Source organism: Desmonostoc vinosum (assembly GCF_059505385.1).
Map to the genome: position 1 here is coordinate 1 of NZ_JCACKM010000298.1, position 57,671 is coordinate 57,671.

The 57,671-nt window shown below is 41.2% G+C and carries 53 protein-coding genes and 1 pseudogene (1 of these 54 running past the window's edge); 21 read left to right on the top strand and 33 right to left on the bottom strand.

The window, feature by feature from the left end:
* Window positions 1-299: 299 nt before the first annotated feature.
* Window positions 300-1,322, top strand: coding sequence for a zinc-dependent alcohol dehydrogenase (locus AC5JMF_RS30850; RefSeq protein ID WP_495799576.1), 1,023 nt, complete (start codon window positions 300-302; stop codon window positions 1,320-1,322).
* Window positions 1,323-1,392: 70 nt separating this feature from the next.
* Here the strand turns inward: AC5JMF_RS30850 and AC5JMF_RS30855 are convergent, their stop codons facing one another.
* Window positions 1,393-1,629 (bottom strand): hypothetical protein, encoded by a 237-nt coding sequence (locus AC5JMF_RS30855; RefSeq protein WP_495799517.1) that lies wholly within the window; start codon window positions 1,627-1,629, stop codon window positions 1,393-1,395.
* A gap of 225 nt (window positions 1,630-1,854) precedes the next feature.
* On the opposite strand from AC5JMF_RS30855, the gene AC5JMF_RS30860 reads away from it, so the two are divergent.
* Window positions 1,855-2,094, top strand: a complete 240-nt coding sequence (locus AC5JMF_RS30860; RefSeq protein WP_495799577.1) for a helix-turn-helix domain-containing protein — start codon at window positions 1,855-1,857, stop codon at window positions 2,092-2,094.
* A 23-nt stretch (window positions 2,095-2,117) separates the two neighbouring features.
* Here AC5JMF_RS30860 and AC5JMF_RS30865 read toward each other — a convergent pair whose 3' ends face one another.
* The gene (locus tag AC5JMF_RS30865; RefSeq protein ID WP_495799518.1) at window positions 2,118-3,272 is read right to left on the bottom strand and encodes a glycoside hydrolase family 10-like protein; all 1,155 of its coding nucleotides are present in this window, start codon (window positions 3,270-3,272) and stop codon (window positions 2,118-2,120) included.
* 383 nt (window positions 3,273-3,655) lie between these two features.
* Here AC5JMF_RS30865 and AC5JMF_RS30870 point away from each other — a divergent pair, with 383 nt between their 5' ends.
* The 6 genes from AC5JMF_RS30870 (at window position 3,656) to AC5JMF_RS30895 (ending at window position 9,143) form a co-directional block, all read left to right on the top strand.
* Window positions 3,656-4,615, top strand: a complete 960-nt coding sequence (locus tag AC5JMF_RS30870; RefSeq protein WP_495799519.1) for a COX15/CtaA family protein — start codon at window positions 3,656-3,658, stop codon at window positions 4,613-4,615.
* A gap of 191 nt (window positions 4,616-4,806) precedes the next feature.
* Window positions 4,807-5,760 (top strand): heme o synthase, encoded by a 954-nt coding sequence (locus AC5JMF_RS30875; protein WP_495799520.1) that lies wholly within the window; start codon window positions 4,807-4,809, stop codon window positions 5,758-5,760.
* 147 nt (window positions 5,761-5,907) lie between these two features.
* Window positions 5,908-6,144 (top strand): type II toxin-antitoxin system HicB family antitoxin, encoded by a 237-nt coding sequence (locus AC5JMF_RS30880; RefSeq protein ID WP_495799521.1) that lies wholly within the window; start codon window positions 5,908-5,910, stop codon window positions 6,142-6,144.
* Window positions 6,145-6,264: 120 nt separating this feature from the next.
* Window positions 6,265-7,137, top strand: coding sequence for an MBL fold metallo-hydrolase (locus tag AC5JMF_RS30885; protein ID WP_495799522.1), 873 nt, complete (start codon window positions 6,265-6,267; stop codon window positions 7,135-7,137).
* 3 nt (window positions 7,138-7,140) lie between these two features.
* Window positions 7,141-7,650, top strand: a complete 510-nt coding sequence (locus tag AC5JMF_RS30890) for a hypothetical protein (protein WP_495799523.1) — start codon at window positions 7,141-7,143, stop codon at window positions 7,648-7,650.
* Between the two features lie 185 nt (window positions 7,651-7,835).
* Window positions 7,836-9,143, top strand: a complete 1,308-nt coding sequence (locus tag AC5JMF_RS30895; protein ID WP_495799524.1) for a dihydrolipoamide acetyltransferase family protein — start codon at window positions 7,836-7,838, stop codon at window positions 9,141-9,143.
* Window positions 9,144-9,363: 220 nt separating this feature from the next.
* Here AC5JMF_RS30895 and polA read toward each other — a convergent pair whose 3' ends face one another.
* Window positions 9,364-12,309 (bottom strand): DNA polymerase I, encoded by a 2,946-nt coding sequence (gene polA, locus AC5JMF_RS30900; protein WP_495799525.1) that lies wholly within the window; start codon window positions 12,307-12,309, stop codon window positions 9,364-9,366.
* Window positions 12,310-12,691: 382 nt separating this feature from the next.
* Here polA and AC5JMF_RS30905 point away from each other — a divergent pair, with 382 nt between their 5' ends.
* The 3 genes from AC5JMF_RS30905 to AC5JMF_RS30915 all read left to right on the top strand — a co-directional run bounded on the left by AC5JMF_RS30905 (window position 12,692) and on the right by AC5JMF_RS30915 (window position 14,741).
* Window positions 12,692-13,399, top strand: coding sequence for a choice-of-anchor E domain-containing protein (locus tag AC5JMF_RS30905; protein ID WP_495799526.1), 708 nt, complete (start codon window positions 12,692-12,694; stop codon window positions 13,397-13,399).
* A gap of 196 nt (window positions 13,400-13,595) precedes the next feature.
* Window positions 13,596-13,832, top strand: coding sequence for a hypothetical protein (locus AC5JMF_RS30910; protein ID WP_495799527.1), 237 nt, complete (start codon window positions 13,596-13,598; stop codon window positions 13,830-13,832).
* A 33-nt stretch (window positions 13,833-13,865) separates the two neighbouring features.
* A complete protein-coding gene (locus tag AC5JMF_RS30915; RefSeq protein ID WP_495799528.1) occupies window positions 13,866-14,741 on the top strand; it encodes a Cof-type HAD-IIB family hydrolase in 876 nt (291 codons plus the stop codon).
* 174 nt (window positions 14,742-14,915) lie between these two features.
* On the opposite strand, the gene AC5JMF_RS30920 is transcribed toward AC5JMF_RS30915, so the two are convergent.
* Entirely contained in the window at window positions 14,916-15,752 is an 837-nt protein-coding gene (locus AC5JMF_RS30920) for a DALR anticodon-binding domain-containing protein (protein ID WP_495799529.1), read from the bottom strand.
* Between the two features lie 308 nt (window positions 15,753-16,060).
* On the opposite strand from AC5JMF_RS30920, the gene AC5JMF_RS30925 reads away from it, so the two are divergent.
* Complete coding sequence (locus AC5JMF_RS30925; RefSeq protein WP_026082365.1) at window positions 16,061-16,819, top strand: Crp/Fnr family transcriptional regulator; 759 nt, start codon at window positions 16,061-16,063, stop codon at window positions 16,817-16,819.
* 54 nt (window positions 16,820-16,873) lie between these two features.
* On the opposite strand, the gene AC5JMF_RS30930 is transcribed toward AC5JMF_RS30925, so the two are convergent.
* The 4 genes from AC5JMF_RS30930 to AC5JMF_RS30945 all read right to left on the bottom strand — a co-directional run bounded on the left by AC5JMF_RS30930 (window position 16,874) and on the right by AC5JMF_RS30945 (window position 21,656).
* A complete protein-coding gene (locus tag AC5JMF_RS30930; RefSeq protein WP_495799530.1) occupies window positions 16,874-17,920 on the bottom strand; it encodes a PstS family phosphate ABC transporter substrate-binding protein in 1,047 nt (348 codons plus the stop codon).
* A gap of 155 nt (window positions 17,921-18,075) precedes the next feature.
* Window positions 18,076-19,134, bottom strand: a complete 1,059-nt coding sequence (locus tag AC5JMF_RS30935) for a PstS family phosphate ABC transporter substrate-binding protein (RefSeq protein WP_495799531.1) — start codon at window positions 19,132-19,134, stop codon at window positions 18,076-18,078.
* Between the two features lie 28 nt (window positions 19,135-19,162).
* Window positions 19,163-20,545 carry a protein kinase domain-containing protein gene (locus AC5JMF_RS30940; RefSeq protein ID WP_495799532.1) on the bottom strand — a complete coding sequence of 461 codons (1,383 nt, stop codon included), beginning with the start codon at window positions 20,543-20,545 and terminating at the stop codon, window positions 19,163-19,165.
* A 100-nt stretch (window positions 20,546-20,645) separates the two neighbouring features.
* Complete coding sequence (locus tag AC5JMF_RS30945) at window positions 20,646-21,656, bottom strand: LysR family transcriptional regulator (protein WP_495799533.1); 1,011 nt, start codon at window positions 21,654-21,656, stop codon at window positions 20,646-20,648.
* 312 nt (window positions 21,657-21,968) lie between these two features.
* Between AC5JMF_RS30945 and AC5JMF_RS30950 the strand changes: the two genes are divergently transcribed.
* The 3 genes from AC5JMF_RS30950 (at window position 21,969) to AC5JMF_RS30960 (ending at window position 25,844) form a co-directional block, all read left to right on the top strand.
* Entirely contained in the window at window positions 21,969-22,685 is a 717-nt protein-coding gene (locus AC5JMF_RS30950; protein ID WP_495799534.1) for an NnrU family protein, read from the top strand.
* Window positions 22,686-23,069: 384 nt separating this feature from the next.
* Complete coding sequence (locus AC5JMF_RS30955; protein WP_495799535.1) at window positions 23,070-23,453, top strand: thioredoxin family protein; 384 nt, start codon at window positions 23,070-23,072, stop codon at window positions 23,451-23,453.
* A 297-nt stretch (window positions 23,454-23,750) separates the two neighbouring features.
* Window positions 23,751-25,844 carry an NAD(P)H-quinone oxidoreductase subunit 5 gene (locus AC5JMF_RS30960; RefSeq protein WP_495799536.1) on the top strand — a complete coding sequence of 698 codons (2,094 nt, stop codon included), beginning with the start codon at window positions 23,751-23,753 and terminating at the stop codon, window positions 25,842-25,844.
* 199 nt (window positions 25,845-26,043) lie between these two features.
* Here AC5JMF_RS30960 and AC5JMF_RS30965 read toward each other — a convergent pair whose 3' ends face one another.
* A complete protein-coding gene (locus AC5JMF_RS30965) occupies window positions 26,044-27,120 on the bottom strand; it encodes a hypothetical protein (protein ID WP_495799537.1) in 1,077 nt (358 codons plus the stop codon).
* 380 nt (window positions 27,121-27,500) lie between these two features.
* Here AC5JMF_RS30965 and ndhD1 point away from each other — a divergent pair, with 380 nt between their 5' ends.
* On the top strand, window positions 27,501-29,075 hold the full coding sequence (ndhD1, locus tag AC5JMF_RS30970; protein WP_495799538.1) for a photosynthetic/respiratory NAD(P)H-quinone oxidoreductase subunit D1: 1,575 nt from the start codon (window positions 27,501-27,503) through the stop codon (window positions 29,073-29,075).
* Between the two features lie 139 nt (window positions 29,076-29,214).
* Here the strand turns inward: ndhD1 and AC5JMF_RS30975 are convergent, their stop codons facing one another.
* The 4 genes and pseudogenes from AC5JMF_RS30975 to AC5JMF_RS30990 all read right to left on the bottom strand — a co-directional run.
* Entirely contained in the window at window positions 29,215-29,844 is a 630-nt protein-coding gene (locus tag AC5JMF_RS30975; RefSeq protein ID WP_495799539.1) for a hypothetical protein, read from the bottom strand.
* A 378-nt stretch (window positions 29,845-30,222) separates the two neighbouring features.
* On the bottom strand, window positions 30,223-30,666 hold the full coding sequence (locus AC5JMF_RS30980) for a DUF29 domain-containing protein (RefSeq protein WP_495799540.1): 444 nt from the start codon (window positions 30,664-30,666) through the stop codon (window positions 30,223-30,225).
* 75 nt (window positions 30,667-30,741) lie between these two features.
* On the bottom strand, window positions 30,742-31,020 hold the full coding sequence (locus AC5JMF_RS30985) for a LapA family protein (protein WP_495799541.1): 279 nt from the start codon (window positions 31,018-31,020) through the stop codon (window positions 30,742-30,744).
* 163 nt (window positions 31,021-31,183) lie between these two features.
* Window positions 31,184-31,734: pseudogene (locus tag AC5JMF_RS30990) on the bottom strand (phosphohexomutase domain-containing protein); the annotation flags it as partial.
* Between the two features lie 103 nt (window positions 31,735-31,837).
* On the opposite strand from AC5JMF_RS30990, the gene AC5JMF_RS30995 reads away from it, so the two are divergent.
* Both AC5JMF_RS30995 and AC5JMF_RS31000 read left to right on the top strand, forming a co-directional pair.
* Window positions 31,838-32,695 (top strand): PD-(D/E)XK nuclease family protein, encoded by an 858-nt coding sequence (locus AC5JMF_RS30995; RefSeq protein ID WP_495799542.1) that lies wholly within the window; start codon window positions 31,838-31,840, stop codon window positions 32,693-32,695.
* Between the two features lie 137 nt (window positions 32,696-32,832).
* Window positions 32,833-33,864 carry a hypothetical protein gene (locus tag AC5JMF_RS31000; protein ID WP_495799543.1) on the top strand — a complete coding sequence of 344 codons (1,032 nt, stop codon included), beginning with the start codon at window positions 32,833-32,835 and terminating at the stop codon, window positions 33,862-33,864.
* A gap of 9 nt (window positions 33,865-33,873) precedes the next feature.
* On the opposite strand, the gene AC5JMF_RS31005 is transcribed toward AC5JMF_RS31000, so the two are convergent.
* From AC5JMF_RS31005 to AC5JMF_RS31025, 5 genes are all read right to left on the bottom strand, one after another.
* Window positions 33,874-34,104, bottom strand: coding sequence for a hypothetical protein (locus tag AC5JMF_RS31005; RefSeq protein ID WP_495799544.1), 231 nt, complete (start codon window positions 34,102-34,104; stop codon window positions 33,874-33,876).
* A 24-nt stretch (window positions 34,105-34,128) separates the two neighbouring features.
* Window positions 34,129-36,573, bottom strand: a complete 2,445-nt coding sequence (locus tag AC5JMF_RS31010; protein ID WP_495799545.1) for a two-partner secretion domain-containing protein — start codon at window positions 36,571-36,573, stop codon at window positions 34,129-34,131.
* Between the two features lie 201 nt (window positions 36,574-36,774).
* A complete protein-coding gene (locus AC5JMF_RS31015) occupies window positions 36,775-37,065 on the bottom strand; it encodes a hypothetical protein (protein ID WP_495799546.1) in 291 nt (96 codons plus the stop codon).
* Between the two features lie 302 nt (window positions 37,066-37,367).
* Window positions 37,368-38,546 (bottom strand): tetratricopeptide repeat protein, encoded by a 1,179-nt coding sequence (locus AC5JMF_RS31020; protein WP_495799547.1) that lies wholly within the window; start codon window positions 38,544-38,546, stop codon window positions 37,368-37,370.
* Window positions 38,547-38,632: 86 nt separating this feature from the next.
* Window positions 38,633-39,259: an RNA polymerase sigma factor gene (locus AC5JMF_RS31025; RefSeq protein WP_495799578.1), complete on the bottom strand. Its 627-nt coding sequence runs from the start codon at window positions 39,257-39,259 to the stop codon at window positions 38,633-38,635.
* Between the two features lie 213 nt (window positions 39,260-39,472).
* Between AC5JMF_RS31025 and AC5JMF_RS31030 the strand changes: the two genes are divergently transcribed.
* The 3 genes from AC5JMF_RS31030 (at window position 39,473) to AC5JMF_RS31040 (ending at window position 41,757) form a co-directional block, all read left to right on the top strand.
* Complete coding sequence (locus AC5JMF_RS31030; RefSeq protein WP_495799548.1) at window positions 39,473-40,069, top strand: glyoxalase-like domain protein; 597 nt, start codon at window positions 39,473-39,475, stop codon at window positions 40,067-40,069.
* Between the two features lie 267 nt (window positions 40,070-40,336).
* On the top strand, window positions 40,337-40,600 hold the full coding sequence (locus AC5JMF_RS31035) for a hypothetical protein (protein ID WP_495799549.1): 264 nt from the start codon (window positions 40,337-40,339) through the stop codon (window positions 40,598-40,600).
* 92 nt (window positions 40,601-40,692) lie between these two features.
* Window positions 40,693-41,757, top strand: a complete 1,065-nt coding sequence (locus AC5JMF_RS31040; RefSeq protein WP_495799579.1) for a PDDEXK nuclease domain-containing protein — start codon at window positions 40,693-40,695, stop codon at window positions 41,755-41,757.
* Window positions 41,758-41,816: 59 nt separating this feature from the next.
* Here the strand turns inward: AC5JMF_RS31040 and AC5JMF_RS31045 are convergent, their stop codons facing one another.
* From AC5JMF_RS31045 to hpsA, 15 genes are all read right to left on the bottom strand, one after another.
* On the bottom strand, window positions 41,817-43,208 hold the full coding sequence (locus AC5JMF_RS31045) for a PP2C family protein-serine/threonine phosphatase (RefSeq protein WP_495799550.1): 1,392 nt from the start codon (window positions 43,206-43,208) through the stop codon (window positions 41,817-41,819).
* Window positions 43,209-43,914: 706 nt separating this feature from the next.
* Window positions 43,915-45,570 carry a signal recognition particle-docking protein FtsY gene (gene ftsY, locus AC5JMF_RS31050; RefSeq protein ID WP_495799551.1) on the bottom strand — a complete coding sequence of 552 codons (1,656 nt, stop codon included), beginning with the start codon at window positions 45,568-45,570 and terminating at the stop codon, window positions 43,915-43,917.
* Between the two features lie 43 nt (window positions 45,571-45,613).
* Window positions 45,614-46,255: a transcription antitermination factor NusB gene (gene nusB / locus AC5JMF_RS31055; RefSeq protein ID WP_495799552.1), complete on the bottom strand. Its 642-nt coding sequence runs from the start codon at window positions 46,253-46,255 to the stop codon at window positions 45,614-45,616.
* Window positions 46,256-46,377: 122 nt separating this feature from the next.
* Window positions 46,378-47,142, bottom strand: coding sequence for a DUF502 domain-containing protein (locus AC5JMF_RS31060; RefSeq protein WP_495799580.1), 765 nt, complete (start codon window positions 47,140-47,142; stop codon window positions 46,378-46,380).
* A 566-nt stretch (window positions 47,143-47,708) separates the two neighbouring features.
* A complete protein-coding gene (locus tag AC5JMF_RS31065; RefSeq protein ID WP_495799553.1) occupies window positions 47,709-48,584 on the bottom strand; it encodes a glycosyltransferase family 2 protein in 876 nt (291 codons plus the stop codon).
* 107 nt (window positions 48,585-48,691) lie between these two features.
* Complete coding sequence (hpsJ-B, locus tag AC5JMF_RS31070) at window positions 48,692-49,582, bottom strand: hormogonium polysaccharide biosynthesis protein HpsJ (RefSeq protein ID WP_495799554.1); 891 nt, start codon at window positions 49,580-49,582, stop codon at window positions 48,692-48,694.
* A gap of 241 nt (window positions 49,583-49,823) precedes the next feature.
* Window positions 49,824-50,456: a TIGR04282 family arsenosugar biosynthesis glycosyltransferase gene (locus AC5JMF_RS31075; protein ID WP_495799555.1), complete on the bottom strand. Its 633-nt coding sequence runs from the start codon at window positions 50,454-50,456 to the stop codon at window positions 49,824-49,826.
* Between the two features lie 33 nt (window positions 50,457-50,489).
* Window positions 50,490-51,047: a pilus assembly FimT family protein gene (locus AC5JMF_RS31080; RefSeq protein WP_495799556.1), complete on the bottom strand. Its 558-nt coding sequence runs from the start codon at window positions 51,045-51,047 to the stop codon at window positions 50,490-50,492.
* 143 nt (window positions 51,048-51,190) lie between these two features.
* On the bottom strand, window positions 51,191-52,204 hold the full coding sequence (locus tag AC5JMF_RS31085) for a glycosyltransferase (RefSeq protein WP_495799557.1): 1,014 nt from the start codon (window positions 52,202-52,204) through the stop codon (window positions 51,191-51,193).
* Complete coding sequence (gene hpsE / locus AC5JMF_RS31090; RefSeq protein WP_495799558.1) at window positions 52,197-53,186, bottom strand: hormogonium polysaccharide biosynthesis glycosyltransferase HpsE; 990 nt, start codon at window positions 53,184-53,186, stop codon at window positions 52,197-52,199. Before hpsE (AC5JMF_RS31090) ends, AC5JMF_RS31085 begins: the two co-directional genes overlap by 8 nt.
* 15 nt (window positions 53,187-53,201) lie before the next feature.
* Window positions 53,202-54,170, bottom strand: a complete 969-nt coding sequence (gene hpsE / locus AC5JMF_RS31095) for a hormogonium polysaccharide biosynthesis glycosyltransferase HpsE (RefSeq protein ID WP_495799559.1) — start codon at window positions 54,168-54,170, stop codon at window positions 53,202-53,204.
* 221 nt (window positions 54,171-54,391) lie between these two features.
* Window positions 54,392-55,090: a pilus assembly FimT family protein gene (locus AC5JMF_RS31100; RefSeq protein ID WP_495799560.1), complete on the bottom strand. Its 699-nt coding sequence runs from the start codon at window positions 55,088-55,090 to the stop codon at window positions 54,392-54,394.
* Window positions 55,091-55,129: 39 nt separating this feature from the next.
* Window positions 55,130-56,122 carry a hormogonium polysaccharide secretion pseudopilin HpsC gene (gene hpsC / locus AC5JMF_RS31105; RefSeq protein WP_495799561.1) on the bottom strand — a complete coding sequence of 331 codons (993 nt, stop codon included), beginning with the start codon at window positions 56,120-56,122 and terminating at the stop codon, window positions 55,130-55,132.
* Between the two features lie 70 nt (window positions 56,123-56,192).
* Window positions 56,193-56,831 carry a hormogonium polysaccharide secretion pseudopilin HpsB gene (gene hpsB, locus AC5JMF_RS31110; RefSeq protein WP_495799562.1) on the bottom strand — a complete coding sequence of 213 codons (639 nt, stop codon included), beginning with the start codon at window positions 56,829-56,831 and terminating at the stop codon, window positions 56,193-56,195.
* 112 nt (window positions 56,832-56,943) lie between these two features.
* A protein-coding gene (hpsA, locus tag AC5JMF_RS31115; protein WP_495799563.1) for a hormogonium polysaccharide biosynthesis protein HpsA crosses the window boundary here: on the bottom strand, window positions 56,944-57,671 show its final stretch. The gene runs 4,102 nt beyond the window's last position; the window shows 728 of its 4,830 coding nt (coding positions 4,103-4,830); its start codon lies beyond the right edge, outside the window; its stop codon occupies window positions 56,944-56,946.

Below are 57,671 nucleotides of genomic sequence, written 5' to 3' on the forward strand. Positions count from 1 at the left end.
CTTACAGCAATGTTAAGAAAGATGCGACTAATGGATAGCCCAAACTGGGAGAGGGGCTTTGAAATTGCTCCTCTTCTCCCACGCTTGGGAGAAGAGGTTGGGAGATGAGGGCTATTGTTGCATTCATCAACGGTATTCCTAATTCACATCAGACGTAATTTTCTTCTATATTTACAAACAAAGACTTTAAGTTAAGTCTACTACTGACAAATATGACACTGTGTAAGTTCTGTAGCTTTAACCTATCAATTATCTCCAACTGGTAAAATCGGATGGAGTTAGTTGATAGGTTAAAAACTTTGTTAGCAGCGTTACTTTATGGACAAGAAAATTTACGCTTAGAAGAAGTTACTGACCCTACTCCGACAGTTGGTGAAGTCGTAATCCAAGTACAAGCAGCTACTACTTGTGGTACAGATTTAAAGGTCTGGCGTCGTGGTGGTCATGCCAGGATGCTAACGCCGCCAACACTGTTTGGTCATGAAGCCGCTGGACGAATTGTGGCTTTAGGTAAAAACGTTACCGACTGGCAGATAGGCGATCGCGTCGTCGCTAATAATTCTGCTTCATGCATGGAATGCTTTTTTTGTCAACGCCAAGAGTATTCCTTATGTCCAAATTTAACCTGGAATAATGGGACTTTTGCCCAATACCTAAAAATTCCCGCACCAATAGTACAACATAATCTATTACAGATTCCCGAACAATTGCCTGGAGAATTGGCAGCGATGACCGAACCTTTAGCTTGTGTGCTGCATGGTGTAGCACGTTCCAACGTCAAAGCCAAAGATAGAGTGGTTGTTTTAGGAGATGGGGCAATTGGGCTGATGTTTGTAGCTGCTTTGGCGAATACTACTGAGGTTTTACTGTGGGGAGGCAATCACCACAGACTAGAAATTGGTAAAAAACTTGGTGCAGTTCATACCTTTAATTATCATCAAATCCCAGACATACCGAGTGTGGTGAAAGACTTGACACAAGGCTGGGGTGCGGATGTGGTGATCGAAGCCACTGGCGTACCTAGTGTTTGGGAAACTGCGATCGCCTCTGCCCGTCCTGGTGCAACTGTCAACTTATTTGGTGGATGTCCAAGAGATACAAATATTACTGTTAATACAGAACAGCTACACTACAACGAAATTACAATAAAAGGTGTATTTCATAACACACCAAAATATGTACGGGCAGCACTATCATTGTTAGCCAGTCGTCAAATTCCTTTTGAGTTACTCATCAGCGAACAGCGTCCACTAAAAGATTTAGAACAGGTGTTTGATGAGATGAAAGCCCGCAAGGTGATTAAGGTAGCGATGATTCCTTAGAGGTTATTAATTTGTGTGGGTTTGCGATCGCCTTGCACTTGCGTTAATTAGAAGCGATCGCAATTAAATGTTAGTTGCCAGGATTCATATAGCGAGTCAAAATTCTAATTACCTCACCAGTAACAGGAGAAGGTAAAGCCGGAGTCCATTCGCAGATTTCAGCAAAGCCGAGAACGTACAACTGATAAACAATACTATTTACACTTTTGGCAGCACCGCAGGCTAGAAGTCGGACAGGCTGCTTGCCTTGAGGTGCATCAGGAATGGGCGCTTTGAGTAGCTCTGAAACAGAACGAGGTTCTATCATGTTAAAGTATCACCTTGTATTTATCTGGTGAGCAAGCGATCGCTCTCAAGTTTGGCCGGCAAGAGGGGCGATCGCTCTGCTATAACTACTAATGTAGTTATAGCTTTAAAAGCTACTTTTGTAAACGCTAAGGCTAAATTAATAGTTTGTAAGTTTAATAAATCAGTAATCTATAACTCAAAATGTTAGCATCTGCTTTGCAACGTTAGAGACATCAACTTAGTGGTGATTCACTGGAGATTGGCAATTATAATGGCTGAGCGAGATATCAGTAATAAAGAATTAGCTCTTTTATGTAGCATGAATCCTGTTTCTATCTCCAAACTAAAAAATCGTCGTCGTTTCACCAGAATTGACGAATCGACGCTGAATGCGCTTTGCAAGGCACTGAAGTGTCAGCCAGGGGATTTATTAATTTATGAAGAAGACAAACTTGATTCTAAGGCGAAACAGCCTAATAGTTAATAGTTACAAATCGCTAGCAAGCATTAGAGATTTTTGATCAATCTCACCACTGACTGCCAAATTGAAGATGAACTGTGATTCGCAAAGCCTTCTTTACTTAAATCTGACAAAGTAGGAAAACAAGCTGATTTAGCATAGGGGCCATTTCGCAAAACTTTAGCTAATGCATCGTGATTATCTCGTAAACCTTCGTAAAAAAAGAAAACCTCTCCTGAAATGCCAAGTTGGCGATTACAGCTAATTGCTTGCACCAGATATTCGGGACTAATGCAGTAAGACCCCAGCTTAATAAGAATTCCTGGTGCTAACTTTGGCGATGTGGCATTGGGAAATTGATTGGCTAGCTTAGAAGCGATCGCCTGATAACTCTTAAAATCGCGTCGATAAATCTGCGGATGAATTATATCAATTATCCCTTGATTTAACCATGTGGGTGAATCCTGTAAATATTCTTGCAGTGCCCAATTAGGAATATTGGGGGCCATTGATACCAGCATATTAGGCTTAATAGCTTTCACCTGACGGTAGAGACAGGCTAAAAATTCCGTGAGAATATTTGCACGCCATTGTAGCCATTGCCTATCTTTAGAGTTTTGGGGTGGATTGCGGTGAAATTGTTGACGATAGCGAGTGACAGTTACTTGATCATAGCCACCTTCACTGGGTAACGCAGGGAGGCGATCGTCTCCTTGAATACCATCAACATCATAATTTTCCACTACTTCCAGCACCAGCTTGAGTAAAAATTCCTGTACTTGAGGGTCAAGCGCATTTAACCATTCAAAGCCATTTTTTTTCAATAAATTACCGTGACAATCACGAGCTGCCCATTGAGGTTTTCGCTGCAACAACATCCCACCTTGCAAATTATAGGAACTAGCAAAGCCGTATTCAAACCAAGGGATGACTTTTAATCCCACCTGCTTTGCTGCAACTATTACTTCTTGTAAGGGATCGCGTCCCTGGCACAACGGGTTAATTTCCACACCAAAAGTTTGCTGCATTGTGGAACTGGGATACAAGGTAACAGCCTTGTTCCAAACCACAGGAAACACCACATTAAATCCTGTCTGGGCGAGGAAATCCATTGCTTCAGCAATACTTTGCTGAGAACGAAGAACCTGACTATCGGTAATTGTCAGCCAAACACCCCGCGTTTCTATTGTCTGTTGCAGCATTCTCTTAATGTTAGTGGAGAACAAAAAGCGATCGCTTTGATGTATTAATCTTCTGGTACCTTCCCTAGTCCGAAATTTTTATTAATTTTTTAGCTAATTTTCTCATCGAAGTGCAATAAATTTATCGAATATTGTCAAGAGTATTAATTAACCAATAAAAAAATTTAAGGAAAAATTTAGATTAGTAAAATTAATCGTGATTAATTAATTGCTGACATCTTAAAAAATACCTAAAGCTTACAGCTAAAAGTAGCTGGAGTGATCCAAAGTATAGATGAAAGCCAATCCATAAACCCTAGTTGAATACGCTAGGGTAAAGATGGGTAGGTGTTGAAAATTGAAAATTTGAGAATTCCACCAAGAGCGGGCAGAAGGTAACGTTAATGAGTGAATTTGTCCTACAACAACAAAATGAAGCGGCACCTGAGCAGCAAAAGCCCAAAGAAGTGATTCGTCGCTTAGTGTGGAGAATGTGCATAGCCACCTTAATTTTGATGGCGATAGGTTCTGCCACTCGCGTGATGAATGCTGGACTTGCTTGCCCAGACTGGCCTTTATGCTACGGAGAATTGGTGCCAGCCAAACAAATGAATTTCCAAGTATTCTTAGAGTGGTTTCACAGATTGGACGCAGCTTTGATTGGTGTTAGCGCGATCGCACTCTCTGGTTTATCTTGGTGGCATCGTCGTTCCTTACCTATTTGGTTGCCTTGGGCGTCCACATTTGCCCTATTTTTAATCGTCTTCCAAGGAGTTTTAGGCGGACTCACCGTTACCGAGCTGTTACGGTTTGATATCGTCACCGCCCACTTGGGAACAGCATTGTTGTTTTTTACCACACTCCTCATCGTTGGTACAGCACTCACACCCTATCAAGGAACTGGAACTGTTGGTCAATTACCTTGGGTAAGTTTAACTGCCGCAGTACTAGTTTATTTGCAAAGCTTACTAGGTGCTTTGGTGGGGTCTCGCTGGGCACTACATCAATGCTTTGGCGATTCTCAACTTTGTTCTGTGATGTACAGCCATATTGCTGGTTTAGTACCGCCAACAGCAGCAACCTTGGCCGTGATATTGATTTCCTGGCGGACACCAGCACTACATCCAGCTTTGCGACGACTGGCAAATATGGCTGGTGGGTTATTAATTTTACAAATCTTGTTGGGGATTGCCACTTTTAAGTTACATCTCCAAGTCGAGCCTCTCACCGTCTCTCACCAAGCTATAGGCGCTGCTTTGCTAGGCACTTTGGTAGCTTTTACAGTTCTAGCATTACGTGACTGGGCTACTAGCCGCGAAATCAACGCTTATCCCGTTGGTTTATCAGTGAACAGTGAACAGTGAACAGTTATCAATTCACATAAAAAGGTACATACAAAGGTATTTATCCAAGGTTAAAATCCTGGACTTTTAGTGATGGAGATTAACTGATACTTCGACTCCTTTCGACTCCGCTCAAGGCAAGCCTCTCAGTACAAGTAACTGATAATTGATTAGCTGCCTGTAAGTTAGAAAAATAAGGAACTAGAGCCAACATGATTGAGACTAATGTCTCTCGCCACCACGAAACATTTCTACAAGTAATTCAAAGCTACTACCAGTTAACAAAGCCTCGGATTATTCCGTTGCTTTTGATTACCACTGCTGGGAGTATGTGGATTGCCGCTAAGGGACAAGTAGACCCATTGCTGTTGCTAGTAACTCTTATTGGTGGCACTTTGGCCGCTGCTAGTGCCCAAACAATCAACTGTATCTATGACCGAGATATCGATTATGATATGGAGCGGACGCGCCATCGTCCGATGCCAGCAGGTAAGGTACAGCCACGTGATGCTCTGATTTTTGCGATCGCTCTGGCTGCGATTTCTTTTACCTTACTAACAGTATTTGCCAATCTTCTAGCCGCCCTACTGGCTTTATCTGGCATTGTCTTTTACATTCTCGTCTACACCCACTGGTTGAAACGTCACAGCACCCAAAATATCGTCATTGGTGGGGCTGCTGGGGCAATTCCGGCGTTGGTGGGTTGGGCCGCTGTCACCGGCACTTTAAGCTGGGCAGCATGGTTGATTTTTGCGATTGTCTTTTTGTGGACACCCCCCCATTTCTGGGCACTAGCCCTGATGATCCGCGATGACTACGCAAAAGTTGGCATACCGATGTTACCGGTAGTTGTAGGTGATATAGCAACTGTAAAGCAGATTTGGTACTACACCTTAATGACAGTTGCAGCAACGCTATTATTGGTTTATCCCTTAAAAGCGAGTGGAATTGTCTATGCTGCGATCGCCTTGAGTTTGGGAGGATTATTTATCTATAAATCTTGGCGCTTGTTGCAAAATCCAGAAGATCGGACTGTAGCTAGAGACTTATTTCTTTATTCCATCTCCTACATGATGCTGTTATGTTTGGGTATGGTAATTGATAGCCTTCCCCTAACTCATCATCTAATTAATGCAGTAGGAAATCAGTTGCATTTAATTAGTTAAAGGAGATTAATTACAGCGATCGCGTTGCTTTTTCAGAACGCGATCGTATGTTAAAAATTTTATAAATAAAATTCAATTTCAACTATTGACAATTGTCAGTAGAATTTTCATCATCAACAAAGACTGCACCTAAAAAATAAAATAAAAATGTTAACAAATTACATTAATATAGCAATGCACAAAGCAACCTATGAGTTGCTTGAAGATGGAACTTTTTACGGTGAAATTCCTGACTGTCAAGGAGTGTGGGCAAATGCTGCAACACTAGAAGCCTGCCGTGAGAACTTGCAAGATGCTCTTGAGGGGTGGATTATTCTAGGATTACGCTTAGGTCATACCCTGCCAACGTTGAATTTTACGAACGCTACAAATAACCTAAATTAAACTTTACTTTCTTCTCTATTTTGAAAAAAATTACGTCTAGCGACATCCATAGTTTGAAGTCACTTTTGCTAACATAATAATCATAGGTAGAATCAATCTCTGGATATAAAGAGGTATAACATGGCTCATTTAAATATGCGTCGTCCCCAAAATACCGACGGCGATTTTTATGTAGATAGCACCTGCATTGATTGCGATACCTGTCGCTGGATGACTCCTGAAGTATTTTCTCGTGTTGGTGAACAATCAGCAGTTTATCATCAACCAACAAATGAAACCGAAAGATTAGCCGCGCTAGAAGCACTTTTAGCTTGTCCCACCAGTTCGATTGGTACAGTTGAAAAACCAAAAGATATCAAAATTGCTCAAGAAAGTTTTCCAATTTTAGTAGACGAAAATGTTTACCATTGCGGCTATCATTCCGAAAAATCCTATGGTGCTGCTAGCTATTTAATTCAACTTCGCGATGGGAATATTCTGGTGGATTCACCTCGCTTTACACCACCTTTGGTAAAGCGCTTAGAAGAGATGGGCCCCATTCGTTACATGTACCTCACTCACAAAGATGATATCGCAGATCATCAAAAATTTGTTGAACATTTTAAGTGCGATCGCATCCTCCATATTGAAGATATTTCTGCTAATACCCGCAATGTAGAAATACAACTAACAGGCAATGAACCAATTACTTTAACTCCAGATTTGCTAATTATCCCAGTTCCCGGTCATACCGAAGGACACACAGTATTACTTTACAAAAACAAATATCTTTTCACTGGCGACCATCTTGCTTGGTCAGAAAGCTACCATCAATTGGCTGCCTTCCACGATTTCTGCTGGTATTCGTGGTCAGAACAAATTAAATCAATGCGACAATTAGCCAATTATTCCTTTGAGTGGGTGTTACCAGGTCATGGGCGAAGATTTCACGCTGATGTTGATACCATGCACCAGCAAATGCACAAGTGTATTGAATGGATGGAAAGCTTTTAAGTAATGGTCAAAATTAAACCGTTTTTAATGCTTCTGTTAGTGTTTTGTATCTTGCTAGTTGGATGTTTAGCTAACTCTCAGCAGACATCTTCACGAGAAATCCGCCCAGAAATGGTAACTACAACCAAATCCAAGGCAGACTTAGCAATAGCCGTTTTATCAGAAACCGGAATCTCCAAACGATATGATCTGTATCTTGGTAACAGTGTTGAAATAGCAGTTCCTCCAACAAGAAACAACAAATTCATGGACTGGATGCAGGCGCTTTTTGTACGAGAAGCTGGGTGGAACTATATTGAAGCCAAATACGTTGCCCAACTAGAAGAAACTTTTTCAGAGACCGAACTAAGAGAATTATTGGCTTTAGCCAAGCAGTCGCTTATTAGAAGGTTAGTACAGGCTGAGATTGAAGCCTATTCTGCATCTGCCGAAAAAAGGCGCAGGTTGCTATCTACACTGTGGGATAAATACAACAGTGGTGTATTCAACCCACCGCCAGAAGTACGGCAATAATTCAAGATTGTATGACTTGAATTGATGAGTGCGATCGCCAGCGAAATTTATGGGGCAATCGGTCTGTTATTACTTCCGTAAATGGCGAATTGAAAAGTCTTCAATCCAAAACTCCCTGGTCAAGATACAATTCGATCTGAGAAAAGCTGTTAAAGTCCACTAAATTATTGATTCTAAGCCACCCTATGAGCATTCATGAAGTATTTATGCCGGCGCTCAGTTCCACCATGACTGAAGGTAAAATCGTTTCCTGGGTAAAATCACCAGGCGACAAAGTGGAAAAAGGCGAAACAGTAGTGGTGGTTGAGTCAGATAAGGCAGATATGGACGTGGAAACCTTTTATGAAGGATACCTTGCCCATATCATAGTACAAGCTGGTGAAACTGCCTCAGTGGGAGCAGCGATCGCTTTTGTCGCCGAAACAGAAGCTGAAATCGAAACCGCTAAGTCTCTTGCTAACTCTGGTGATGCCGCCGCTACTCCTGCTGCTACCTCTGTTGAACCAATCCCAGTAGCGGCTTCAGTGGGAACACCTGCTTTAGCATCTCAAAATGGGTCTAATCACCGAGAAGGACGGCTTGTGGCTTCGCCCCGTGCCCGCAAGTTGGCTAAAGAGTTAAAAGTTGATTTAAGTAATCTTCAAGGTAGTGGCCCCTACGGTCGTATTATCGCTGAGGATGTAGAGCTGGTTGCTAACAAAGGCAAGCAACCTACTGCACCAGTAACTCCAATCGCACCTACACCAACTACCACCCCAGTAGCACCATCACCTCGAACACCAGCACCCACACCTACACCCGTAGTAGCATCCGTTGTTCCAGGTCAAATCGTGCCCTTGACCACCCTGCAAAATGCAGTAGTGCGAAACATGGTAGCTAGTTTAGCTGTGCCTGTATTCCGAGTGGGTTACACAATTACTACTGATGGGCTAGATAAGCTTTACAAACAGATTAAATCTAAAGGGGTGACAATGACAGCGCTACTAGCAAAAGCTGTAGCGGTGACGTTGCAAAAACATCCACTGTTGAATGCTAGCTATTCAGAACAGGGTATTGTTTATCATTCTGCTATTAATATTTCTGTAGCCGTGGCGATGGATGGTGGAGGATTAATTACACCTGTCTTGCAAAATGCAGATATGGTAGATATTTATTCCCTATCGCGTACTTGGAAGTCTTTAGTAGATAAAGCTAGGGCAAAACAACTGCAACCAGAAGAATACAACAGCGGTACTTTTACTTTGTCCAACTTAGGCATGTTTGGCGTAGACAAATTTGATGCAATTTTGCCGCCAGGACAGGGTTCAATTTTAGCCATCGGTGCATCTCGTCCGCAAGTTGTAGCCACACCTGACGGTTTATTTGCTGTGCGGCAACAAATGCAGGTAAACATTACTTGCGATCACCGCATTATTTACGGTGCAGATGCTGCGGCTTTCCTGCAAGATTTAGCGAAGTCAATTGAAACAGACGCTCAATCCTTAACATTGTAAATCCAGGTGTAGGGGCGATCGCTCTAAACAGTAGCCACTGCCGCGCAAAGAAGAACGCAAAAAGAACGACTTTTGCAAGAAGTCTAATAAAAAATATCTGATTAATAAATAGCTTGACAAGGGGAACATAATTCCCCTTTTTTTAATTACGAATTACGCTGCGCTATCGTCACAAAGACCGCCAAGACGGGGGCTGGTCTCACCAATTCCCAATTCTCCATCATTTCGTCTCCATCCAATTTTCACCTGCACGTGCATCCACGACCAAAGGTACACTCAACTGTACTGCACCCTCCATCACAGACTTAATTTGCGGTTGTAATTCTTCCCACTCTTGCGGAGGAACTTCAAACACTAATTCATCATGAACTTGTAATAATAAACGTGCTTGATATTTTCGTAAAACCTCATGCAATCTCACCATGGCAATTTTGATAATATCAGCACTCGAACCTTGAATTGGCGCATTAGCAGCAGAACGGAGTAAACCCGCATCATAAGGGCCTAAATTCTTCAGTTTACTCAAATCAATATCTTCTAATTTGCGACCTTTCAAACTGCGTAAACTATTATTAGTAAACTCAACATAACGACGCCGTCCGAGAATAGTTTCTACATAACCTTGAGCGATCGCCTCTTTTTTCATGCGTTCCAAATATGTAAAAACTTTCGCATAGCGTTCGTTAAATCTCTTGATAAATTCATTAGCGATCGCTTTATCTATACCAGTTGAACGCGAGAATCTGAGAGAACCCATTCCATAAATCACGCCAAAATTGATAGTCTTTGCTATCCTGCGTTCATCTGATGTTATATCTTCTTTTTCAAACACCAAACGCGCCGTGACTGTATGAATATCTTCATTTTGCTGATATGCTTGCACCAATACAGGTTCTTGACTTAAATGTGCCAGAATTCGTAACTCAATTTGAGAATAATCAGCCGCCACCATCAACCAACCAGGTTCTGGTAAAAATGCTTTACGAATCTGACGACTAAAAGCAGTACGAATTGGGATATTTTGTAAATTGGGATTGGAAGAAGATAATCTGCCTGTTGACGTTGCAGTTTGATTAAAATTGGTATGCACCCGCTGAGTATCTGGACGTACCAATGCTGGCAGTGCATCAACATAAGTAGACTTTAATTTAGATAAAGTTCGATACTCAATAATCGCATCAACAAAGCCAGTTGTATCAATTTCTTGGAGTTTTTCTAGAGTTGCTGCATCTGTAGAATATCCTGTTTGAATTTTTCGAGAATATTTAGTACTTAATCCCAATTTTTCAAATAATATTTGGCTTAATTTCTTCGGAGAACCTAAGTTAAATGTTTCCCCAGCAATTTCAGTAGCTTGTTCTTGTAACTTTGCTAAATCTATTTCTAACTGCTGCGAAAGTTCATGCAAATAAGCTGAGTTAATACGTATACCTTGATATTCCATTGCCGCTAAAACTCTCTCTAGCGGTTGTTCCACATCTACCAATAGTTTATACAAAGCTGGAATTTTTTCTAGTTGCTCTCGTAACTTTGGTACAAGTTGAAACGTAGCATAAACTTGCAAACAGCAATAATCTGCTACAGTTGCGATATCAATATCAGCTATAGTTTTACCTTTGGGAACTAAATCTACATAATTTTTTGTAATCAACCCTAAATTCCGCTGCGCTAATTCACCCAAATTATGACTAGAATCTGGATTTATCAGATAGCTTGCTAGCATGGGATCAAAAACTACCCCTGCTAGATTAATTCCTTGACAACGGAAAACTAAGCGGTCAAATTTGGCGTTTTGAAATGTTTTCGGATAATCTGCACTTTCTAGCAGCGATCGCAGTGCCTCTAACACCACATTTTGATTGAGATTCTCACCACTTTTGTGATTAATAGGAATATAGGCTAATTCATCCGGTTCTGTTCCCCAGCAGCAACCAATTCCCACTAAATCAGCATCTCTTGGTTCTAAGTCAGTAGTTTCAGTGTCCCAAGCAACGGGTATCTCTGGGTTGGTAAAATGTTGTAATAAGCTCACTAACTCAGTTAGTTTAGCCTCGGTATTAATGATCCGTGGCTGAATTGGTGAAACAGCTTGTAGCGTAGCTGCTGCTGTTTCAGCAGCACTAAAAAACCACAAATCACTATCTTCATCGATCTCTTGGTTTGTAGAGACAGAATCAGTTGATTCTGTATTAATTGATGCGGCTAGCTGTTCTCCAACTGTGCCACCAAACTTTAGTTGAAGTTCGTTAACTTTACCTAAAAAAGTTTTAAATTCTAATTTTTCTAAAATTGGTATAAGGATGCTTGTCTCAAAACCTGTTAATTTACAATCTTCTAAATCAAGTTCTACAGGAACATCCACAACTATCTTTGCTAAATAGTGAGACCTTTGAGCATCTTCTTTACCTGCTGCCAGTTTTTTTTGAGTTGCTCCTTTAATGTCATCTAATGCAGCATAAATATGGTCAAGAGAACCGTAGGTATTTAGCAGCTGTACAGCTGTCTTTTCCCCAATTCCCTTGACTCCAGGAATATTATCTGATTTATCACCGCAAAGAGCTTTAAAATCAACAATTTGCGAAGGTAAAACACCGAGTTTTTCTTTTACTTGTTCTGGCCCAAATTCTGTAATACTATTAGTAGAACGCTTCAGAGCGTCAGGACTAAAATTGAGAACAGTAATTTGCTTGTCTAAATCAATTAATTGAAATAAATCGCGATCGCCAGTAAGAATCTTCACTCTATACCCAGCAGCAGTTGCTCTTTGTGCTAAGGTTCCCAAAATATCATCTGCCTCATAACCTGGGGCAGTTAAAACTGGCAGATTCAAGCCATTGAGCAACTCTTGTAAATTTTTTAAATCAGGAATAAAGTCTTCTGGTGTACCTGGACGATCAGCTTTATAGGTATCGTCTGCTTCGTGGCGGAAGGTTGGCAAGCCCAAATCAAAAGCTACTGCCATTGCTTGTGGCTGCTGTGTCGCCATTACCTCCAGCAAGGACTTGAGAAAGCCAAAGCATACACTGGTAGGAATTCCTGTTTTGGTATGCAGTCCGCCATCTCGCCCTTTGGCAAAAGCAAAGTATGAACGGAACGCTAGGGAGTGTCCATCTACCAAGATGAACGTTGGACGTGTGGCAGTTACAGAATTAGAAATTTCAGACATAAATATATTCTAACCAGAAGCCTTCGACACAAAACTGCTGTAATTTAAACTGCTTATTTGGAGTGTCAGCACAAATAAATCAGGCAATGTATGGATAATTTACTGTAGATCTACACATTTGCGGAATCTGGTACAGATGCTAAACAGCAAAAATTTTAGGTGCGTTTGTGTGTACCAACGAGCGGCTATCAGTACTAAAACAGCAGTTGTTAAGCTTAACAAAACTTTATACACTCTCCTCAAAGGCTGATTATATCGAACCTTTTTCGTCATCAAAGCTTTACACAAAGTTAGGTAGATTCAGCAAGCCTACAAACAAAAGTTCCAAGTTAGAAATAGGTTAGCAATCTCGCAGTTATCCAGTTTGAGAAAATAATTTCCTATGGCAACCAAACTTTTTAATACTCTAGCAGCTGCTACAACTTTAGCAGGTATCGTAGCCACCGCCAGCAGTGCAAACGCAGTATCTTTATCCTACAATGGTTCTACAAATTTCAAAGCTACAAATGTTGTCGATGAAGCTATCAGTGTTCAGAAGTTTGACTCTTCTCTGGGCACACTGAAAGGTGTAACATTGAAGTTTACTAGTGATATTAACGGAAATATCGGCTTTGAAAATACAGGGTCAACAGCCGCTAATATTACAGTTAAACTCGGTAGTAACGTTAACCTAAAACTGGGTAATACTTCTTTATTTAATATCAGCCCTCAAACATCTCAGACATTCCAAAATGTTTCTCCATTTGATGGTCAAATTGACTTTAATACACCCTCTGGAAGAAGTCTGCAAGGGTTGAATGCCACACAATCAGACCAGACAACTATCACCAATAGCCAAATGTTACAGAGTTTCATTGGTACTGGCAACCTCGACTTTTTATTCTCAGCTATAGCTACTTCAAATGTGACTGGTTCTGGAAATATTGTGAGCATGATCAGTACTTTTGCTAAGGGAACTGTCGCAGTCACTTATGACTACGAATCAGCTCAATCTGTACCTGAACCTTCTGCGGCAATTGGTATCGGTTTAGTAGCAGGACTTGGTTTGTTATCACAACGTAAAAAAAGCTGGCTCAAGGCTTCTAACTAATCGACATTTGTAACTGGGTGATAAAACTCACCCAATGACATCTACTACTACAAACTACTCACCAAAAGGCACATTAAATAATTTTTGAAAGGTAAGTGCCTGTTAAACTACTGTCAGAATCATCTTTTTATCTAAATGTAAAAAACCCAGATTTTTTGATAATCTGGGTTTTTATTTTGGCTGAAAATTAGACCTCTTGCAAAAGTCGGATACTCGCCAGAAAATAAATTTTCTGGCTGATAACTCAAGTCGGTTTCAACCGACTAATAACAGTATTTTTAGTCCGTTTCAACGGACTTTTGCTATTAGGCAGAGACTTGAGTCTCTGACGGTTCAAGTATTTTTGCAAAAAGTCTATTGTAGAAACGTTGCAACGCAACGTTTCTACAATAGACTTTTTGTTGTTAACCATTCGTATTGTCTCCAGCTCTGATAACCTCTTATTGAGTCAAATCCTTGGGAATTTATGCAACAAACCTCTGCCGCTAACTTAGCATCTATTAACGATCAAGCTACAGCTTTACAAGATATCAAATTACTGGTTTTAGATATAGATGGCACAATTTCTGGAGTCTCAAATACCATCAGCGCATCTGTCAAGGAAGCGATCGCCGCAGCGCAAACACGGGGAATTCAGGTAACAATTGCTACTGGTCGCATGTATCGCTCAGCTGTGCGCTTTCACCAAGAAATTGGCTCTATGCTGCCATTAGTAGCCTATCAGGGAGCCTGGATTCAAGATCCAGCCACCCAAAGAATTCATCGTCATTTACCTGTCTCTAGGGAAATTGCTCACCAACTAATCGATTATTTTGAACAGCCTCAGTTGCGATCGCTCTTATCTGTCCACCTCTATATTAATGACGAGCTATACGTGCGGGAGTTAACTAGAGAAAGCCAAATTTATGGGGAACGTAGTGGTGTAACGCCAATTCCAGTAGGTGATTTACGCCAAGTTTTAACTAGTGAACCAACTAAGATTCTGGCTTTGTGCGATGACACAGATGTCATCAACGAGCTATTAGGTAATTTACGTCGCCAGTACACACCAGCGGAACTTTATCTTACCACTTCTGTTGCAACTTTCTTTGAAGCTACTAATGCTGGTGTTAACAAAGGCGCTGCTGTATGTTACCTAGCTGAAGAATTGATGGGATTACAAAGAGCTAACGTTATGGCTATTGGTGATAACTTCAATGATTTAGAAATGCTTGAATATGCCGGGATTGGCATTGCCATGGGTAATGCACCAACACCTGTTCAGGCGATCGCTCAGTGGGTGGCTCCTGATGTAGAGGAAGACGGAGCTGCAATCGCAATTGAAAAATTTTTGCTATTGTAGGGGGCTGTCTCAAAATTACACTCTTGAGATCAGAAAGGACACCGACGACTGGCCGTGTTTCGTCTCGGTGTCCTTGCTGGTTCGCTCCTCACACACCTGATAATTTAGCCGAGAGGACTTGTTTAGTCAATAGCCTGTTATAAAAGTTTTTATTTGGTGAGAGGTGTGATCGATTCACAACTCCAAAGGCGCAAAAATACCTAATTTTTCTTCTAGCAAAAACCTCAATACAGATTGAGTAGCCATCAGTAATCCAAGTCTTGCTTGAGCTAGCTTTTGTGAAAAAATTTTGACTTCACCCCAAATGCGGCAACTACTCCAGAAATTTTCAAAAGCTTTGCTCAAATCTAGTGCCACTTTTTCCCAGTTTACATAACCTTTAAAGTCAGGGCACTCTGCGTTATCTATTACTTGTACTAATTCAGCAATTAGCTGATACTCATCTGGGTGAGTTAGACGCAGTGTTTGATCGCTGTTTAGCCAAGGTATGGGGTTAGAGGAGTTAACATTCCAGAACCTTAAACTAGTATCTGGAACTGGTTCTATAAGTTTAATTAATCCCTCTCGGTGAGCTAGTAATATTAGTGAGCAGCAACGTGCATGAGCGTGTTGAGCAGCAAATAAAGAATCAGAGACGGGGAATTTTTTCTTATCTCTTGTTCTCCCAATTTTTTCACGTACTTTTATACTACCGAACACGAGACTTTGCAACCAAGCTGCTAGTGTCTGGTCATTTACTTGTAAATGTATCAAACCAGGGGAAACTATTTTGACATCAAAAACGCCGCCAGCGATCGCTAATAAATGGAAGGCGATCGCACTGGCTGTCTCCATTGCTTTTTGATTCTGAGATTTGGACAGCCCTAAAGCCAGACTTGAGACATACACTAATTTACTATTATTTCTATCTTTATATAGAGGAATTTTTTTATTTCCTATGCTTACAGTTTTGTTGCTGCCAGTATAAATACTTAATACCGTAACTAATTGACTATTTATTAGCTGCTTCAATGATGTGTATTTGCTAACTAGTAGCTTATAATGCACGTAGTCTTGAGTCAATTATTCTACAGTGATATCTGTTGGTTTTCTGTCATCTGTCTTGAGATATAAGTATAATCTAAATAAAGAAAAATGAGAGTTGGATAAAATTTAATGAATAATCGATGAATAGTGAGTAAACTTTACTACCATCATTGTACAGTAGGATGTATAACAAAAGAAGTAACGAGCAAATTGCTTTTTACTCTTTTGGATGGCTGGCGCTGTTAGGCGTTAAGCCTACCTCATTAACACAAAGACACTCCTTGCACCTTTTTATGACGTCTTTGTCTTCAGCCGAACGCTCTTTGTTACCTATGCAATCTCCATCCTCCTTTTCAGAGGCTTCACGGCCTTTTTTAACTTGGCAACGGATTCTTGACTGGGCTCAAGAACACTACCGCTGCCGCACCTTTAGCAAAGATGAGCGCATTCCAGCTCGACCTGGATTGCTGTACTTGGTGCAAAGGGGTGCGATCCGCATGGTAGGAACTGCCCAAGTTAGTGCTACTGCTAGTCAGTTAACATCTCGACGAATCAACAGAACTCCAGAAGAGGCTTTCTTGGGTTTTGTTGGAGCAGGACAGCCGTTTGAAATTGTTGCTCAGTCTCCATTCACACTCCAGGCTTACGCCCATGTTGACCAAACTGCGGTGCTGTGGATGTACTGGCATGACTTAGACAATTGGCCTCACTTCCGGCGCGAAGTTATGGATGCCTTTAGGTATCAGCACCAGCGTAAGCTGCTGTGGCTGAGTGCTTTAGGGCAACGGCGCACAATTGACCGACTCTTAGGATTCCTGACATTGTTGATTGAGGAATATGGAGAGCCGGCAATGAGCGAAACTGATCCTGATGTGATTCGTGGTTATTGTCTGCCTTTTCCACTGACTCATGCCCAAATTGGTAGTGCAATTGGTTCGACTCGTGTCACTGTCACCCGCTTGATGGGCAAGTTACGTCAACGTGGCTTGATCCTCACTCAGGGAGACAATCTAATTTGCTTGCCAGCAGAGTCGATTAATAGAGTCAGCTAAAGCGCAGTTCAGCTCTGCGATGACCGCTACTCTGTCTACCATCGATAGCAGGTGTCAGCGAATTTTGACAAACCCTGTTTGGGCAATCAGTTCCTGTCCCTGCTCAGTTAGCAGTAAGTTGACGTAAGCATCACCTGCTTGCTGCTCAGTCTGACCGTTCTGTTTGACCACCACAAACAAATTGCGGGTAATTGGGTATTTTCCTGATTGAAAAGCCTCAATGTTCAATTTGTTCCGTTTACCAGGACATTCAGAAGGGAGAACTAATGGTTCTTGGTAAGGAGCAACATATTGTCCTTGCGTTCGCCCCAACGGCAAGGCTTTGATTGAACATTGAGGAATCACCTCTGGGGCAGAAGCGTAATATATGCCACCAGGGCTACCAGCTAATTTTTGCAAGGCTTGGGTGGTCGTGGAGACAAACTCCACATTGGAGCCAAAAGCTTGACCACCCAATACGTCTTGAACAAAAAGCTCAACTGTACCGCCATCAGTAATACGGCGGGAATAGGGCTTAATTGGAATATTGGGGCCGCCCACCAGGCTCCAATTGTTTATTTTGCCTGTGTAAATTGACTTCAACTGGTCTATAGTTAGTCCTTGAATATTGAGGCTAGGGTTAATTGCTACTGCCAACCCGTCAATTGCTACAGGAATTTGCTTCAACTCAAATCCACGCTGTTTGGCACGAGCTAGTTCGTCATCTCGTAATGGTCGTGAAGACTGAGCAAAAGCTATTTGACCATCAATGAGAGATTTGATACCTGTACTGGAACCAGGCTCGCCACTACTAGGCTCTACATAACGCAGGCGAAACTCTGGTCGTGCTGCTTGAATTGCTGCGTCAACTGCTAGTCGAATTGGTGCCCATGAAGTACTACCTCCATAATTGAATAGACCTGTGGGAACATTTTGTATGGAGGTAAAAGTCTTGCTTTTGGGTTGTCCTGGTGAAGTGAGAGGCGTTTTTGTGGTGTCTGAACTAATTTTATTAAGGTCAAAACCAGACTTTTTACTGAACCACCAGAAGCCGCCAGCTATCAGCCCAACTGTAATTAGGAGGGACAAGACAAGAATAGGTGTTTCGTTTCGTTGGGACATAGTAAATTACTCTGCTTGTCCTCTCTGTGTAGATGCTTGATGAGTGTTTGCTACTAGAGATTGTAGGGGAGAGTGGCTATTTTATGAATAAATTTCGACAAATTCGCCTTCAAGAGTAATTATTTACCTTGATTCGCTAATTTTTCCTAGTTTAATTATTTGATTTTGACAAATCCCGTTTTTTCGATGAGTTCTTGCCCTTGAGATGTTAACAGCCAATTTGCATAAGCTTCACCTGCTTGTTGGTCTGTTTGGTTATTTTGTTTAACAATTACAAATAAGTTACGGGTAATTGGATAGTCCCCACTACGGAATGCTTGAGTATTCAATTGATTGCGTTTGGCAGGACATTCAGATTGAGTTACTAAGGGTTTTTGGTAGGGAAGGACGAGTTGATTGCTTGTACGCCCTATTGGTAGGGATTTAATCATACATTGAGGTACAACTTCTGGAGCGGAAGCATAGTAAATGCCGCCAGGAGTCGCAGCGACTTTTCGTAATGCTTCAGTGGTTGTGCCAACGTAGTTAATATTAGTACTAAAGTTATCCTTCTTGAGAACATTTTCAATAAAGAAATCTACTGTACCTCCAGCTTCTTTGCTACGAGAGTAAACTGTAATGGGTAAATTAGAACCGTCTACCTCTTGCCAGTTAGTAATCTTACCAGTGTAGATGTCTTTAAGTTGGGCAACGGTTAAACCGGGTATATTAAGGCTGGGGTTGACAGCGATCGCAATGCCATCAATTGCTACTGGAATTTCTTTGAGACTAAATTTTTTTTGCTGTGCTTGTGTATGTTCTTCAGCCTTAACTGAACGAGAAGATTCTGAAAAAGCTAGTTGATTATCTATCAACATCTGAATGCCAGTTCCAGATCCTGGATTACCAGATGGTGGTTGAGTGTAGCGTAAACCAAACTGAGGACATAGATTTTTCAGTACTGGTTCTACTTCTTTACGAATGGGTGCCCAAGTGGTGCTACCACCATAGTTGAATATTCCTTGTGGGAAGTATGATGGACATTCGTTGGTTGGGTTATTTGTAGAAGTAGGGGAATTATTTGATTTCGTTTGATTAGAAGAATTTGACTGCTGGGAATTAGTTGGGTTTATTTGCGCCCATCGTTCCATGAGAAACCATAACCCACTAAAGACTAAGCCAACAGAGACAACAGCAGCCAAGAAAAGCCTGAGTGTTTCGTTTTTCTGAGACATAGGTAGCTATTAGCACCAGAAGTTTTTTTTAAAGTATTAAAGATAATAATTTGTAAATTAGGCGAAATAGGGATGTTAACGCAATAGCTACCAATCCAGCAGCTAATGCCAAAATAATTATTTCTTTAATGTTTAAACTGCCTTGTAAAAGGGGAACAAAAAAAATAATCCCAAATGTAATTCCTGGAATAATTAGTAAATCTAACTTTTCAATCCACCGCCTAGTTTGGGCAAATACGAGGAAACTGACAATCAAGGTAGAAATAGCTAAGGTAACTATTGGTGATTTTAATAAACTAAAAAGGGCGATCGCGATCAATGCAGCCTCAAATCCACTGAATGCTGCTCCACTCAATAGTTCTATTATAGAAAACGTGATTTGAGTTGGTGGGAAAGGAATGACAGGATGAGAAGCTTGTGGCGGGGGTGTGGGAAGTGGATTTATTGGTGCAGAGGCGACAGGCTTTGATCCCAAGGCATCTAGAACCTCTTGGGCTGACTGGAAGCGTTGATTAGCCGCAGATCGGAGCATTTTATCTAGAATATCCGCCAAGCGATCGCTAACAACTGCGTGCGATCGCCAATTCCATTGATTGGTATATGTATCAAATAGCTGTATTGCTTCTTGTCCTGTCAATAAATTGAGCGCAGTTACGGCCAAAGCATACAAATCGGTGGATGGAAATATTTGGCCGCCAGCCATCTGTTCAGGCGGTGCAAATCCCATTGAATAAATTCCTGTAGAAGCAGCAGAACTAGATGAGGTACTTGTTACTTGCTTGACTGCACCAAAATCTAGTAAGAAGAGTTTGCCGTCACGACGGCGCATGATATTGGATGGTTTGATGTCTCGGTGAATAATGTTTTTTTCATGGACAAACTTTAGTACCTTGAGAATTTCTTGTAGTACTTCTAAAACTTCCTGTTCTGAGAATTTACCTTTTAGAGCTAATTCTTCCTCTAAGTTTTGCCCATCAATATATTCTTGTACCAGGTAAAAAAACTGGTCTTGCTGTCCTGGCAATAAGCTATTAACTGTTACTGGAAAGAAGGCGAACAAATCTGGAATTTGTTCGTGTTCGTTGCCTATTTGTGCTAAGACTTCTGCTTCTCTTTCAAATAGCTGTTGTGCCATTTGTAGCTGAGTTGAAGTTAAATTGCCCCGTGGTTGAAATTGCTTAACTACACACTGGCGCATTCCGGGGATACGGCGATCGCGTGCCAAAAAAGCTGCTCCAAATCCGCCTCTTCCCAGCAGCTTCATTGGTACGTAGCGCCCATCTAATATTAGTCCCATACCACAAGTGGTACAGTATTTTTGCTGAGTTGTTTTTAGTGTCGTAATGTCATCTAAGTCCGCACAATAGTTTTGAGGGCGTGGACAGTGTGGACGAGTGCAGTAAACTTCCATTTTTGTGCTTTGTCATCAGTCACCCTTTCGACTTCACTCAGGGCAAGTAGTCATTAGTCACAAGTCATTAGCAAAAGGACAAAGGACTAATGACTAGATTTTAGCCTTCATCTGAGTTTGGTGTTGCTGCATCCAATGTGGTGACTGCTATGTTTTTTTGTGATAGCTTGAACAGGTCTTGATTCCAGCCTGGATTGGCAAATTGAGGTAAAATTTCTTGGCTAAAGGCTTCTGCTGCTTTGGATCGATAACGGTTGGGATTAAAAATCAACCACAGTGTCCGTTTGACAACGACACCTTCAATTGGGGCACAGTGTAGCACACCCATCTGTAATTCTTTGGCGATCGCGCTAGTGGAGACAAAAGCAGCTCCCAAACCTGACTGCACAGCATTTTTTATCGCTTCTATGGAATTCAGTTCCATTTCAACTTTAAAACGTCTTGTATCAATCTCGCAGCGTGCTAATACCTGATCAATGACTTTGCGAATAGTCGATTGAGAATCGAGAGCGATGAACTGTAACTTATATAGGTCTTCTTTTTGGATTGTTTCTAGTTTGGCAAAAGGGTGGAATACGGGCACAATCAACGCTAATTCATCTTCAGCGTAGGCAAGAATTTCCAAAGATTCTGCTAGTTCACCGGGAATTTCACCACCGATGATAGCCAAATCCACTTGTCCGTTGGCTACACTCCAGGCAGTTCGTCGGGTAGAGTGGACATGCAGTTGCACAGCTACATCGGGATATTTTTGACGGAACATGCCGATCATTCTGGGTAAAAGATAGGTGCCGGTGGTTTGAGAAGCACCAACAATTAAAGTACCGCCTTGAAGATTTTGTAAATCCTCAATAGCGCGACAGGTTTCTTGACACAGACTGAGGATTTTTTCACCGTAGCTTAAAAGTAGATGTCCAGCTTCGGTTAATTGGGCACGGCGTCCTCCACGATCAAATAAGGGGACATCCAGTTGCCGTTCTAGATTTTGGACTTGTAGACTCACGGCTGGTTGGGAGACATAGAGACTATCAGCGGCGCGCTTGAAGCTCCCTTCTTGTGCGATCGCTTTTAGAATACGTAACTGATCTAAAGTGAAAGGAAGGTCAGACATAAGGCTCAACCCACAAACTTTGAAAGGAGCGGCTTTGGCAACAAATTAGGTTTCACAGCAATTAGCCGAGTATGATCTGTTGCATCTTACAACTTGAAGGCTTTACTCGAAAAAGACAGTATTACAACATTTTGACTAAAGTCCCCTTTTGAATACTTTGTGGTATTGGTTGTACTGAATTAAGTTTTCTTTAAATTACTTCACTTGTGCCTACATTGCTTTGCTTTAATTGGCAAGCAGTTACTAGCCAGGATGCTCGCTGTGATTGGTTTTTTCCATTTTGAATGTTGAAGTTGGAATTTTGAATTGCTTATGATGCTGACTCCTTGGTTAACCCCCAGTCATTTTGTCATGCTTGGGTTACAAATAGCTTTTGCGATCGCTCACAGTGGGGGTGCTGCCTTGCGTCCTTGGGCAGAAAAATACATTGGGCCAAGGCTCTATCGGATTTTTTTTGCATTAGTCAGCCTACCGTTGGCTGTAATCCTAATTGTTTACTTTTTCAACCACCGCTATGATGGTTTATCACTTTGGCAGGTGCAAGGAGTACCGGGAGTGCGGGAAGTTGTTTGGGTGCTGTCAGCGATTTCGTTTTTGTTTTTATATCCTGCTACCTTCAATCTACTAGAAATTGCTGCTATTCAAAAGCCTCAAGTCCATCTCTATGAGACGGGAATTATGCGTATAACGCGTCATCCCCAGATGGTGGGACAAGTCATTTGGTGTATTGCTCATTCTCTTTGGCTTGGTACTAGCTTTACCCTTGTGACTTCTTTCGGATTGGTGCTACATCATTTGTTTGGAGTTTGGCATGGCGATCGCCGTTTGAGTTATCGCTATGGAGAAGCCTTTGAAATTGTCAAACAGCGAACTTCAACTATTCCCTTTGCAGCAATTATGGACGGACGTCAATCTATCAAATGGCAGGAATTTTTCCGCCCTGCCTATTTCGGAGTCGCCATTTTTGTGGCTGTACTTTGGTGGCTACACCCACTGTTGCTAGAAGTAACTAGTAGGATAAAATGGTAGCCTTAAGTGATCCCCAATGTCAGCAAAAAATACTCAGCAGGCAAAAATATTAGCTGATCAATTGCTACCGAATCAATGTAGGATTGATTCAAACATCTGTCATAGGGGTTGTACTGGGTTAGTTGAAGATTTTATATTAGTAGTCGCTGGTAAGTTTCCTCGTGTTAGGGAATAATCCAGCGGTTATGGCAATCAAGATTCAAAAAATCCACAAGAGCCATCGTTAATGTAGCACTGACTTTTTTATAAGACCTATGTTCACACACTTAATTTTTGTCTAGTTCTCTATGTCCTAAAAGCATTTATCAGCCTTCACTGGCTTGTTAATCATTAAATCTGTTGATAGCTAGTTTGATATAAGAACCTTATAATCCAAGAGGCGTCATGGTGTTGTCGGTTAGTGAGCGGACATTTACTCAAGAAGTTTTAGAATCCCCAATTCCTGTTTTAGTTAATTTTGAAGCACCTTGGTGTGGCTTGTGTCGTGTCATCCACCCACTGTTGATGCAATTTAAAACCCAATGTGGGGAAGAAATTAAATTAGTCAAGGTCAACGCCGACCAAAATTTCAAATTGTCTACTACATATAGATTAAAGTCATTACCAACTTTACTTTTGATTGAAAATGGTATAGTCCGCGATCGCTTAGAAGGTTTTCGCGGCAGAGACGATTTACGTCTAGCTTTAGAGGAAATTAAAGTTAGCTATGGCAATTCTTCTCAAGCCTACACTAGGTCAACAGTAGACTTGGGATGCCGTTTGGCGTAATTGGGGAATAGGGAATTGGGAATTGTCCTTTGTCTTTTGTCATTGGTTATTCTCCGCGTCCCCGCGTCCCCCAGTCCCCAATCCCCAATCCCCAGTCCCCAGTCCCCAGTCCCCAGTCCCCAGTCCCCAAATATAAAACCATGCTTAACACCCCACCCAAAGCTCATTGGGTGGGGTATTTTATCCTCAAGGGTGTGTGTCACAATTATTAACAGTTCCAACCTGGGCAGTTTGCGACGAATACCGTTAGCATTACTGTCGAAATTTAGTCAAGAATTCTAATAGTAGGCGTCAGTGATGGAAGTAATCTATCAGTATGCCTGGCTGATTCCGGTATTTCCTCTTCTTGGGGCAATGCTGGTCGGTCTAGGGTTAATCTCGTTGAATCAGGTGACAAATCGCCTGCGGCAGCTCAACGCTGTAGCGATTATCTCCCTCATGGGAGCAGCTATGGGGCTTTCGTTTGCCTTGTTGTGGAGTCAAATTCAAGGACATGCGCCTTATATCCGCACTTTAGAATGGGCGGCAGCAGGCAATTTTCACCTGAGCATGGGCTACACTATTGACCACCTGACAGCCCTGATGCTGGTGATTGTGACAACAGTAGCTTTCTTAGTCATGGTTTATACCGATGGCTACATGGCTCATGATCCAGGTTACGTGCGGTTTTACGCCTATCTCAGCTTATTTGGCTCTTCAATGTTGGGTCTGGTGGTTAGCCCCAACCTAGTACAGATTTATATTTTCTGGGAACTGGTCGGGATGTGTTCGTACTTGCTAGTCGGCTTTTGGTATGATCGCAAGTCAGCAGCCGACGCAGCTCAAAAAGCATTTGTGACCAACCGTGTTGGTGACTTTGGTTTGTTACTTGGCATTTTGGGGCTGTTCTGGGCGACAGGAAGCTTTGAATTTGATGTGATGGGCGATCGCCTCACACAACTAGTGCAATCAGGCTCGATCAGCAATTTTCTGGCTGTTCTGTTTGCAATTTTAGTGTTCTTGGGCCCGGTAGCTAAGTCAGCTCAATTCCCCCTCCATGTCTGGCTACCAGATGCGATGGAAGGCCCTACACCCATTTCTGCCTTGATCCACGCAGCAACTATGGTGGCAGCGGGTGTTTTCTTGATTGCCCGGATGTATCCAGTATTTGAACACGTTCCAGCCGCAATGAACGTGATTGCCTATACTGGGGCATTTACAGCGTTTTTGGGGGCAAGTATCGCCATTACCCAAAATGACATTAAAAAGGGCTTAGCTTACTCCACCATTTCCCAGCTTGGTTATATGGTGATGGCCATGGGGATAGGCGCTTACTCTGCGGGACTATTCCACCTGATGACGCACGCTTATTTCAAGGCGATGCTGTTTTTGGGTTCCGGTTCTGTAATTCACGGCATGGAGGGAGTCGTTGGTCATGACCCCGCCTTAGCGCAAGATATGCGCTTAATGGGGGGACTACGGAAGTATATGCCATTTACAGCCATTACTTTCTTAATTGGTTGTCTAGCGATTTCTGGGATGCCACCCTTTGCCGGTTTCTGGTCAAAAGACGAAATTCTCGGTAAAGCTTTTGAGGCTAACCCCTTTCTCTGGTTGATTGGCTGGTTAACTGCTGGTATCACTGCTTTCTACATGTTCAGAATGTATTTCTCGACATTTGAAGGTAAATTCCGGGGTAATGACCAGAAAATTAAGCAAAAGCTTAAGGAAGCAGCAGCAACAATCGTTTTGGAATTGGAAGCAGAAGAACCTGCGCCTACTTTTGGCCCTGGGGCAATGAAAAAGGGCGAACTAGCAGCAACTGGCAGCCACCATGATTCTCATGGGCATCACAGTGATTCACCTCATGAATCACCGTGGACAATGACCCTACCTTTGGTGGTTTTGGCTGTACCTTCGATTTTGATTGGTTTAGCAGGAACTCCTTATGCTAACTACTTTGAGGAGTTTATCTTTTCTCCAACTCAAAGCCTCTCTGAGGTGATAGAAAAAGCCGCAGAGTTCAACCCGACAGAATTTTATGTTTTGGCGGGGGGTTCAGTGGGAATTTCCTTGATTGGCATCACCTTGGCTTCGCTGATGTACTTGTACGGTAAGATTGACCCGGCAGCGATCGCCGCTAAAATCAAACCACTTTATGAGCTATCTCTCAACAAATGGTATTTTGATGACATTTACCATCGTGTCTTTGTTCTTGGCTTGCGTCGCCTTGCCAGACAAGTCATGGAAGTTGACTTCCGCGTTGTTGATGGTGCTGTAAATCTTACAGGCTTTTTCACTCTTGTCAGTGGCGAAGGTCTGAAATACCTAGAAAACGGTCGCGCTCAGTTCTATGCCTTAATTGTGTTTGGGGCTGTTTTGGGTTTAGTGATTGTCTTTGGTATTACTTGATTTCTGTATCGGTTTCAAACCCCAAAGTTTTTTAGGAGCCTAAATTAGGCTCCTTCCCCAAATTTTTTTTGAGCCTAAATTTAGGCTCTTTTTTTGGCTGATAGTCAACAATTAAATATTCGTAGGGTACTCTCTTCGAGAGAGTAATGCACTACTGTTATTACTGAACAGTATTGTTTGAATTGTCAAAAAGGGTAAATCAATTGGAAAAGACAACATTAGAGATTTTGACAAGTTCCCAAGTACTGCCCCATCCAACTGCTACAGTTAAGTCTACTTCGTTAACTTCAGTTGGAACACCTGCAAAGTCAATAATCATTTTCAATCGACCACCACGAATAATGGTATCTGAAATTCGGTCACTGCCTTTAACAGCGCCCAGTTCAGCCCTAGTAGCAGTATATGGCGTACCAGAAGAATCAATGAGCCTAGTTCGATTTGTCCATGTCGAATCTACACCCAAATCCAAATCCGCTCCTTGGTTGGTGATTAAAAAGTAGCATCTGATTGTTTGACCCGATCTTTGACATCGTTGTAAATCAAAAGTAATATCGTTAACTTGATACCTTTGATTTGATAAAGATGGAGACGAACTCGGTCTTGGTGAAATACTTGGTTGCTGTGTTAAGTCGGAAAAGACAACATTAGGGATTTTGACAAGTTCCCAAGTACTGCCCCATCCAACTGCTACAGTTAAGTCTACTTCGTTAACTTCAGTTGGAACACCTGCAAAGTCAATAATCATTTTCAATCGACCACCACGAATAATGGTATCTGAAATTCGGTCACTGCCTTTAACAGCGCCCAGTTCAGCCCTAGTAGCAGTATATGGCGTACCAGAAGAATCAATGAGCCTAGTTCGATTTGTCCATGTCGAATCTACACCCAAATCCAAATCCGCTCCTTGGTTGGTGATTAAAAAGTAGCATCTGATTGTTTGACCCGATCTTTGACATCGTTGTAAATCAAAAGTAATATCGTTAACTTGATACCTTTGATTTGATTTTGATAAAGATAGGGGCGAACTCGGTCTTGGTGAAATACTTGGTTGCTGTGTTAATTTTGATCCTAAAAAAGTACCCAGTTTTAGTGCTGTTGTTGTCGTAAATGCAGGAATCGACGTTGATGTCAGTAAGGTATTCAACACTGGTGTTTGATAAATTGGTTTGAGAAAGAATTTGTACCAGTTGGTAATCACTGCATTACCTACTACACCGATTAATGCAATAACAATAATGATTATCTGAGTTTTAAGTATTTGATTTTCAGTACTCATACAGTATGTGTCATAAACAAATATACCCAAATACTACAGATATTTTAGTTGTGCAGCAACCACCTAATCGCACTTCTCATTAAACTCAACTTCCTCCAGTGCTAGTTTTGGATTGACGAACATAGCAAAATTAACTTTGTTCTTGGTGAGCGATCGCATCGATATAATGCTAGTCTAGCGGCTCCTTTTTGACTTGACGTGGAGTATCCTAACCCACATTTTGCACCCCCAACTGTCAAAAAAAGACTCTCAAGAGAAACAATGGGGGATTGTTAAGTTAATTAAATCAACCTAACGAGGAAGACCAAATCCCCAAAAAGCTGTTAGTTAATAACTAGTGACTTTTTGCCAAACATGATTTTGATTGCAGACGAATTGCGATGAATACAGCTAATTTTCCGTGGCTGACGACGATTATTCTGTTACCAATAGCGGCGTCACTACTAACCCCCTTCATCCCAGATAAAGACGGCAAAACAGTCCGCTGGTATGCCTTGATTGTGGGATTGATTGATTTTGCACTGATTGTTTACGCTTTTTACACTGGGTACGATTTCTCCAATCCAGATTTGCAGTTGGTAGAAAGTTATCCTTGGGTACCACAATTGGATTTGAAGTGGTCAGTAGGGGCAGATGGCTTGTCAATGCCCCTAATTATTTTGACCGGATTCATTACCACTTTGGCGACCTTAGCGGCGTGGCCTGTAACCCTCAAGCCCAGGCTCTTTTACTTTTTGCTTTTGGCGATGTATGGCGGTCAAATTGCCGTGTTCGCCGTCCAGGATATGTTGTTGTTTTTCCTGGTATGGGAATTGGAATTAATTCCGGTTTACCTGCTACTAGCAATTTGGGGAGGCAAAAAGCGGCAATACGCAGCGACCAAGTTTATTTTATACACTGCTGGTGGTTCGCTGTTTATTTTGGTGGGAGCTTTGACAATGGCCTTCTATGGCGATACCGTGACTTTTGACATGCGATCGCTCGGTCTCAAAGACTATGCCCTCAATTTTCAACTTTTACTGTATGCTGGCTTTTTGATCGCTTACGCCGTCAAGTTGCCGATCATTCCCTTACACACCTGGCTGCCAGATGCCCACGGTGAAGCTACAGCCCCTGTACACATGTTACTGGCAGGTATTCTGCTGAAAATGGGCGGTTACGCTCTCATTCGCATGAATGCCCAAATGCTACCCGATGCTCATGCCTATTTTGCGCCTGTGTTAGTGATTTTGGGGGTGGTAAACATCATCTACGCTGCCCTAACGTCCTTTGCCCAGCGGAACTTAAAGCGAAAAATTGCCTACTCCTCAATTTCTCACATGGGCTTTGTGACGATTGGTATTGCCTCCTTCACCGATTTGGGATTGAGCGGGGCAGTCTTGCAAATGGTTTCTCACGGGTTAATTGGGGCAAGTTTATTCTTCCTTGTCGGTGCGACTTATGACCGAACACACACTCTCATGTTGGATGAAATGGGTGGTGTCGGCAAGAGGATGCAGAAGATTTTTGCTATGTTCACCGCCTGTTCTATGGCTTCTTTAGCATTGCCAGGAATGAGCGGTTTTGTGGCAGAGTTGATGGTGTTTGTTGGTTTTGCAACTAGCGATGCTTATAGCTCTACTTTTAAAGTCATTGTGGTCTTTTTGATGGCAGTGGGGGTAATTTTAACTCCGATTTATCTGCTGTCGATGTTGCGAGAAATTTTCTATGGTCAAGAAAATGAGGAATTGGTTTCTCATCAAGCTTTAATAGATGCTGAACCTCGTGAAGTGTTTATCATCGCTTGTTTGTTAATACCAATTATTGGTATTGGTTTCTACCCCAAACTGTTGACTCAAATTTACGACTCAACAACTGTACAATTGACGGCAAGGTTGCGTGATTCTGTCCCAACATTGGTACAACAAAAAGAATCGCCAACGGTTTCTTTAACTGCACCGACAATTGGTAATTAGGTAGCGATTGATAGTTTAAGTTTGTATTGCTTTAAAAGCGGGTTTTATGCCCGCTTTTTTTGGTGATTTTATCTAAAAAAGCCTGCCAAAGCAGGCTTTTGTATTTACTAGTTTTCCCATCAGAGAAATTAATTCGTCTTTACTGATTTGAATCAGCTGTACCATTAGTACTGGTACTATCTGACGTACTATTAGGTGTTTGACTCGATTCTGGGGGGGTAGTGCGATCGCTTTGGGTATCAGCCTTACTAGGAGTAGTCTCAGTTTGCTTTGGTAAAGGATTTGGAACAGAAATGTTAATGTCTTGCTTTGCAGCTGGTGTTGGGGCTGGTTGTTGAGGAACTAAAACTGGTACTGGGACATCCCTGGTTTTTTCAATGATGGTAATTTCCTTTTGGGGTGGTGTTTGCTTGGCTTCAGGAGAAGGAGTCAATACTGGTGCTGGTGTAGCAGTATCTTGTACAGTTTCTTGACGTCCTGCAAAATACCAGAAAGCACCAGCACTAACCGCTGCAAGCGCTAGCAAAAAGCCAATGATTAAGCCGCTTATAGAATTATCTTCACGCTTTGCTAAATTCTCTTGCTGGTAACGACGTTCTGAAACTACACCACTGGCGTAGCCATTCCGGTATGATTCAGAGTTAGGAACAGTTGTATTATTGCTAATTGTTTTTTCTGTTTGGGTGATATTGGTGTGAGTATGCCCATTAGGATCAGTGTAAGAACCCTGTTGAACTTCTTTGTTATAGTTTTGATTGCTGTTAGTCATAGATGTTGATAAAGTTCACTAAAAGATGTGGCTAAATTAATCTTTCCAAAATCTGTGAGTGTGTTAGCTTGCTAACACCTTGCTATTGCTAATTGGGTTTCTATGTATTTCAAAATAACTTTTTTAAACACACTCAGACTTCTATCTCTAGAACAGATTATTGCTTCTATCAAAAGGTAGAACAGTGAGTTTTTATTTACTTATTCTTTAATATTAAATTAATCAGCTTCACTGAATATTTACAGCAGATTGTAGGTAAATGAGGTATTGATTTTAAGAACAAAGTTACATAACAAAAAACTTTCAACCCTATTCCTTTGCAGTCGCTCCACTTGGGGAGACCCCAAAACCACGCTGCTCTCTGTTCCCTAAAAGTTTTTAGCACTCACCTTCTTGCGGTAGCCAATCTTCATTTAAAACTAGCTCTAACAAATATGGACACTCTTCTGGAAACACGGAAATTAGTATTCCTGTTTGCTTAGCTGCTTGACGGCGTGCCCTTTGATAACTCTCTTTTACTTGCTCTGTTGGATAACTCTTAAGACTTGGACTATCTTGAATTGCTAGCTCAATTTGAGTGCGAGCGTCAGTGATAGAATCTAACCAACTATCTGAGCGACGTTGAGGTTGGTATTGCCACTTGAGCAGATGTAATAGCAGGCGAGTTAATTGACTAACAATCGCTCGCCTTTCACTTTTACCCAAGCCTTCAACCTCTTCAATAAGATTTTCCCAATCAATTTCTTGCCAGCGATGTTCTCGCAATAATTGGGCTGTTTTTTGAATCCATAAATTAAAATCTGCTGTATGAGTTGCACTCATATTTTGACTGTTAACTCTAGTTGGGCTTGATTAAGTAGTATTTTGAAGATAACGCGATCGCCTTTTATCATTTGTTTATAAATCTTCGTCATCAACAAAAAATTCAGCGTCGTCTTCTAAGCGAGAATTATTTCGCCCAGAACCTGCAAGACTCCAGAGGGGTTGCAGTAGTGCCATGCCAATTACTCCTGCACCAGCACTAAAAGCTAAGACTAAACCCACTGGTATCTGGACTGATTGAAATGTTAAGAATTTTAAAGATACTGGTGTGGCGTTTTGAACTGAGATAATAGCGATCGCTACTACCCAGATGGCTAAAACTACAGATATCAGCAGATTGGCAATAGTCTTCATAATTATTAACTGCAACACTCCTTGCGTTTACAAAGAGAGTCAATTCTTTTAAACTGCTACTGGCTCTAGCTTAGCAATCACAGTCTCCATAATTCTTATAACTTCTTTAGGTTCTTACCAAAAGATTCAATTGCAGAGCAATTAAATTTTGAATTTCCTGAAGAACTTGACAGCCAATTTGTTGCAAAACTTCATCTAAATAGCCGCCACAGATAGAATACAGAGCATCGTCTTTTACTTTTTAGTAAGATTCTTGAGCATTTCTACATCAAGTAAGGTGTAGATAAATTGCAACTAGCTTGCTTTTAGATCGAAAATGGAAATTAATTTTGATTGGCTGTTGCTAGTCAACTCATCCGATGTACTTTTTATATTTGCCACAATAGTATCAGTAATTTCTGGAGTGGCAGGACTAGCGTATTCAGGGATATATTTAATCCCACAGTAGGGTGTCAGATTATAGCTAGCAGTAGACATCAACGTCTTAGCTCAAATTTTTAAGGCTAGGACTGAGTTATGAGCAAGCCGTTCAGTTAAAAACCGAGTATCTTAGGCAATAAGTATCGGTCTAGTTTGGCTATAGTCTGTTTCTCAATAATTGGCGATCGCTTTTGTTACTTTTCATACATTAGGGAAAGTAAAGTCATAGGCAATAATTCCCCGCCATCCATCGATACCAAATTTTATTTTGCTGGAGTTGCTACTGGCGCTCATTTTCGCCATTTTTGTCACTGAATCATCTTTACTGCCAAGAGGTTCTTAGCCAGCGTTTGTAGCAACAAGCACCCAACGTATTTTCTCTCACTGTTTGTTAGCAATGTCAACCCTTGATCGACCTTTTGCCAGTTATCATCTTTGGTCTTTAGTTGCCCCAGCTATAGGACAAGAACGTTGGCATTGCCAAATGAGACGTGGGTTTATTAAAGCGCGGCAACATGAACCACAAGTAAAAGCGCTTTTAACAACAGCTACTGCACCTCAAAGAATTGGCATACTCGCGCAAAAAGGGGTTTATGAGTTTCATCACCATAGGCATTTATTAAACCAATCAGATGGTGTAGCAAAAGTTGCACAAATCTTGAAGCTCGCTAATTCTAGCAATCAAGTCCAGCAGCGCGTTCTGCAAATTTTGAAAAAATATCATGATGCTCCGTTGCTTTTAAATAAACGCATTGTGCAATTAACTCCGGGTGATGAGGGTTTTCCCAAACCGATTGTCATTGAAAAAGAGGATTATTGCTTTCGTTTATATGCAGCAATGGACTGTGTTTTTATAGACTCTGATCGCACTTTGCATATCTTAGATTTTAAAACAGGTAAATCGGCTTTTGATCGACGACAAGCATTAGTTTACTTGTTAGCTGCTCGTTACCTTTACCCAGGACAGCAGGCAGTTGCATCATTTTACAATCTAGAGTTAGCGAAAAAATCTGATTTAATTAGTATTAATAAAAATGAACTAAAAACCTTAGAATTTGAGTTAGCAAATATTGCTCACAGGCATCAATATGACTTGCAAAAATATCAAGAAGCATCTGATAGTTTTAGCAAGATTTTCCCACCAAATCCAGGATACCACTGCCGTTTCTGCCCATTTAACTCCATCTGCGAGTTTACCGATTTTAAACCGTCTCAATCGCATCCATTGCCGATTTCAAGGGCTAATGAGGGATGAGGGTGTGGTTCGCGCTCACCAACCAGGGGATGTGGGTGACGCGGGGAAGCAAACAGAGATGACATCATTCTCCATTTCCCCGCACACCACAACTTATGCAATAATATGGCGGTTGCAGCCATTAATACACTACCACTGTGCAATCGACTGACAATATCAATGATCTTGCTGAAGCCTTACAACAGCCAGCCGACTTGACTTTTGAATTACCTGATCCGGAAGATGAGGGGATTCCAGAGCAAGAATTTCAGCAGCAACTGGATATAGCCTGGCAAGTATGCGATCGCTTCGATTTACAAACTGAAATTTGGCGGGGACGTATTTTACGGGCGGTACGCGATAGAGAAAAAAAAGGTGGCGATGGACGAGGTACGGGGTTTCTCAAATGGTTGAAGGAGCGAGAAATCAGCAAAAGTCAAGCTTATGCTTGGATTCAACTGGCTAACAGTGCTGATACGCTTTTAGAAGAGGGCAGACTTGACCCTGGAGCTGTGAATAACTTTAGTAAACGAGCATTTGTAGAAACTGCTAAAGCATCGCCAGAGGTGCAACAGATGGTGAGTGAAGCCGCGCAAAAAGGCGATCGCATTACTAGGCGCGAAGTTCGGCAACTCACTGATGAATGGACAGCGATGTCCTCAGATTTACTACCTGAACCAGTCAAGCTAAAAGCCGCAGATAATACCCTGCCACCACGCTACATCGCCCCGCTAGTGAAAGAAATGGAAAAACTGCCAGAATCACATCAAAAGTCCTTACAAAGGGAAATAGCTGCCAATCCTGATGTGGATACTCTCAAGCAGGTAACTACAGAAGCCCGGAATTTAGCCAAATATCTCAAATCTGCGGCGCAAGTCCAAGCGCTAACACAGGATGATATAGACATCGAAACGGCTTTAGAAGAAGCTCAGAGAGTTGGCTGTTTAAACATAGCCGCTGATTTGGTCAATCAAGCCTCCCAAATCGAACAAACGATCGCCAAATTGTATATGACTTGGAAACGCATTGGCAATTTAGCTGATCGGCTGTATGTTGATACTGGTGCGAGTACTCCTAACTTGCGATCGCTTCTCAATTGCTTAGAACCTTTGGGTGGTGAAGTCATGGAACTGCAACTGAGTGGTGCAACTGAACACACCGTCCGTCTGCAAATTCAGGAGACGAATTAGAGCATGAGTTTATCTTTTAGGTTTGGGAATTGCTGAGAGTAAGGCACGGAGAGCGTTATTAACAGCTTCTGATGTTTGAAAGACTTCAGCAACATCAGAATCTAATGTAACTGTTACAGGAGCTTTTTTTTCTTGAGAGGCGAAACGGTTTGGCTTGGCCTTGCTATAGTTAAACTCATACTCTGGGAGCAAGTCACCATCTGTATTGTTGGTGGACTTAAAAGCCTGTTGATTGTTCATAATCTCTTTAAATGAAATACAACACTAATTAGCAGCACAAGATACAGATGATGTGAGTGCTGAGTTGTGGGGTGTAACAGTAGGCGCTTGAGCAACCAGGACTACATTACCATTAGCATCTATAATCCAACCTTGGGCTTCGACAATTTGCGTAGGTTGATTTACAGAATTGACTGTTTGTAGTTGATCTTTTGTGCGATTCTGGATACCATCAACACGATTCTCGGCTTTTGGCTCAACTGTAATCCAATCTGCTAGTACTGCATCACCCGTTAATGGTTCTGTAGGATTGGGTGCTATTCCTCCACGTCCACTGACTATGAATGAACCCCTTGCGATTTTACTTGTGGGATTGCAGTTAGAAACAATTTGCCCAGCAGTTTCAACCACATTTACAGGTAGCTGTGCTAATCCTCTACTGGGGTCAACATCGGGAGTATTAATTTGTACTATGCCATTTAATGAAGGGTTTTGTTGAGAAAACGCTGTGATATCGCTGGTTGGTTGGTTAATGGGGTTAAGTTGATTTGGGTCTTCTGTGTTTAACAATTTAACTAAGTCTGCTCGCGTGCGAGGCACAAACCCAAATATATTTTTAGCGTTGACGGTGATTTTACCACCACTGCCAGAGAAGGCATTCGCAGTAATATCGTTATTTTCTAAGGGAGCAGTAACGACAAAACCATTAGGTGTATCGATGGTGATGTTACCGCCATCCCCCCCAGTTCCCGTTTTACCTGCATTGGTGGATATTTGACTGTTGCGGCGCATTAGTAATAAGTCTTGCACCTGTAATGAAATATTGCCACCTTTACCTGAGTCAGTTTCAGATGTAAGTTTTCCTTTGTTGTCCAGAAGTATTGAGCGAGCAGTAATATTGAGTTCGCCTGCTAAGCCTAACTTACTTGCATCTCCCAGGTAGGTAAATCGCTTTGGGTCTGGAACTCCACTACTCACGCTTATTATCGCTCCGTCACGTACAACCAATTGCCCTGTAGTTAGTTTTAAATTTCCAGCAGTTCCGGGGCCTTGAGTTGAAGTAAACATGCCACTGGGCAAACCGTTAACTGAGGTTCCTGTGATTTCTACAAACTCAGAAGCGTTTACAGTTAAATTCCCTCCTTGCCCTGTAGCTGGTAAAAATTGTTTAAAGTTTGGTGGCAAGAAAGTTCCTGCTGAGTCTGTTGATACCCTTGCCCCACCCTGTATATATAACCTCTTAGTATTGATAGTTATATCACCAGCATTTCCATTACTGGAAGTTACGCTAAATAATCCGCTAGGTATCAATCTATTACCTATAGGAAAGCCACCAAGCAATTCCACGGAATCTGAGGCATTTACAGTTAATTTTCCTGCCGAACTTAAACCAAAACTATTGGAAGATACTTGTGCTTCACTGCGAACCTGTGCGCCGTCTCGGATAATTAACTTACTTGTTGTGATGGTTAAGTCTCCGGCGTTTCCGCTACCAAAAGTCCCAGTCGTCAATGGCACACCAGGATCAATCAATTCTACTAACTCAGAGGCAGTCACAATTAAATTACCTCCTTGTTGAGAACCCAAAGTATTAGCCAAAATCTGTGATGAACCACTTAGCAGTATGCGCTTACCTTGCACTTGGATGCTACCACTACCCTTGTCACTTAAATCCACGTAAGACGGAATTTCGTTTCGTTGTATTATTTGAATATTTAGAAAATTCTGAACATTTGCGTAACTTAAAATCCAGCCTTGGTTTGTTGAATTCAGACCAACAAAGCTATTTTCTGCTACACTTCCTAGCTCAATTCGTCCTCCTTTTGCTGTTAAATTCCCACCTTGTAGCACAAGCTCACCGCCAACTAGTGCTAAAGTTTTACCAGGTTGTACTTGTAGACCAACGGGTTGCTCGTAGAAATTAGTTGCATTATTTGGACTTGCTTGAGATTGATTATGGATAGAACCTACCTTTGAGCCAAATTGTAAGCCAATAGGTATACTGATGCTAAGTAAATTTGTCGTTTTAAGATTTGTAGAGCTAAACTTACTACCATCGGCAAAGTTTAAACTACTCGCTGTACTAGCTAAAAATGAACCGCCGATGTTTAAAGAAGCTTTAGAACCAAAAATAATCCCGTTAGGATTAATTAAAAATAAATTGGCTGTGCCATGAGCTTTTAAAACGCCATCAATCTGAGAAATTGAATTTCCTGTTACCCTACTAATAATATTTTGAATATTTTCAGCATTTTTAAATTCAACTGTTCTTCCTTCCAGTATCGAAAACTCTTGAAAACTGTGGAACAGATTGCCTCCAGATTGAGTTCCATCTTCAATAGTTGTAATGTTACCTTGTGTTAAAACTTTAGAATTAGTAGGTAAAGTTTCATCTTGACTAACCTGGGCAATAGCCGAGTTTACAGAAAAAGCTACTGTAAGAATTATTACAATTCCTAGTCCTTGACTTAGTTCCCGAATATTAGTCATAACGGCTGCACCTTTTCAAATAGATATATTAGATGCTTAGCATGTCAAGCTGTATTTAATAACGATGAAGAACTAATAGTTTTTCTCATTTTCAAACTTCTCATGATAAAGGCACAACAATGTTGTGCCTCTACTGAAAAAAAGTAAAAGTTACGAAACATAGCTCAACGTAACTTTTACTAGTATTATTTAGATGGCAGTTTAGCCTGCCCAGCAACCTTGAGGATAGCCAGGTACTGGACACGGCTTGAGCAAGCCTATTCCACCTTCTAAGAATCGCACAATTTTGGTGTCATCACTAAGCTTGAGTTTATCAAAGTCGATCGCATAATTAACTCTGATGACTTCTGATTCTGATATACCGTAGCTTTCGAGAATTCTGCTCAAGTTAGAGTTATTTAAGATACAAATCAGTTCCTGCTTAATTTCATCCTCTAATTGAATTAAAGTTTCAGTATCAAAAACTACTTGTTGTGATGATTGACAATCCATTATTTTTGCTGTCCTTACCAATAGCAGAACTTATCTTCTGCTCTACTAATTAACTTGTGTTCTCAGAGTAGAGTGTGCCTATAAAGACATCGAAGATACAGAGTTTTTCAGAGTCAGAAACAATGGCTCTTGTGAACTCCCATAGTTAACACAGCTAAGTTTGTCAGAACTACGCAATCTGTAACAAAACTTCATATTTTTCAGTTAAAGATGATCGCAAAAGCGATCGCCCACACCATGATTTGGTAGAAGAGGCGATCGCTCGACTATGATCCAGTAACGGTACCTTGCTTACATCACGTTTAACGCTGGCGAATTTTGGTTAGCTTATCTATCAACACAAGCTCCTGCTTGCTGTCTTCCAAAGTTCGCGCCAGTATGATAGCCCTTTCATAAAAATTGCGAGCAGTTGCATAATTGCCCAGTCGCTCATACAGTTGAGCATAAGATGCAAAAGATTTTAACTCTTCTTGGATATTTCGTAATTCGCTTGCTATTACTAGGCGTTGTTCTAATAAATCAAAAGCACGTTCATAGCGTTTGACGGCACTGTGAGCTGTGACTAAACCATCAATTGCGCGTAATTGGTTTGTGCGATCGCGGTTAGTTTTAGCTATCCTTAAAGCAGCTCCGTATGTACCAATTGTCTCCTGATAATTTCCTGCTGCTAAGTAAGCATCGCCCAAATTATTCAAAGTATTTGCTTCACCAATAGTGTCGCCAGTTTGACGGCGGAAAATCAAAGCATTTTCATACAGCTTAATTGCCTTATTATAGTTTCCTAATCTAGCAGTTACTAACCCCAAGTTGCTGAGAGATAGCCCTTCCCCTTCTATATTTTTGACATTGCGGGCAATCGATAGGGCATCTTCGATAGTCTTGCCAGCAGCAACAGATTCATCTTTTTGGAGAAGAAAAGTACCGATATTATTCAATACAAAAATTTGAGATTGAAAGTCTTGAGTATCACGAGCGATCGCTAACCCTCGGCGTAAAGCGTCATCAGCTTCTTTAAATCGGTTTAGCTGAATATAAGACTTAGCAAGTAAATTATAAGTTAAACCTTGTGCTTTCAGATCGCCAATTGCATGATAGATTTCCAGCGCCTGCAAGCAAAAAGCAATTGTTTTCTCAGCATACCCTGAAGCATATTGTTGTTCACTGATACGCAATAAGCTATCTGCTGTATCTCTTGATTGTTTATCAATCAAATTATTTACAGGACGGTGTAGTTGTTGTGTAATATCAACCGCACCTACTGCTGTCGGAGTGAGTAAAAAAGCAAACAGTAAAATGCAAAACTGGAATTTTTGCAGAAAACGCGGGAACTCTCCGCGTCGCCGCGTCTCCCCTTCTCCGTGTCCTCTTTGTGAGAGACACCAGCTAAAACTGCTGACAGAATTTGAGAAAAGGGTTAGGGATAAAGGATAGAGAATTTCCTTTTTCCCCAACTTTCGTGAAAATACATCTCGTTGCTTCATAAAACTTACCCGTGAAATATTGGGTTTTAGTAAAAGTTTAGTCTCTAAATTTAAGACAAGCAACATACGTGTTTTTACTAATATAACTACTGATTAAAATCTTCACCCAAGTAGATAGCGCAGAGGTCGGCAGGTAATTTATCCTCTAGCATTCGGTAGCCTTCTTGGAGAAAATTAGCTACTTCGGTAGGAGCGATCGCTTCACCTTCAGCTTGCAGATAAGCAGCAATTCTAGTTTCGCTCCAATGGAAGGTTTGAGCCATCAACACAATCAATCGTAAAACTGGAGGCAGTTGGTCTAAAGCCTGTTCTACATAACACCATAGCGGTGGTGAAGTTGCTTGGAGAGAGTAATGAATTGCTTCTGTAGGTGGGAGTTCAATCTCGTTGATACAGAAAGCCGTCACATTAATCAACCAATTTTGTAAGGTTAAACTTTCCTGGACTGATTGAGTGTTAGCCAAATCTAGTCCGCCGAGTTCGTAGTAGATATGTCGCCAAGTCAAAGCAAATAGATAATCTGCCTGCACAGGCGATCGCGCCGAATGTCGAATCAAAGTGTACACTATCGGACTATAGCGGCAAAAAATTACTGTAAAGTACTTGCCAGCATCGGGGTAGCGCTGAAACAGATTCAGCAGTTCATGATCACTGTGATGGAACAGCGACTTGACTAACGGGTGATTAGCTTCAGGAAAATGAGGAATTTGCACAAGTTTCATTGCAGTCTTTTGATTAATCGCATAATATCTCGGTGTTGCACAGTTTGTAGCTCAGAATCAGACTAAGCTGCTCAAAATTTTGGTATTTTTGCTTATGTTACGCCGTACCAGTTGGGTCTTGATAAACTAGGAATAAGGACTTAATCTTTAGTCTTAAATCAACAATCATAAAAGCGGCCTCTATATACAATCCTTAATTTGTTCATGGTTATAGCAGTTAATGTGATATCTTTCCTGTTCAGTCCTGTTACTTTAGGCTCCTTTGTGCCTTCCTTGCCCTTGGATAGCTTATTCTCTACCCAAGGCATCATGGTGATGCTATTGGCAGCATATGCTGGTGCTATGTGGATGTTCCTCACCAGTGCCCCCAAAGTACACACCGTCATGGTGTCGGATTTGGAGGTTGCTCGACAATTATATGAAGGTCTGCTAGATTTGCCAGCAGCCGAGGTTCCCTTGCACTATTACTACAACTACGAACAAACTCTAGGCACAACGGGGATTGATCCGCTTTATATGTCTACCAGTCCCAGTTTGTCTGGCAAATCCATGAGTAATGCCAACGATGGACTTTGGTATCAATTGAAAAAGAACACTCAGTTACACGTGATTACTGGTGCTAGTTTAGGTAGCAAAAATCAGCAACGTCACGTTTGCTTTGACCACGACTGCTTAGAATTAGTTTTAATGCGAGTGGAAACGCGTGGTCTCAAGTTCAAAATTCGCAGCCAAAAACCCCTTAACTTTTTAATTAAAGACTATGAAGGGCGCGTCATTGAAATGGCTGAAGTAGCGAATTAGTTATTAGTGAAGAGATTCTATATTGGGTTGGGTGATCAATCACTCAACCCAATAATTTTTTTATTGTGTATCTTACCCCACTCCCTACTCCTTCACAGGTGTGAACCGACAAAGGTGCAACAAAGGGCTTTAGATTTGCTTGATGTTTCATTCGTTTGTAAGAATTGATTGGATTGAATATTAAAAGATACAACTACCTGAGCGATCGCTTGGGGAATTTATGTAGGGTGATAAAATTTAATCGCTTCCAACTCATGCCATCTCCAAATGACTCAACAACAAAACCCTCAGCCTTCTCAGCCAATTCCACAGCCTGGTCAGACTTCTGCCAAACAACATGAGCAGAAAATACAATTACTTCTAGCAGAGTATGGATTATTGCAGCAAAGAGCAGAATTTGCGCGTCAATCTCGTGACACGCGAGTGAGTTGGTATACAGCGATAATTGGTGGCACCGTAGCAGGTTTAAGTTTATTTTTTGGACAAAATTCTACAGGTAAGACGAATTCCTTAATTGAATTCAGGTTTTAAGCGTTGAACGAGTATAAAGGGTTGCTTATTCACACATAGCCGATTATTACCGCTAATGTACAATACAATAACCGCCCGATACGCTTTTGACCGTGACCGATTCCCTTTTTCCTGAACTGAGCAACTATGATGCTTTTCTAAGCACCCTTAAACAGCGCATTCGCACCGCGCAGGTGCGGGCGGCACTGGCTGTTAACCATGAATTGGTGCTGCTTTACTGGCAGATTGGCAGGGAGATTTTACAACGCCAGCAGGAGGAAGGCTGGGGAACTAAAGTGATTGAGCGCATAGCCAAAGATTTAAAACGGGAGTTCCCGGATATAAAGGGTTTTTCCCGCACAAACCTGCTCTATATGCGGGCTTTTGCGGAAGCTTACCCTGACGAGCAATTTGTCCAGCAGCTTGGTGGACAAATTCCGTGGCGGCATAACTGCGTTTTGCTGGATCGCGTAAAAGTGCCAGAGCAGCGAGTTTGGTACATCCAGCAAACCATCCAAAACGGTTGGAGCCGCGCCATCCTGGAGATACAGATTGAGAGCCGTCTTTATGAACGCCAGGGCATTGCAGTCACCAATTTCAGCCAGACCTTGCCTAAACCACAATCCGATCTGGCACAGCAGCTACTCAAAGACCCGTATAATTTTGACTTCCTGACTCTGGGTAAAGAAGCGCAGGAAAGGGATTTAGAGCGGGCGTTAGTGGAACGGATTCGTGACTTTCTTCTGGAACTAGGGGCAGGGTTCTCGTTTGTGGGAAGCCAGTATCCTCTTGAGGTCAGCGGACAGGAATACAGGCTTGATCTGCTGTTTTATCACCTCAAGCTGCGCTGCTTTGTCATTATCGACCTTAAAATGGTGGAGTTTCAGCCAGAATTTTCCGGAAAGATGAACTTTTATGTGTCGGCAGTAAATGCTACTTTGCGGCATCCTGATGATCAGCCTACTATCGGCATCATTCTTTGCAAATCTAAAAATAAGACTGTTGCCGAACTTGCATTGCAAGGAATGACACAACCTATCTGCGTTTCCACGCACAAGATAGGAAAAGACGTTCCAGAACAGCTTAAAAGCATCCTGCCTACGGTGGAACAACTGGAGATAGAACTGGATACGGCTGCTGCCGAACTTGAAAAGCAGAAGCAGGGAAGACTAGAGTAAAGACGCTTCAAAAGCGCGTCTCTACACCTTCTGTATTTGTATCAGGATTTTTGTGAAGTTTATTGAATTTGCAAAACAACTAATGTCATATCATCAGTATTTTGCTTATCAGGGCCGATAAACTGCTGAACTTGGTCGAATAAATAATCGACAATTTCCTGTGGCCCGTTGCAATATTTGCAAGCCGTATTGAAGGCAGTGATAAAGTTATCTTCGTCGAAGCGATCGCCACCTGCGGCAGCAGCATCAGTCAAGCCATCTGTATAATAAATAATTGTATCTCCAGATTCTAATTGCGCTTGGGCATCCTCGTACTGGCTATTAGCATCCAAACCAATTAGCATTCCTAAAGTATCTAATCGAGAGACAGTTTTTGTAGCTGCGTGCCACCATAAAGGTGGATTATGCGCTGCATTACTATAAGATAAAACTCTGTTTTTCGGATTATATTCTGAATAAAATAGCGTGACAAAGCGGTGAGAATTTTCTAAATCTGCGTACATGACTCGATTCAAGTTTTGCAAAATTCCAGCCGGAGAATTACCATGTAGCACTTCTCCTTTCAGCATTCCCCGCATCATCGTCATAATCAGCCCTGCGGGGACACCCTTACCCATCACATCCCCAATTACTAAACCCCAACGACCAGTTTCTAAACCGCTTTTAATACTTGACTGGAATTGTTTATGATTAGTGGGAATAAAGTCGTAGTAATCTCCGCCAACGCGATTTGCAGGTTTACAGCGTGCAGCCAGAATTGCGCCAGGAATACTAGGACATTGCCGTGGCAAGAGTCGCCGTTGAATTTCTGCCCCAATTTCTAATTCTTGATCAAGGCGTTCTTTTTTCCTCAGTTCTACAGCTAGTTCATCGTTTTCGATCGCTACTGCTGTTTGATCTGCCACTAACCTGACTAATTTTTGTCTAGTTTCTGTCCAACTATATTCTGGATCGCGGCTCAAGACATAGAGCCATCCCCGTTCTGTGTGCTTCACCAGAATTGCTGTACCAAATATTTGTACATCTGGCCCCAAATAACGATGCATTTGATCGTCCAAAATTCCTGTAGCAGTGACTACAGGCGCACTATTGGGTACTAACGAGATTTGACTGCTAGCTGTTTCTAAAGCTTTACGAATATTTTTCCGTTGACGGCTATCTTGCCAGTGTAATTGCTCTAACCTGATTTGACCGTTAGGTTTATGGAGAAAGAGGGCACTGCCATCTGCATCTGTGACTCTTGTTGCCATTAACGGAATTAACTCTAAGAACTGATTTAAGTTGTTGAAGCTTCTCAGAGCAAATCCCAAAGAACTAAGCAAATCTTGGATTTTATTCTGTTCCCGGTGCAACCGTGCAACGAGTTCTTTCAGCGCTACAACGGGTGTAACATCCGTTGCGGCACTGCTATTGTTGTCAGTAGGTTGAGAGGGCAGTTGAGACACAGGCACAGGTACTATTGCATTTGATATCAGCAGATTTTAGATTATTTGTAAATCCATTGGTTTTGCGATTGCTAAACCATATTGAGACAAGGTTTGCCATTTTAGCAAGAGTATAAAGACGTAAGATGTAAATTTTATAAGTATTGTATTTACTTCTTGTATTTTTTGCTCAATATTTAGGAATTGCCGACTATGTATTTTTATTTGAAACCAACCTCTACAAATCAGTAGTTTTCGTAACACCGTGGAAGAGGTTTCATTTTTTCATAACTTATAGCAGTTCTCAAGCATTTAGACCACTCCCTTCGTCCGTGGGGAAAACTAGTGGTTTCTGCTCCGGGAGGGGGTGAGAAGCGGTGTGGTTCAACAACTTAAAAAGCCCTGTAGTTGCTAGCTCATAATATCTACAAAATATTAAATTACTTTAATTAGATAAAAATATATCACGCTTGGATAGCAAATGTTTTGCTAGATCAATAAAACTCAGTATATGCTTAGTTAGAGCTATGAATGATTTTGGGAATATTTTTAGTTTTTAATGTGTCGCGGAAGTCCCCATCTTCAAGGTATTCCTAAAATGGGGATTGTGAGTCCAGTCGGCGGTGTCGGTTTGTGTCCCGTCGAACTAATGTCAGACTTTCTAGTACTACGGAGTCTTTGAGGCTATTCCTGTTGAATTGGGAAGCTCCGTCCGTCTATACAGTGGAGTAGTTCACCCACTTAATAACGCTTCAACAAATTCATAACTGGAAAAGGGGCGCAAGTCTTCAATTCCCTCGCCTGCGCCAATAAAGCGAATGGGTAAGCCTAACTGCTGAACAACAGCAAGGGCAACACCTCCCTTAGCTGTACCATCTAACTTGGTCAATACAACGCCGCTGAGTTGAGCAGCTTGGGAAAAGACTTCAGCTTGTCGCAACCCATTTTGGCCTAAAGTAGCATCTAGTACTAACAGTGATTCTACTTTAGCGTCTGGAGCTTTTTTATCGATAATTCGCCGGATTTTGCTGAGTTCATCCATCAAATTTTTCTTGTTTTGTAATCGCCCAGCGGTATCTACCAGCAGTAATTCTGTTTCACGTGCTTGAGCAGCTGCGATCGCATCAAACACCACTGCTGCGGGATCTGTATTTTTTCCAGGATTGGCAATTACTTCCACACCGCTGCGAGTACCCCAAACTTTCACCTGTTCTACAGCAGCAGCCCGGAAGGTATCTGCTGCCCCAATCAAGCATTTATACCCAGATTTTTGTGCGAGGTGAGAAATTTTGCCGATAGTGGTAGTTTTACCGGCACCATTGACTCCAGTGATTAACCAAATATTCAAGGTTTCTTTTTCTGGGGCAAAACTAGCTTTATAGGTTGTTTGGCTGGGTGTATCCAGCATATCGCGGAGGATTTGTTTTAAGTAAGCGATCGCCTGTTCTGGTGGGGTAATTTCTTCCCGTAATTTTTGCTGTAAAGCATTGATGATATGGTCTGTTGCCTCTACACCCACATCCGCTTGCAAAAGCAATGATTCAATTTCGGCTACAGCTGCTTGATTAAGCGGCCCTTGCCCAACAATTGATTTGAGTTGGTTGAGGATGCCACGACGAGTTTTGTCTAATCCTTGCCGCAGCTTTTTCAGCCAAGTAATTTCTTCAATAGAAACGTCTTGGGCACGCCTACCTTGAGCAGCTAAAACTTCTGCTGACCATACAAACCCCTCATCAAATACCAGTCCGGGAATTTCCTCTGTTGTCTGTTGTGTGGTAGTTGATGTAGTTGCCGCTACTGGCTGCATTACCTCTGGTTCGGAGACTTCAACAGCACTGGCTATCAATCGTTCTTGTTTTGCTTGCCGTTCTGCTTTAGCTCTTTCTAGAAAAGATAAACTTGCTGGAGTTACTTGTGTTGTCTGTGATGTTTCTGGTTCACTTACCGTTATTTCTGAGCTAGAAACATCTGACTCCTCAGCAATTACCGTTACTGCGGAATTTTGTGTATTTTCCTCATCTGCATCAGTACTTTTCTCAAGAACTGTCGCTTCCGACTCCACTGGTTCTGAAGTAGCAACAACTTCCTCAATTACCTCGGGTGCTATCTCAGTTATTGGTGCTTCTTGGATGATTTCTACTTCAGCGGTTTGTAATTCTGGTGTAGTTGCTGAATCAGGCGGAGTTTCTACTGTTTGGGATTGTTTTTGCTGAATATTTTTGTAGGCAGCTTTAGCAAATGCCAACAAATCTGCGCCTGTTTCTGGTGCTGTTTCTGCCGTTGGCACTGGCTCTGGTTGGGGTTCTTGTACCGGAGTTTCTTCCTGTTTCTGATCGGCTGGGGTATCAGAGGAATCGTTATGTTGACGACGGAACCAATTAAAAACCATTGCAGCAGTACTCAGTTGTTATGCAAATTATGAGAATAAAACACTATGCAGTTTTTTTCTGTTCTGTAACTCGACGCAGAACACCATTAATAAATCGATGACCTTCATCTCCACTGTAGCGTTTGGCGAGTTCCACTGCTTCGTTAATGGCGATGCTATCTGGAACACCTAAAAATTTCATTTCTGCTACAGCGATTTGCAGGATATCCCGGTCGATTTGGGCCAGACGAGTTACTTGCCAATCGACTAAGGCGGTGGAAATCAGTTCATCTATAACATGACGATTTTCATTAACTGTAATTACAATCTCTTTGGCGTAATTGCGAACTCCCTTGTCTTGATTAGCAAGCTGAATCAATTCTGGAAACTCAATTGCTGTACCTAGCTTATTGATTGCTGTTTGAGTGCATTCGATCGCTTCTTTGAGCATTGTTCTTGCACTATTGATATCGGAAGCACGAGTTTGGCTACTTAGGAGGCGATCGTTACTACGTTGCAGCTCACCTGCGGCATTATCTAGGGTGTCTTGGACTTCTGAGGTCAGAGTACGTACTGCTCCTAGTACTAGTTTGGATACTAGTTGATCATCTTGCAGTTGGTCTAATTTTTTGGGGTTGACTGGCAGTTGGCTCAGGCTTAAAAGCGCCAACTCGCGGGCAATTTGCTGGGGTTTACGGGGTTGCATAAAAGTGAGGGGGTGACTTAGAGAAAACTGATTAACTAACAGCAGCGGACTTAGAAGCTTATCAATTTTGACACAATCAAACAAGTAGATCATCTACTTGCTGCTGACTTTGCTCATTAGCTTTAAGTTTCTTCAACAGGGATGATATGCTGGCTTGTCTGGTCGTGTTTCACTTCCAGGTTGCACTCTTTAGGAAAAACCAGGGGTGTATTGGGGGCGACAATGCCACCAGAGACGATGATTTTAAAAGCGTCTTCAATCGACATTGAGAGGTTTACTACCTCATCCTCTGGAACTACCGCATACCATCCAGTAGCGGGGTTTGGGGTGGTGGGAATAAAAACACTCAGCATCGCGTGAGGTATCTGGGCTTGAATCTCAGTACTAATTGCACCAGTCACAAAAGCGATCGCCCAAATTCCTCTACGGGGGTACTCTACCAAAACTACACGGCGAAACCTACCATTAGAGTCTTTAAGTAATGTCTCTAAAAGCTGCTTGAGAGTTTTATATACTTGTCCTGCCAGAGGAATCGCCTGTAATAGCCGCTCACCCAAATCTAGTAACCACCGCCCAGCAATATTCCTAGCCATCAAGCCAATTACCAGAATACTTAGTAGTGGTACAGCTAGTCCTACTAATAAATTCAGTATATTTACTATAATGGGATGCATCCCATCAAAGGGATTCAGTTGTTTGGGAATTTGAGTCAGAAAATTAATTACCCAGTTAGCAATGGTAATCGTCAGCCAGATGGTAGTTGCTAGGGGAATAACTACCAACAAACCAGCAATCAGGTCATTTTTTAAGTCCTGTTTCAGGCGATCAATTACCAAGCTCTGATTCTCCTTTTTTAAGCTAGAGGAACTTTTACTATCAGTATTCATACCAGCCAATCCATCAAATCGGGAAAACACTACTTCAGGTAGAAGATGCCGTAAGTCATTTTTCAATAAAGTAAGCAACCTGGTTGTTGCCACCCAAATTATGTGCTTTTACTGGAAATCCAGCTATGTTTCCTTAGACGTACATATACGCATGTTACGACCAGCTAATAGCTGGTTAGTTTTCCAGGGCGTTACTTTTCTTTGTAAGACTTGTAAATGATTGTTGCAAGCCTCTTAGTTATTACTGATCCTACCGCGCTCAATCAACAGCTGCTCGTAATTGTGAAAGCACGACTAGTCAAACTGAGAAGTTGTTTTATTTGGTGAAGGGCTTAACATATCAGCAGAACTACTTTTATGAAAAAGCTCTGTTAAAAATATTAATTTATGGAAGGGGGAATAGGGAATTGGGAAGAAAAATTAAAAATTGAAGGGATAGGCAAGATGCCCATCCCCTAAATTCCATACAACAGCTAATTTTGCGATCGCCTAGCAGTGCCCAAATTTTTCTCAGCTAGACCCCTATAAACAAAACCCACAACCAGAGCATAAAAATTCCTCTTCCCCTACTCCCGATCACTGAGCAAAGTCGAAGTGCCACTCCCAACTCCCCATTTGAGTATAGGTTTGGGTAGATGCTGCATTTCCCAGACTTTCAGCAAAATTAGATACTCATAGAATGCCTGCAATGTACACCAAGCGAAACCGGCGCGTCCGTCCAAACAGCCACCCAAGAGAAAATACATATATAAAAAGCGAAGAAAGGGTCTAGCAGGTAAGCGCAAAGACAAATCTTTTAAAGCGCGTCGTTTTTCAACTTCCGACTTGCCAAAGAATAAATCTAGCCAATTAACTTTTCCTTGCTCTAACTGATATAATGTTTCTTTCGCTTCATCTGTAGAGTAACGGTTATGCTTATCAATCCAGCGGCTCAAGCCTTTACTGCAAGTGTAATGAGGATAAGTTTCTGTTAAAAAGCTGGTTGTACCGTTACAAACTTCTCGCTCAGTATGCCCGTAGTCGGTAAACCATACTTTACCATGGCGAAAAAGCCGCATTTGATAACGGGGATATTGAGTGCTGTAGCGAATCCAACTATTCATGAACATCACGCGTTCGGCGACGTAATAACCGATGTAGTCTGAGTTCTGCATCGCCTGTTGACATTCAGCAAATAGTTCTGGTGTCATGCGCTCATCGGCTTCAAGAATATATACCCATTCATGCTTTGGGGGGATAGATTCTAACATCCACGTGCGTTGGCGTCCGTGACTCTCAAAAGCATGTTGGACAACGCGGATGGGATATTGGTTAGCGATTTCTATAGTGCGATCGCTACTACATGAATCCACAACAATAATGTCATCTGATAGCATCGCCGATTCAATACAAGCAGCTATATCTAATTCTTCGTTATATGTCAGTATATAAATTGAAAACATTCTACTTCCTACTTCCTACTCCCCACTCCCCACTTTCTATGACAAAGTGTGGCAGTATGAGCCGTTAACAATTGTTAGATGCATCCTACTGCCTGATTAATATTGCATTAACGTGCGGTTGCTTTACGTGTACCACTTTGTAAAGCACCCATACCTCTCAATCCTATCCAACCGATGACGATGTAACCGATGGACAATAGCAAACTGCTAATACCAATTCGCAGTCCTGATTTCCAAGCACCATCTTTAGCTTGTTTTTCATCTGCTTCCTTTTGAGTGCGAATTAGATTCAATTGTTGATTTGCTTTTTGAGTCGCACGTCCTTGAGGATCTGTTACCTGCGCGATTAATTTGTCAAGTTCTTTGTCAAGTTCCTGGGGAGCTGCTTTCACTTTCTTGAGTAGTTCTTTCAACTCAGGAGCAACTTGAGGGTTATCAAGTGCTTGCTTATATTTCTTTTCATCTTTTAGCAGGTCATTAATCTGGGTTTTCAACTGAGGTCTGGCTTGGTTTCGGAACTGCTCTATCTGAGCTTTTCCTTGTTCAGTATTCAGTGTTGTCTGCAATTGAGTTAACACCTGGTTTAGTTCTGCTTTGAGTTGATTTTCTTGCAAATCTGCTCTTTGAGTAATTTGAGTTACTGTTTGAGTGCTAAATTGACGCACATTGTTTAAGTGCAACGGAAATATCAGCAAGAACATCAACCCTAAAACGCTTGATAGGATCAAAGCTGGAAATCTTAGATCTACTCCTTGTGGGCGATCGCTAACTGCATCTGCACTATCAATCCAATATGCAGCAAATAGCAATCCTAGTCCGATTAAAGGTACTATTCCTCGATCAACTAGTGCTGTTGCTAAAACAATTTGTGATTGTTTATTGGTGGGGCTGAAGTCCAACAGAAAAACCACAAAGTCAGCAAAAAACAACAAAATGCAGATTATTCCAACTACCTTGAGTGTGAAGGCAGCGCTTACAGAAGTGAAACGATTAACCATAGTTTTCCAATCTGGCTGTGAATCAGAGTGATTGTCATATTTAAAGTTACTTGAATATTGTTCCCATGACCGTAACTGTTATCTATGTGGAAACACAAAGCAGACTGTAAACTACTTAAGACTATCTACACTCTGGTTTTAAACTACACCACAGTAGCATCTATAATGTACGGTGTCCTCAGAAAAAACTTTGTATTTTAAGATACGTACTTAGGTTGGAACACAGGGGAAGAAGAATGAATTATTTTGCAAAAGGCTGCCAAATCGGTAGATCTTCAGGTCGATCAACATCAGCCAAAACAGGCAATTCCCAATGTAACAAATTAAGCTTCTCAGCAATGCCCATAGTTTGTTGGAATACTTGATTGGTTCCCCACTCGATGTTAGCGAATAACTCTGCGATTGGTTGTCGCAAACCAATTAAGTAATAACCACCGTCGATTGCAGGGCCAAGGATCAAATCATGAGTATGCAGTTGTTCAAAGGCTGTTGCGAGAATTTGAGCGTTCAACTCAGGGCAATCTGTGCCAATGATAATTACATATTCTGCACCAGATTTTAAGGCATCGGCTAGGGATTTGATCATGCGATCGCCTAAATCACCTCCACTTTGAGGCTGGTAAACCAAACCCAATCCCAACCAGTCTTGCATCAGCTGCACATTCCCACCAGCGAACCGCACTTCTGGGGATATGGCAGTTTCCTTCTGCAATTCCCTAGCCTGAAGTACCGTATGTTCCGTCATCTGCTGTTGCAGATTAGCAGCGCCAACATTACCCAAAACAGGTATCAATCGAGTTTTGGTTTTCCCTGGTTCTGGATAGCGAGTAAAAATAATTAAGTGCTGTTTCTGAATTGTTGGTGATTTCAGCACGTAATACCTTGCTTGAATAAACTAACAAATATATTAATAGCAATAATCTCCACTGCTGTTAGCTCTATTATGCTCCTTCTCCATTCTGATTGCCCCTAGAATTGTGGAAATATAAACGCAACGCTTAGCCTTACCAGTATATTTACTAGATAGTGTTACCCGTCCTAACGGTGGTTGCTTGACACTACCTCTGTAATCAAATTGAATTTGCCTAATGCCATCTGACTCTCGCAAGGTTGTTTCCTCATCTAAGCGCACATTAGTGTCTAGCTTATTCCAATGAGCAGCAGATGGGTTGACTGTAGCAGGGTGAACAGCCCATTGAACAATTCCATTATGTTCACGAAAGCTAGCTTGCCAAGTCAATTTTTCTTTCTTAGCTTGGCTTTGGGCTTGACGCATAGCATGGTAAATTTCACTTTGAGCAGTATTAAGGCGGCGCGTTTCCACAAAAGCTAGCCAATTAGGTAGCCCTAGACCAATTAGTATACCAATAGCTACAACAACAACCAAAGTCTCTACCAGCGTGAAACCACGATTAGAGCGATTATGAAAAATCTTTTTTACATTAAATAAACATAGTAAATACACTTTATATAATGTCCATTTTTATCAGAAATCTAAGAACTTAAAATTTTTATGTTTATATGTAAAATCATTTTCAGTCTGGATTTCAATTACCGTCTGTAGCTTGCTTACCGTAGGATAAATGCCTTTAATTATGAATTTTTAACTTATGTTCTGTTTTCAGCTACCCAGATTTTCAGCGATGTTTCAGTATGTTGACTTCTTTTTTCATGTTGATTATTGATACTGTAAAGCAGAGTAGGGAGGGTAAGAATTACAATAATTTTAAGTAACAATTTTAAAGTAAAAGTTGTACGCTCTAGCCTAGTAGAATCATAAAAAACATAATTCCATAAAAATTTAGCAGCAGTTAAACCTTTTTGTCGATTAACTGGTTTCTGCAATGCTTTACAAGTTAAATATTTATATAAATTAGCAAGACTTGTATTCCAGTTTTGTTTAAGCGCTGATGGTCTTTCTTGATACGCTCTTGCCAGCAACTGTAAGCAGGCTGTTTCCTGTCTAAGAAGATTAGAAGAAACTGAATTAGCACTTATTCTATATAGAATTTGTACAGATTGTACGCATACAAACTCGAACTTGCAGGCTAATCGCAACCACATATCCCAATCCTGAGCAGCAAGTAGAGATTCATCAAAGCCACCTAAATCTATTAAAGCTTCTCTACGAATTAAAGGGTTGGAACCATTCTCTAAAAAATTAGATATCAATAAATTTTCATAAACATCTCCACATGCATTAGTCCGTCTACCTGAAAATACGAAATGACCATTTTCATTAATATAATCAGTCCAGCTATATGCAACAGCTGCATGTGGATTTTCTCGTAGACTTTTTAGTTGGCTGGCAAGCTTATCATTTGTCCAGATATCATCTGCATCTAAAAAACTGACAAACTCTCCAATTGCATATTTTAATCCTCGATTACGGCTAACATTGCCACCTGCATTATCGAAGGAAAACACTTTTATTCTTGTGTCTTCAAATTGTGAGATGATATCTAATGTCAAGTCTTGCGAACCATCATTGATAATAATTAACTCAAAATTAGTAAAGGTTTGCTGAAGAACAGATTCAATGGTGGCTTTAATAGTTTTTTCACTATTATAAGCTGGGATAATTACAGAAATTGTTGGCACAGTCCTGTCTAATTTAATCATGATTTATATTAGTTGTTCTCACCTTACTCAAATAAGACTTTAAGTAATAGAAAGGGCTAATCATGCTACCCCAATAAAATTCTATTTCAAAAAGCGCTATAAGATCATTATCTAAATTATTTCGATATTTAATGGTATGTTCCAATATGCGGCGTAAATTACCTAAGATAGTTTTAACAAATATGATTGGTTTTTGCCAATTTTTAGATTGAATAAAGCGTAACTGGCAAGTACACAAGCCATAGCCACGAGCTAAGGTTAATAAATAATCTTTCTCTAATCTCCAATGGGGGATTTGATGGTAAGTATGCATGGTGGGATTATACCAAATTTGCCAACCAGCATTGTGTATGTGAAGTAATGCTTCATAGTCATCACCACCTTGTACCGAAATACCAGGTAATCTACCAATCAACGCAGGTCTTTGTGGGACATGATCACACCATGCTTGTTTACGAACTACTAGGGCTGCACCAGCGGGAAGTCTTAAATTATCTGCATCAAATATATATGGTTCTGGCCCATGTTCTCTAATTGCTAAAAAAGCTTGAATTCTTTTAAATTCTTCTGGCGGTTTTACTTCAAAATCACCATGAATTTGACCACCCCAACTCCCTGCTTGAGGATGTTCCTCGCCAAATTTATATGCTTCTGCTAACCAATCAGGAGCAGGTAAATTATCATCATCTAAAAATGCAATTAGCTGGCCTCTGGCTTCGCGTACTGCACGTAGTCTTGCGAAAGCAACTCCCTGTTCGGTTTCTAAAAAGTATCTGATTGAAAAATTGCGATCGCAATTTTTTTGATAACTCTCAACCACCTCTTTTGTATTATCAGAACTGTTGTTATCTACAATGACGATTTCCCACTTTAGATGCTCAACTCCCGTCTGAGCCAAAATTTTATCTAAAATTGTAGGTAAACGAGTCGCCCCATTATACGTGGGAATAGCTAAGGTAACATCTATATTTTGTTGATTCATAAGTTTATATGTTAATTACTTATTATTAGTTTCTAAATAGCCATTTTTCCACAAATAAAAAGGACTAATTAAGCTACTTAAGAATAATTGCATTTCACAAGCAGCAACTAAGTCGCTTTTTAGTTTATTCCTATATCTAAGTAAATGAAAAGTAATTTTACGTAAGTCATTAACGATGTAAGCTAAAAAGGCAACTGGTTTATAAAAAGGTTTAACATTTACCATTCTAGTAACATAACGGCTAAGTCCAATACCTCTAAAAAAGGGTATCAAATATTCTCTTTGTAAACGAGATTTTGGTATTCGGTGATAAATTTCCATCTCTGGGTTATACCAAACTTCCCATCCTGCTTTTTGGATGTAAGAAAGCATTTCTAAGTCTTCGCTTGTGAGCATATTACCATTAGCTCTACCAGTTAAAATAGGCTGTTTTGGTACACTTGCTAACCAAGCTTCTTGTCTAACAACAAGTCCGGCAGAAGGAGGTAATAACCTTTTTTTAGCTTCATATAGTAGCGGTAAATTGCCTCTTTCTGTGATTGCTAAAAATGGGGCGAGTCGCTGAAAATTTTCCGGCGGTTCTACTTCCCATTCAGGATGAATTTGGCTACCATAAGCTCCTGCATGAGGATACTTTTGACCAAAAGCATAAGCTGCGGCTACCCAATTGGATACTGGATAGTTATCATCATCTAGAAAACCTATTAATTTACCTGAAGCAACTCCAACAGCCTTTTTACGAGCGTAAGCTGCTCCTTGTTGTTCTTCAAAGCAATACCTTAAAGGATAAGGACATTGCCAATTTTGTTGATAAGCTTGGACAACTTGAGCAGTATTATCAGTACTGTTGTTATCTACAACTATAATTTCCCAGGAGAAATTTTCTGTATTAATCTGATTTTGCAATCGTTCTAATAGTTCAGGTAAACGACCCGCACCGTTATAAGTTGGTATAGCTACAGTAAAATCAAGGCTTTCAGTCATCTGTCAAAAGATATATTGTGTGAAGGCACTTTTTGAGGATGTTCAGTAATTGCTACAAATTTAACACAGTGTAATGTGTAGCTAATTGTTTAATAACAAACAACAAATATATAAAAGCAGAAAACTGCACCTAATGTTACAATTTTGCTCTTTCAGGTGCAGTTTAATGTACCGTATTTTTACGTAATTATTGACATAAATCTATCATTAACATAACTTATTTAGTTACAATCAGCGTCTCTTGCTGTTCGCATTGATCCCAGAAGAGTACTGACAATCACACATCGCTTAACATTAGTAGCAACGGTAGTTCCCGCTTGAGGTATAGCTACTAAAACTTTTAAACCCGTATCAGGAGCATTACCATTAGTCTTAGTTGCTAAGATACCCATGTAATCAAAAGTGATTGTTTGTGGTGCGCTGCTATCAAAACTGGAAGCGTATGTGTTAGAAGCACCAGTAGTGTTTATGTTAGTAAGATTAGTACCAAGTAATATTTGTCCTGGTTTAATTCCTAAATCTCCACCTAAATCACGCCAGAAATTATTAGGTGTAGAATCCTTTGGATGTATAGCAATTCGTGGAACTTTAGTACTACTATCGGTTGTAAAACTGGCACTATAACTAAGTTTTTTCTTTTTAGCTTCTTGCTGTGCTTCTTGTAGCGCACCTAAAACAACATCGTTAGCCTTATTGATTCGCTGTCTGTTCAAAAAAGTAAACCAACTAGGGGCGGCGATCGCTGCTAAAATTCCAATCATGAGAACTACTGCTATAACTTCTATTAAAGTAAATCCAGCATGTTGTTGATTGTAACCATTGGTATTGTGTTTATTGACTAAATATTGCTGCTTGAATTTTATTTTATGGCTGTGTAACTGGAAATAAACTAATAGTTTTGAATTAGGAACATTCGGCATATTATCTTACTTAATATTAAGCTTTACTAAAGATATAAGCTATTTACTAAAGATGAAGCTACGTCCTTGCACTTTGATGCTTCCGCTTGGGAAATAACTAGATTTGTTCTGAGCGTAACGTATCTTAGTGTCATCATTTTGTATTAGGCGAGCTTGCGCGTTCCCCCTTAAATAAACTTCAGCAGCACTTCTATCATCTGCACTAACTGAATCTACACAAGCATAAAAGCTTCTCCTGGTAAGAGTTGCTGCTGCCGGAACTTGTTTAAAGTTGGTGTTAGGGCAAGTTATTGTTGCTGTTGTTGTTGGGGTTTCCTGCGCTGTTGTTGTTTGATCTACAAAATCAACTAAAACTAAGGGATTTTGATTGTAAGTTTCCCCTGTTGTCAAACTATTTGTCCAACTATTCATTTTTTCTTCTAATGTTGTACCTTTTTGTGACAAGTTTAATGATTTAAAACCTTTATCTGGACATAGACTATATTTTTCGGTTGTAGGAAATCCAGTACAATTACTACCAGTGCTATTTGTCACGCCATCTCTAATTTGCCATCTAGCGATGCGGGCAGCTTGAGACCACGTAGAACTATTATCTTTAATTAGATAATAAGCTACTAAAGAGTACACAAAAGAATCGTCTTTAAATTGAACTACATCAGCACTATTTTTAATCTCAACAGCTTCTTTGGTAAATTCTCGTTTCCAAAATACTAAAACTGGAACCCCATTTGTTACCGCAGGAATTTGAGAGTTGATAGCTGCAATCCCTGTGTCATCGTATATATACAGAGCTTGTTGAAGATCACGAGCGATATAATCAAGCGCCGCTTTAATTTCTTGCTCAGAGTTTGCTTTGGCTTGTTCTTGGCGGTCAGTATTTAAAACGCCAATCATAAAGCCTAATAATGGGGTGATTACAAGGAATGCTAATACCATAGCTACAAGTAGTTCAATGAGGGTAAACCCACTATTTTTATTTTGCTTGTGAGAGGGTCTTAGCTGAGCAATTAACAGCCACCTCAATATCTTCATTTTGGTAGAGTTCTCCTGAGTGACGGGTACTGAGTCATAAAATCATTTACGTTTGCTGGGATAATTATGGTTAACAACCACCAAGGCGATCGCACAAAGCCCTATAGGAGGGTTGACCTCTGACAATTTCAGTAGTCATTTCCACTACTGGCGTCTTGCGATCGCCTAGTCCCCCGGTGAATGTTGCTGCTTTTTTTCCACTAGTCAAAGAGCCAGCACCAATGAAAGCATCTGAACGATATACCCGAATTCCCAAACGATAACCTTGACCTTTATCAGGGTCAGTACCTGTAACAGCAAGGCGCATAGCCTGAATGTAAAACAGATCGCTAGTACAGTCGGGGTTAGCAAGGCTACCATTTTTGTTAAAGCAATACAGACCAGTGCTAGCGGTAGGAACTGACCCACTACTGAGTAAATAGTCACTAGTTGAGCTAGATACAGTTCTAGTTGTACTAGCAGCTAGTGTGACGGTGATTGCCGGATCTGAAACTGTTTTAGCCTTAATAGCATCAATGAAGGCTTTAGCTGCTTCAGTTGCTAGTTCTACTCGTCTGGCTTGCACACGAGTTGCTGTTGATATGACCAACACAGGTGCGATCGCAGTTAGTAAAATAGCAGCTACTAGTATCGCCACCAATGACTCAACAATAGTAAAACCAGACTGGCTGGACTGGACAGATGATTTTTGCTGTTGGTATGAGTTCATAGTTAGTTCCTCTTGTGATTGGGTGTAGTACGAGTTGACTACACCCATTGCTTACTAGGAAAGGAGTGGAGGTTAAATCTGTTAACTTGGTCTATTTATCTATTCAGACACTTCAGGATGGTTGGAGCTTGCAGTTACTAGGACGTTCAGTTGTCGGTAGTGCAAATTTTAAACTACTGCCAAAGTAAGTACTATCTGCGGTATCAAACCCATCTGTAGTTTGAGTTTGCACAGCACATAAGAGAGTTTTCACCCAAAGGTCATCCCGACCTACTTCTCTGTAGTATTCATTAGGAGGATCTGATGCTGGAATGACAAAGCGCTGAGCAAACAAGTCTGGATTTTGGGACAATAAGGCTACATCAAAACCCCAGTTACGGTTAGGGGGCATATAATAAGGCGCTTCCCCAGCACCACTAGTACCTACAAAAGTACTATCTGATGTATAACCAGGTCTTGCAGAATTTAGAGCTCTAATAAAGATACTATTATTGGCAGTAGCGGAAAGAGCATTAGGGTCAGAAGAGGTTGCAGGAGCAGTTGCTGGCCCTGATCTGACAAGAGCTTGGAATGGTGCAGTGGCGTAGATGCTACGTTTAAATTGGATGAATGAACCGCTGATATTGGCATTTACTCCATCCCAGTTTTCTAAGAAGCGTGCAAAGTTATGCAAACCTCCATTGATTTCGTAAGTAGTCGGCGTTGTTGTACCCACGCGGGCAGGAGTATCACCAGCCGCAATTACTAGATTAAAAGTTGTTTCACTTGCCTTAGACAACCACCTGGTATTTTTTACAAGACTGGATAATGATGATCCTGCTAAACTCGCGTAATCTTGAT

What these genes read in the sequence shown, in the direction of transcription:
- AC5JMF_RS30870 (WP_495799519.1), top strand. Translation starts at nt 3,656, where the DNA reads ATGAGTGAATTTGTCCTACAACAACAAAATGAAGCGGCACCTGAGCAG.
- AC5JMF_RS30875 (WP_495799520.1), top strand. Translation starts at nt 4,807, where the DNA reads ATGATTGAGACTAATGTCTCTCGCCACCACGAAACATTTCTACAAGTA.
- AC5JMF_RS31100 (WP_495799560.1), bottom strand. Translation starts at nt 55,090, where the DNA reads ATGCCGAATGTTCCTAATTCAAAACTATTAGTTTATTTCCAGTTACAC.
- AC5JMF_RS31005 (WP_495799544.1), bottom strand. Translation starts at nt 34,104, where the DNA reads ATGAACAATCAACAGGCTTTTAAGTCCACCAACAATACAGATGGTGAC.
- AC5JMF_RS30975 (WP_495799539.1), bottom strand. Translation starts at nt 29,844, where the DNA reads ATGACTAACAGCAATCAAAACTATAACAAAGAAGTTCAACAGGGTTCT.
- polA (WP_495799525.1), bottom strand. Translation starts at nt 12,309, where the DNA reads ATGTCTGAAATTTCTAATTCTGTAACTGCCACACGTCCAACGTTCATC.
- nusB (WP_495799552.1), bottom strand. Translation starts at nt 46,255, where the DNA reads ATGCAACCCCGTAAACCCCAGCAAATTGCCCGCGAGTTGGCGCTTTTA.
- hpsC (WP_495799561.1), bottom strand. Translation starts at nt 56,122, where the DNA reads ATGAAGATATTGAGGTGGCTGTTAATTGCTCAGCTAAGACCCTCTCAC.
- AC5JMF_RS31035 (WP_495799549.1), top strand. Translation starts at nt 40,337, where the DNA reads ATGACTCAACAACAAAACCCTCAGCCTTCTCAGCCAATTCCACAGCCT.
- AC5JMF_RS31010 (WP_495799545.1), bottom strand. Translation starts at nt 36,573, where the DNA reads ATGACTAATATTCGGGAACTAAGTCAAGGACTAGGAATTGTAATAATT.
- AC5JMF_RS30935 (WP_495799531.1), bottom strand. Translation starts at nt 19,134, where the DNA reads ATGTCTCAGAAAAACGAAACACTCAGGCTTTTCTTGGCTGCTGTTGTC.
- AC5JMF_RS30855 (WP_495799517.1), bottom strand. Translation starts at nt 1,629, where the DNA reads ATGATAGAACCTCGTTCTGTTTCAGAGCTACTCAAAGCGCCCATTCCT.
- AC5JMF_RS30925 (WP_026082365.1), top strand. Translation starts at nt 16,061, where the DNA reads ATGACGTCTTTGTCTTCAGCCGAACGCTCTTTGTTACCTATGCAATCT.
- ftsY (WP_495799551.1), bottom strand. Translation starts at nt 45,570, where the DNA reads ATGGTTTTTAATTGGTTCCGTCGTCAACATAACGATTCCTCTGATACC.
- AC5JMF_RS31020 (WP_495799547.1), bottom strand. Translation starts at nt 38,546, where the DNA reads ATGAAGCAACGAGATGTATTTTCACGAAAGTTGGGGAAAAAGGAAATT.
- AC5JMF_RS30955 (WP_495799535.1), top strand. Translation starts at nt 23,070, where the DNA reads ATGGTGTTGTCGGTTAGTGAGCGGACATTTACTCAAGAAGTTTTAGAA.
- AC5JMF_RS30880 (WP_495799521.1), top strand. Translation starts at nt 5,908, where the DNA reads ATGTTAACAAATTACATTAATATAGCAATGCACAAAGCAACCTATGAG.
- AC5JMF_RS30995 (WP_495799542.1), top strand. Translation starts at nt 31,838, where the DNA reads ATGTCAACCCTTGATCGACCTTTTGCCAGTTATCATCTTTGGTCTTTA.
- AC5JMF_RS30905 (WP_495799526.1), top strand. Translation starts at nt 12,692, where the DNA reads ATGGCAACCAAACTTTTTAATACTCTAGCAGCTGCTACAACTTTAGCA.
- AC5JMF_RS31085 (WP_495799557.1), bottom strand. Translation starts at nt 52,204, where the DNA reads ATGATTAAATTAGACAGGACTGTGCCAACAATTTCTGTAATTATCCCA.
- hpsE (WP_495799558.1), bottom strand. Translation starts at nt 53,186, where the DNA reads ATGAATCAACAAAATATAGATGTTACCTTAGCTATTCCCACGTATAAT.
- AC5JMF_RS30890 (WP_495799523.1), top strand. Translation starts at nt 7,141, where the DNA reads ATGGTCAAAATTAAACCGTTTTTAATGCTTCTGTTAGTGTTTTGTATC.
- hpsE (WP_495799559.1), bottom strand. Translation starts at nt 54,170, where the DNA reads ATGACTGAAAGCCTTGATTTTACTGTAGCTATACCAACTTATAACGGT.
- AC5JMF_RS30980 (WP_495799540.1), bottom strand. Translation starts at nt 30,666, where the DNA reads ATGAGTGCAACTCATACAGCAGATTTTAATTTATGGATTCAAAAAACA.
- AC5JMF_RS31015 (WP_495799546.1), bottom strand. Translation starts at nt 37,065, where the DNA reads ATGGATTGTCAATCATCACAACAAGTAGTTTTTGATACTGAAACTTTA.
- AC5JMF_RS30885 (WP_495799522.1), top strand. Translation starts at nt 6,265, where the DNA reads ATGGCTCATTTAAATATGCGTCGTCCCCAAAATACCGACGGCGATTTT.
- hpsB (WP_495799562.1), bottom strand. Translation starts at nt 56,831, where the DNA reads ATGAACTCATACCAACAGCAAAAATCATCTGTCCAGTCCAGCCAGTCT.
- AC5JMF_RS30945 (WP_495799533.1), bottom strand. Translation starts at nt 21,656, where the DNA reads ATGTCTGACCTTCCTTTCACTTTAGATCAGTTACGTATTCTAAAAGCG.
- AC5JMF_RS30965 (WP_495799537.1), bottom strand. Translation starts at nt 27,120, where the DNA reads ATGAGTACTGAAAATCAAATACTTAAAACTCAGATAATCATTATTGTT.
- AC5JMF_RS30950 (WP_495799534.1), top strand. Translation starts at nt 21,969, where the DNA reads ATGATGCTGACTCCTTGGTTAACCCCCAGTCATTTTGTCATGCTTGGG.
- AC5JMF_RS30915 (WP_495799528.1), top strand. Translation starts at nt 13,866, where the DNA reads ATGCAACAAACCTCTGCCGCTAACTTAGCATCTATTAACGATCAAGCT.
- ndhD1 (WP_495799538.1), top strand. Translation starts at nt 27,501, where the DNA reads ATGAATACAGCTAATTTTCCGTGGCTGACGACGATTATTCTGTTACCA.
- AC5JMF_RS31060 (WP_495799580.1), bottom strand. Translation starts at nt 47,142, where the DNA reads ATGAATACTGATAGTAAAAGTTCCTCTAGCTTAAAAAAGGAGAATCAG.
- AC5JMF_RS31065 (WP_495799553.1), bottom strand. Translation starts at nt 48,584, where the DNA reads ATGTTTTCAATTTATATACTGACATATAACGAAGAATTAGATATAGCT.
- AC5JMF_RS30865 (WP_495799518.1), bottom strand. Translation starts at nt 3,272, where the DNA reads ATGCTGCAACAGACAATAGAAACGCGGGGTGTTTGGCTGACAATTACC.
- AC5JMF_RS30895 (WP_495799524.1), top strand. Translation starts at nt 7,836, where the DNA reads ATGAGCATTCATGAAGTATTTATGCCGGCGCTCAGTTCCACCATGACT.
- AC5JMF_RS30960 (WP_495799536.1), top strand. Translation starts at nt 23,751, where the DNA reads ATGGAAGTAATCTATCAGTATGCCTGGCTGATTCCGGTATTTCCTCTT.
- AC5JMF_RS30985 (WP_495799541.1), bottom strand. Translation starts at nt 31,020, where the DNA reads ATGAAGACTATTGCCAATCTGCTGATATCTGTAGTTTTAGCCATCTGG.
- AC5JMF_RS30930 (WP_495799530.1), bottom strand. Translation starts at nt 17,920, where the DNA reads ATGTCCCAACGAAACGAAACACCTATTCTTGTCTTGTCCCTCCTAATT.
- AC5JMF_RS31030 (WP_495799548.1), top strand. Translation starts at nt 39,473, where the DNA reads ATGGTTATAGCAGTTAATGTGATATCTTTCCTGTTCAGTCCTGTTACT.
- AC5JMF_RS30940 (WP_495799532.1), bottom strand. Translation starts at nt 20,545, where the DNA reads ATGGAAGTTTACTGCACTCGTCCACACTGTCCACGCCCTCAAAACTAT.
- hpsJ-B (WP_495799554.1), bottom strand. Translation starts at nt 49,582, where the DNA reads ATGGTTAATCGTTTCACTTCTGTAAGCGCTGCCTTCACACTCAAGGTA.